Here is a 57,671-nt window from a genome sequence, read left to right as displayed (position 1 = left end):
TATCAGGGCTTCAACCGCCATATCGGCTGGATGCACACGTCGAGCGGCATCGACAATGTCGATGAATTTGCCGAAACGATCGTGCCGCAGGGCGATCGCCTCTTCTATCGCTATGGCAAGGAATTGCGCCCGGTCACCGAAAAGACCATCGCCATTTCCTACCGTACCGAAGACGGCAAGCTCGCCCAACGCGCCTTCACCGGTTACTCCACCCATCATGGCCCGATCGTGCGGACGCAGGGCGACAAGTGGATCGCCTTCGCGCTGATGAACAAGCCGGTGCCGGCGCTGGAACAAAGCTATCTGCGCACCAAGACCAGCGATTATGCGAGCTTCCTCAAGGTCGCAGAGAATAAGGCGAATAGCAGCAACAACACGCTGCTGGCCGACGACAAGGGCGAGATCGCCTATCTCCACCCGCAATTCGTGCCGATCCGCGACGATCGCTTCGACTATACGAAGCCGGTGGACGGCAGCGATCCGGCGACCGACTGGCGCGGCCTGCATGACCTGTCCAGCCTGCCCCAGGCGGTGAACCCGAAGGGCGGTTGGGCGATGAACACCAATAACTGGCCCTGGACGGCGGCCGGCGCGGATAGCCCACAGCGCGCGGCCTTTCCCCGCTACATGGACCAGGCCGGCGAAAATCCGCGCGGCCCCCATGCGCAGATCGTGCTGTCGGCCAATGAGCATTTCACCCTCGATAGCCTGATCGGCGCTGCCTATGATCCCTATCTGACCGGCTTCGCGCGGCTGGTTCCGGGCTTGATCGCGGCCCAGGACAGGGCGCCCGATCCGGCGCTGGCCGATGCGGTGCAGAGCCTGCGCGGCTGGGACTTTAAATGGAGCCTGACCTCGACCCAGACGTCTCTCGCCGTCTTCTGGGGCGAGGCGCTGTGGAAGGCGGTAGCCCCGGCGGCCAAGGAAGCGGGCCTGTCCACCATCGACTATATGGCGACCCGCGCGACCGACGCGCAGAAGCTGGCGGCACTGCGCGAGGCGGTCGATCGACTGACTGCCGATTTCGGCAGCATCGCCGTGCCCTGGGGCGAGATCAACCGCTACCAGCGCAATGACGGCGCGATCGTCCAGACGTTCGACGACGCCAAGCCCAGCACGCCCATCCCGTTTGCCTCGTCGCAATGGGGATCGCTCGCCGCCTTCGGCGCGGCGCGCTATCCGGGGACGAAGCGTTATTATGGCACCAAGGGCAACAGCTTCGTCGCGGCGGTCGAGTTCGGGCCGAAGGTCGTTGCCCGTGCGGTCAGCGCCGGCGGCGAGAGCGGCGATCCCCACTCGCCCCATTTCGCCGATCAGGTCGACCTCTATGCCAAGGGCGATCTGCGCCCGGTCTATTTCTACCCCGAAGACATAAAGGCCCATGCCGTGCGCACCTATCGGCCCGGCGAATAAGGATAGATGATGAGAAGCGCCCGTCTTGCCGCCCTGATCGCCTGCGCCCTGCCCTTCGCCGCCTTTGCCCAGCCGCCCAAGCCGGCCGAGGACGTGGTGCTCTATAGCGGCGCGACCATCATCGACGGCACCGGCGCCGCGCCGCGCGGCAATCAGGACATGCTGGTGCGCGGCGACCGGATCGTCGCGCTGGCGCCGCATGGCAGCCTGCCCGCCGCCGATGTCGCGGGCGCGAAGCAAGTCGATCTGGCCGGCCGCTATTTGATCCCCGGCCTGATTGATAGCCATGTCCATATGGCGACCCCGCCCAACGCGGTGCAGGCCAGGGCGATGCTGCGCCGCAATCTCTATGGCGGGGTGACGGCGGTGCGCGACATGGCCGATGATCTACGCTCGGTCGGCGAACTGGCGCGCGAGGCGCGCATGGCCGAGATCCCTGCGCCCGACATCTATTATGCCGCGATCATGGCCGGCCGCCCCTTCTTCGCCGATCCGCGCGTCGCCGCCGCCAGCCAAGGGGTGACGCCGGGGACCGCGCCCTGGATGCAGGCGATCGACGACAAGACCGACCTCAAGGAAGCCATCACCCTGGCGCGTGGCACATCGGCCAGCGCGATCAAGGTCTATGCCGACCTCACTCCGCGCCAGGTCAAAGCCGTGACCGCCGCCGCCCATCGCCAGCATATGCTGGTCTGGGCGCATAGTTCTGTCTTCCCTACCCGCCCGGCCGACGTGATCGCCGCCGGGCCGGATGCGATCAGCCATGTCTGCTATCTCGCCTATCAGCGCGAGCCGGTGATGCTGGCGGCGTATGAGGACCGGACGCCGGTGCATGAAAATCTGCTGGCGCCGGGCGATGATGATCCGGTGATGGCCAATCTGTTCCGCGCGATGCTGAAACAGGGCACGATCCTCGACGCGACCGGCGCGCTGTTCGTGAAATATGAGGCCAAGCGCAAGGCCGATCCCAAGGCGAAGCCGCTGCGCTGCACCGGCGACCTCACCACCCGCCTCACCCGTCAGGCGTGGAAGATGGGTGTCCCCATCTCCACCGGCACCGACTTCGTTGGCGAGGCCGAGGATCCGTGGCCTGCCGTCCATGAGGAACTGCTCTTCCTGGCCCGCAATGTCGGCATGCCGCCGGTCGAGGTGATCCGGTCCGCCACGCTGGTCGGCGCGCAGGCGGCCGGGCAGGGCAATGAAATGGGCTCGATCGAACCGGGCAAGCTCGCCAATTTCGTGGTGCTGAAAAGCGATCCAATCGCCGACATCGCCAATATCCAGACGATCGAGACGGTGGTGAAGCGCGGCAAAGCCTATGCCCGCACCGCCTATGTGCCGGTGACCAAGGAAGAAATGGGGGACGACGAATGAGGCTGGACCGGCGCAATTTCATGGGGGTGTCGGCCGCGATGCTGGCGGCAAGCAGCGCGCGGGCAGCGGGCATTGACGCCGATCCGATCAAGGACATGATCGTCATCAATGCGCTCGGCGGCCTCGGCGATCCCAACCAGCCGGCCGATTCCCTCGTGCCGCAGTTCAGCCCGCGCGTGCTGGCCGAAGCCCATGCGTCGGGCCTCACCGCCGTCAACATCACCATTGGCTATGTCTCCGGATCGGACAACCCGTTCGTCCAGAGCGTGCGCGAAGTTGCCGAGACCGATGCGCAGGTGCGCGCCAACAGCCGCGACCTGATGAAGATCCTGACCGCCGCCGACATCAGCCGCGCCAAGGCGGAGGGGAAGATCGGCTTGATCTATGGCTTCCAGAATGGCGCGATGATGGGCCAGGACGCCAGCCGGGTCGACATTTTCGCCAATCTGGGCGTGCGCATCTTCCAGCTGACCTATAATCCCGCCAACCAGCTTGGCGACGGATCGATGGCACCGGGCAATCGCGGCCTGACCCCGTTCGGGCGCGAGGTGGTAGCGCGCTGCAATGCGCGGCGGGTGATGGTCGACCTGTCGCACAGCGGCGAGCAGACCTGCCTGGAGGCGGCGCGCATTTCCAAACAGCCGATCTCGATCAATCACACCGGTTGCCGCGCGGTCACCAACCTGCCCCGCAACAAGACCGACGCGGAACTCAAGCTGGTCGCCGATCGCGGCGGCTTCATCGGCATCTATTTCATGCCCTTCCTCGACATGTCCGGCCATGCCCGCGCCGAGCATGTCGTCGCCCATATCGACCATGCGGTGAACCACTGCGGCGAGGATCATGTCGGCATCGGCACCGACGGCACGGTGACGCAGATCGACGACCTCAAGGCCTATGAGGCGGTGCTGGCGAAGGAAATCGCCGCACGCCAGACCGCTGGCATCAGCGCCAAGGGCGAACGACCCGACACCTACCCCTTCGTCGTCGACCTGCGCGGCCCGGACCAGTTCCGCAAGCTCGCCGGGCTGCTGCGCGCCAAGGGCTATTCGACGGCCCGCATCGAGAAGATATTGGGCGGCAATTTCCTGGCCTATGCGCAAACCATCTGGGGAGCATGAACCGATGCTCGCAGGCGTAGAACTGGGCGGCACCAAGTGCATCTGCATCCTGGGCTCCGGGCCGGACGATATCCAGGCGCAGGTGGAAATTCCGACCACCACGCCCGCCGAGACCCTGTCGGCGGTGGCCGCGACATTGGCCGGATGGGATTTCGCAGCGCTGGGCCTTGGCAGCTTCGGACCGCTTGATCTTGATCCGGCGTCGGCCAGTTTCGGCTCGATCGTCAGCACGCCCAAGCCGGGCTGGAGCGGGACGGACATCACCCACCTCGCGGCCGGACGACCCTTCATGGTCGATACCGATGTAAATGGCGCGGCGCTGGCCGAGGGTCGCTGGGGCGCGGCGCAGGGGTTGACCAGCTGGGCCTATGTCACGGTCGGCACCGGCATCGGCGTGGGCAGCATCGTGTCCGGCATGCCCGTGCGCGGACTGGGCCATAGCGAGGCCGGGCATATGCGCGTGCCGCGCGCCGCCGGAGACGATTTTGCAGGCAATTGCCCCTTCCACGGCGATTGCCTGGAGGGACTGGCCAATGGTCCCGCGATCGAGGCGCGGACCGGCCAGCGCGGACGCGACGTGTCCGCTGATGATCCGCAATGGTCGTTCGTCGCCCATGCCCTGGCGGCGATGTGCCATAATCTGGCGCTGACCAGCCTGCCCCAGCGTATCCTGATCGGCGGTGGCGTCGCCATGGGCCAGCCCCAGTTGATGCCCCTGATCCGCGATGGACTGACCGCCAGCCTGGCGGCCTATGGCGCGGCGGCGACGATCGCATCGATGGACGACTATGTCGCCCACCCGGCACTGGGCGACCGCGCCGGTCCGCTCGGGACGATCGCCCTTGCCGACATGGCCCTGGCGGCATCGCGGCGCTGATCGCCACGCGGATGCTGCGCCCCTGGACCCTGCCGCTCAAGGAACGGGTGCGGATCGCGCCGGACAGTCCGCGCTACATGCAGATCGCCCATGGGCTGATCCACGAGATCGAGCGCGGCCGGCTGTTGCCCGGCGAGTTCCTGCCAAGCAGCCGGGAACTGGCCGCCGCGCTGGAGGTCAATCGCAAGACCATCGTCACCGCCTATGAGGAACTGATCGCGCAAGGCTGGCTGGTGAGCGCAGGCACGCGCGGCACGATCGTGTCGACCTCCCTGCCCAGCAGCGACGATGCCCCTGCCCCGCCGATCACCCCCGACACCCGCCAGCCGGACGAAACCGAATATCCCTTCCTGGCCGCACCCGACCGGCTGATCGCCATCCCGGCGGGCAAATGGCGCAAGCTGGACGAGGGCGTCGCCGACGGACGCCTGTTTCCCGCCGACCTCCTCGCCCGCGCCTATCGCAAGGCGGCGGAGGGGGCCTCGCGGGCCAATGCGCTCCACTATCGCGATCCGCGCGGGTCGCCACGGCTGCGGCAGGAGATCGCCAGCATGTTGCGGCGCCAGCGCGGGCTGATGGTCGGCGCGGAAAATATCTGCATCACCCGCGGCAGCCAGATGGGCGTGTTCCTGACCGCGCGCATCCTGATCCGGCCGGGCGACGCGGTGCTGGTCGAACGGCTGACCTATGAGCCGGCCGTCGCCGCCTTCCGTGCCTGCGGCGCCAAGATCGTCACGGTCGGGCTGGACGAGGACGGGGTCGATGTTGCCGATGTCGAGCGGGCCTGCCGCAAGCATCGCGTCCGCGCCATCTTCGTGACGCCGCATCACCAGTTTCCGACCACCGTGTCGATGCGGCCCGAACGGCGGCTGCGCCTGCTGGAGCTGGCGCGGCAATTCGCCTTCGCGATCATCGAGGATGATTATGACCATGAGTTCCACTTCGGCGCGCAGCCGCTGCTGCCGATGGCGAGCTACGCCCCGGCGCGGGTGATCTATGCCGGGTCGATGTCCAAGCTGCTCGTGCCGGCACTGCGCATCGGCTATATCGCCGCCGCGCCCAAGGTTGTCGACGCGCTGGCCTATCAGATCTCGCTGATCGACGGCATGGGCAATACCGTGACGGAGGAGGCTGCCGCCGAACTGCTGGAGAGCGGCGAGGTGCGGCGCCATGTGCGCAAGACGGCGCAGATCTACGCCCGGCGGCGCGATGCCTTCGCGCGCAATCTTGACAGCGAAATGGACAGGTTGATCGACTATCGCCTGCCCGATGGCGGCCTCGCCTTCTGGTTGCAGTTCAAGGACATGGCGGCGCTCGACCGGCTGGAAGCGCGGGCCCCCGAGATCGGCCTCAGCTTTGCCTCCTCGCACAGCTATGCGGCCGAGGAAGGGACCGAGCGGGGGCTGCGCATCGGCTTTGCCAGCCTGACCGAGGAAGAGGCGAAAGAGGTGTTGCAGGGGTTGCGCCGCTGCGCCGAACCCTGATCTTTACTTGGACCCCTTCACTTTCCTGAATTGGATGTTTCGGGCGGGTCCAATGCCGGCGCAGTGTCATGCATATGAAATATGCGCCCCGCTCCCCGGACGACATCGTCACCCTGATCGGCGACCATCCGCTTTGCTGGATCGTTTCCCATAGCGAGGCCGGCTTCGGCGCGACGCCGCTGCCGCTGCTGGCCGAATGCGACGCGGACGGTACGCTGGTGTCGCTGCTGGGCCATTTTGCCCTGTCCAACCCGCAGGTCGCGCAACTGCGCACGGCCCCCCGCGCCACCGTGCTGGTGAACGGGCCGCAGGCCTATATCTCCCCCGAAATGCAGTCGAACCCGACATGGGTGCCGACCTGGAACTATGCGATGGCAGTGCTGACCGTCGATGTCGAGCTGTTGCCGGAAGCCACCCGCGAATCGATCGAGACGCTGACTGACCGGATGGAGGCGGGCCGCGCCGCCCCCTGGCATATCGACGATGCCGGCGCGCGGCTGGAACCGATGATGAAGCATATCATCGGCTTTCGCGCCCATGTCCGCGCGATCGACGGCCGGTTCAAGCTGGGCCGCGACGAAAGCCGCCAAGGCATCAAAGAGATTGTCAGCAGCCTGGCCCCCGGCGGGCTGCGCGACTGGATGCAGATCTACAATGAGGACCGGCTGGACGAGACCAGCCGCGAGGGAGCAGAGCAATGATGTTCAGCCGACGCGAGATGCTGGCCGGGGGCGCGACCGGCCTGGCCGGACTGGCATTGAGCAGCAGCCTGTGGGCGAAGGGACAGGTGCTCGACACCGCCTATGTCAACGCGATGGTCTGGACCGGCGAAGGCATGCCGACGGCGCGATCGGCGATCGGCATCGCCGGCGGACGCATCGCCGCGATCGGCGCGGCGGCCGTCAAGGCGCAGTCGGGCAAGACCACCCGCGTCATCGATCTGGGCGGCGCCTTCGTCATGCCCGGCTTCACCGACGCGCACACCCATTTCCTCACCGGCTCCTATCTGCTGAGCCAGCCCAATCTGCGCGAGGCGAAGAGCCCGCAGGAATTTGCCCGCATCGTCGGCGAGGCGGCCAAGAGCCTGAAGCCCGGCCAATGGTTGCAGGGCGGCAGCTGGGACGCAGAACTATGGGGCGGCGAACTGCCCGATCGCAGCTGGATGGACCCGGTGACGCCCAATACCCCGGTCGCGGTGCAGCGGCTGGACCTGCACATGCTGGCGCTCAATTCGCTGGCGCTGAAACTGGCCGGGATCGATCGCAACACGCCCGACGTGGCCGGCGGCATGATCGTGCGTGACAAGGATGGCAACCCGACCGGCATCCTGAAGGATGCGGCGATGGACCTGGTCAAGCGCGCCATCCCCGCGCCGACCGACGCCGACAAGGAGGATGCCGCGCGCCAGGGCATCGCCCATGGCCTGTCCAAGGGCGTGGTTCAGGTCCACACCACCGAACTGGACTGGATCACCCATGACACGCTGCGCCGCCTGCGTGCCAAGGGCGAGACCGACATGCGCTTCTATTCCTTCGTGCCGTTGCAGGACTGGTCGAAGCTCAAGGCGCTGATCGATGCCGAAGGGCGCGGCGACGACTGGGTGCGCTGGGGTGGCCTCAAGCTGCAATATGACGGGTCGCTGGGGTCGCGCACGGCGATGTTCTATCGTCCCTATGACGACGCGCCCGACAATGAAGGCTTCCCGATCCACAAGCGCGCCGATGTCCAGCAATGGACCAATGATGCCGATGCGGCGGGCCTGCAGATCACCATCCACGGCATCGGCGACAGGGCGAATGACGAGGCGCTGGACATCTTTGCCGCCGCCGCCGCGAAGAATGGCAAGCGCGACCGTCGTTTCCGCATCGAACATGCCCAGCATCTGGCGCCGGCCGCGATCCCGCGCTTCGCGCAGCAGCAGGTCATCGCATCGGTCCAGCCCTATCATGCGATCGACGATGGACGCTGGGCGATCCAGCGCGTCGGCGCCGAGCGGCTGAAGGGCACCTATGCGTTCAAGTCGCTGCTCGATGCCGGAGCGAAGGTCGCCTTCGGATCGGACTGGCCGGTGGCGCCGCTCGATCCGCTGACCGGGGTCGCCGCCGCCGTGCTGCGCCAGACGATCGACGGCGCGAACCCGGGCGGCTGGTTGCCCGAGCAGAAGATCAGCATGTTCCAGGCGCTGCACGCCTATACCGCGACCAACGCCTTTGCCGGTTTCAGCGACGACCGGATGGGCCTGCTGAAGCCCGGCATGCTGGCCGATTTTGCGGTGCTGGACGCCGATCTGTTCGCGATCGATCCGGCGAAGATCGGCGCGACCAAGGTGCTGCGCACGATCGTCGGCGGTCGCCAGCGCTTTGGCGAAGGGAGCGACATCTAACAACCGAGCAAGGGAGAAAGCCGGCCGGAACAAGGCCGGTTCTCACATCATAAGGGGAATGACAATGAACAGACTGACGCATCTCAAGACTGTGAGTTTCACCGCCATGGCGGCCGCGACGATCTTGTCCGGCACCGCCCTTGCCCAGGCCCCGGCCGCCAGCGACAGCGAGACGATCATCGTCACCGCCGGCAAGCGCGACGAGGATATCCGCCAGGTCGCCCTGCCGATCAGCGCCGTCACCGGCGAGCAGCTCAAGAAGATGAACGCCAACAGCCTGTCGGACTATATCGTCCGCCTGCCCGGCGTCGTGTTCAACGATTACCAGCCCGGCATTTCCGAAGTCGTGATCCGCGGCGTCGCCGCCACCACCTATCATGAGCAGGGCCAGACCACGGTCGGCTATTATCTCAACGAAGTGCCGGTGGTGGAGCCGGGCTTCCCGATCGGCATCCCCGACGTCGACACGTTCGACCTGCAGCGCGTGGAAGTGCTGCGCGGGCCCCAGGGCACGCTGTTCGGCTCCTCGACGCTGGGCGGCCTCGTCAACTATGTCGCCAATGTCGCCGATCCGTCCAAGGTCGACGCCGCCGCATCGGGCCTGATCGGCACCACCAAGAACGCCTCGGGCGAACTCAACTATGCCGCCAAGGCGATGATCAACATCCCGCTGGTCGCCGATCAGCTGGCGCTGCGCCTGGTCGCGCTGCAGCGGTCGGACGCGGGCTATCTCGACAATCCCGGCATCGGCGTGAACGGCTCCAACGATTATCGCACCCGCGGCCTGCGCGGATCGATCGTCGCCAATCTGGGCGAGACGACCAAGGTCACCTATCTGTCGAGCTGGCAGGACAGCAAGCTGGACGACCAGACCTATCTCGACCTGCCAAACCCCTATGTCCGCAACCTGCCCCGCGCCGAAACCCAGAAGACGAAATTCTGGATGAACAGCCTGCGGCTGGACCAGGAAGTCAGCGACATCGCCAATCTGACGGTGCTGGGGTCGATCACCAAGAAGACCAACACCACCATCTTCTCCTACCCCTATGCCTATGTGACCGGCGTCACCACCGGCGACGGCGCCGCCTATTCGCTGGGCGAGGCCGATGCGCTCATCAAGACGGTCGAGGCCCGCCTCGCCTCGGCCGGCGACGGTCCGTTCAAATGGCTGGTCGGCGTCAGCTACCTTCAGGCCAAGAAGAACAGCTATGACCAGATCTTCCAGGCCGGTGCCGCCGACTATATCGACGCCAATCCCGATCTGTTCGGCGGTTATTCCGGCGCGCAGCTGACGCCGGGCGATCGTCTCTATGGCTATTTCACCAAGAGCACGAACGAGGATTTCGGCATCTTCGGCGAACTGTCCTACAAGCCGGTGGAGCAGATCGAGATTACGCTGGGCGGTCGCTATTATGACACCACCGCCAAGGCCGACGTGCTGAACCAGGCCGGTGCGCTGGGCGGCTATGAAGGCGGCTATACGCTGACCGACAGCAGCGGCAGCGTCAACCAGAAGGAAGACGGCTTCCTGCCCAAAGCGACGATCGCCTGGCGCCCATCGAAGGATGTCATGGTCTATGCCACCTATTCGCAGGGCTATCGCGTCGGCGGCATCAACCCCAATGCCGGCCTGCTACCCAGCATTCCGGAGGCCTATGAGAGCGACAAGGTCAAGAATTACGAAATCGGCGTGAAGGCGCAGACGCCCGACGGCCGCTTCGCCATCGACCTGACCGGCTTCCACCTCGACTGGAACAATATCCAGGCGCGTCTCTTCGGCCCGGCGCCCTCCTATTATTCCTATGTCGTCAATGCCGGTGGCGCGCGGGTCAACGGTGTGGAATTTTCCGGCACGGTGAATGTCAACAAGATCGTCCACTTCACCACCAACGTCACCTGGCAGGATGCGGAGCTGACCGAATTCCTCCCCTATCCGTTCGACGTCGCCGGCCTGGGCGGCTATGCCAAGGGCACGACGCTGCCGGGTTCGTCCAAATGGTCGATCGCCAATAATCTGACGCTCAGCTTCGCCGATGTGACCGGCGCGCCCAGCTTCGACATCGCCCATCGCTATCTGTCGTCGGCGCCAACCAGCTTCGACGATGTCTCGCGCCGTGGCGATTTCAACGTGTTCGACCTGCGCGCCTCGGTCGGCCTGGGCGAGAAGGTCCGGCTGATGGCCTTCGCCAACAATCTGTTCGACAAATATGGCGTGCTGAACGCGCCGTTCGCGAACGATGCGGCGACGCCGCAGGGCTCGATCATCCGGCCGCGCACCATCGGCCTGCGCGCCGACTGGAGCCTCTAACCGCCTTGAAGAACGGGGCCGCATCCGCAAGGCTGCGGCCCCGTTCCCTATCTGCCTTCCTAGCCCCTGACCGAAAGGCCGCAATGCGTTCTCTTGCCTCCCTGCTGCTGGGTGCGTCCCTGCTTTGTGCCCATCCCGCGCTGGCGCAGGACAAGAGCGGGCTAAGCCTGACGCCCACCCGGACGCTGCGCTATGACGCGCATGAGGCGACGTGGATGCAGCCGGACATGTCGCCCGATGGCCGGACGATCCTGTTCGACCTGCTGGGCGACATCTATGCGCTGGACGCAGGCGGGGGCACGGCGCGACCGCTGCTGACCGGCATGGCGTTCGAGCGCAATCCGGTCTTCTCGCCCGACGGCAAGCAGTTTGCCTTCCTCTCCGACCGGTCGGGCGTCACCAATCTCTGGATCGCCAATGTCGATGGCACTGGCCTCAAGCAGCTGTCGCAGGACCAGTCGCTCGCCATCTATTCCTCGCCGGCCTGGTCGCCCGATGGCCGCTCTGTCTATGTCTCGCGCACGGTCCATTCGATCCTGGCGTTCGAGCTGTTCATGTATGACCGTGACGGCGGCAGTGGCATCCAGATCACCAAGGCAGGATCGCCCGACAATTGGGACGCGAAGATGAACGCCATGGGCGCGGTCGCGACGCCCGATGGCCGCACTCTCTATTATGCGACCAAGCGCGGCCATACCTGGACCGAGAATGACCTGCCCAACTGGTCGATCGCGCGCCGCGACCTCAAGACCGGGCAGGACGAGACGATCATCCAGTCGGCCGGCGGCGCGATGCGCCCGGCGCTGTCGCATGATGGCAAGCTGCTCGCCTATGCCAGCCGAAGCACCGCTAATGGGGGTCAGAAGGACGGCCTGCGCCTGCGCAATCTGGAGACCGGCGAGGACAAATGGATCGCCTTCCCGATCGATCGGGACGGGCAGGATGGCGGCTATTATGCCGACCTGCTGCCGCGCTTCAGCTTCATGCCGGGCGACAAGGCGATGCTGATGAGCGTCGGCGGCGGGATCAGGCGGCTCGACATCGCATCGGGCAAGATCAGCGACATCCCCTTCACCGCGCCGGTGCAACTGGGCCTCGGCCCGCTGACCCGCGTGCGGCAGACGGAAGAGACCGGGCCGGTGCGCGTCCGCGTGGTGCAGGCGCCGCGCCAGTCGCCCGATGGCGGCAGCGTTGCCTTCACCGCTTTGGGCGGCCTCTATGTCCAGAAGCTGACAGCGAACATGACACCCAAACGCATTGTCGCGGCCGATGCCTTCCAGCCGAGCTGGTCGCCCGATGGCAAGAGCATCGCCTATGTCAGCTGGACCGCCAAGGAGGGCGGGCATGTCTGGACGATCCCGGCGACGGGCGGCACGCCGCGCCGGCTGACCCAGTTCCCGGCCTATTACAGCCAGCCCGTCTTCACCCCCGACGGCAAGGGCGTGGTGGCGTTGCGCGCGAACCAACATGACCGGCTGCGCACCGCGTCGGAGATCGATCCCGCGCGCCCGACCGACATCATTCACATGCCCGCCGGCGGCGGCGCGACGCGGCTGATCGCCCATGCTATGGGCGCGCGCCAGCCGCAGTTCGGCAGCGAAAGTGACACCCTCTATTTCTATGGCGCGGGCGGCCTGTCCTCGGTTCCGCTGGCGGGGGGTGATCCGCAGCCGCTGCTGCGCGTGCTGGCCCATGGGCTGGGCCAATATTTCCCCGGCCCGGCGCCGGTCGAGGATGTGCGGATCAGCCCGGATGGCAGCCGCGCGCTCATCAAGTCGTTCAGCCAGGCCTATCTGGTCGATATCCCGCCGGCCAATGGCGGCGAGCCGGCGACCGTCAATCTCGACACGCCGGCGGTGGCGCGACGCAAGCTGACACGGGTCGGCGCCGATTTCATCGACTGGGCCGACAAGGGCGCGACCGTCACCTGGTCGGTCGGATCGACCTTCCGCCGGTTGCCGACCGATCAGGCGCTGTCCGCTGCACCGGGCACGGCCGAGACGGCAGCGCAGAGCTTCGCCCTGCCGGTCGAGCTGCCGCGCGATGTGCCCCGCGGCAGCGTCGTGCTGCGCGGCGCGACCGTCATGCCGATGGCCGGCAGGCTGGATGTGATCCGCAATGCCGACATCGTCATCACCGACAATCGCATCGTCGCGGTCGGCGCCAGCGGATCGGTCGCCGTGCCGCAGGGCGCGACGATCCGCGATGTCGGCGGCAAGTTCATCGTTCCCGGCTTCGTCGACACCCATGCCCACTGGTTCGAGATACGGCGCGGCATCCAGGAGCGCGGCCATTGGGACTTTGCCGCCAACCTCGCCTTCGGTGTCACCTCCGCGCTCGACCCGCAGCCCTTCACCACCGACATCTTCGCCTATCAGGACATGATCGATGCCGGCATGATGCGGGGGCCGCGCGCCTGGTCGACCGGGCCGGGCGTGTTCGTGAATGCGGAAATCCACAGCAAGCAGGATGCGGTCGATGTCCTCACCCGCTATCGCGACCATTATCGCACCCGGAACATCAAGAGCTACATGATCGGCGACCGGGCCCAGCGCCAATATATGGTCGAGGCAGCGGCCGAGCTAGGCATGATGCCCACGACCGAGGGTGCGAGCGACATGGTGCTGAACCTGACCCACGCGATCGATGGCTTTTCCGGCAATGAGCACAGCATCCCGGTGTCGCCGCTGCGCGAGGATATCGTCCGCCTGTTCGCGCAGAGCCGCACCAGCTATACGCCGACCATCCTGGTCGCCTATGGCACCACCCCGGCGCTGTTCGACTTCATCATCAACAAGCGGCCGCAGGACGACGCGAAATGGACCCATTTCGTGCCGGCCGGCATCGTCAGCGACAAGCTGCGCAACCGCCACTGGATGCCACCCGAGGCGCAGAGCTGGCAGCAGATCGCGGCAGACGCGGTGCAGATCCAGCGCGCTGGCGGGCTGGTCGGCCTTGGCAGCCATGGCGAGATTCAGGGGCTGGGCTATCAGTGGGAGTTGCAGGCCTTTGCCGCTGGCGGCGCGACGCCGATGGAGGCGCTGAAGGCCGCGACGATCGGGTCGGCCGAGGTGATCGGCCATAGCGACGATGTCGGCAGCCTGGCGCCGGGCAAGTTTGCCGACCTGCTGATCCTGGACGCCGATCCGCTGGCCGATATCGCCAATGCGCAGAAGATCGGCGCGGTGATGAAGAATGGCCGGCTTTACGATCCCGCCACGCTGGACGAAATCTGGCCGACGCCCGCCAGGCTGGACGAACCCTGGTTCGCGCAGGATGGTGCCACCCCGACGCCCTGAGCCGTGTCAGCGCGCCGGGCTGTCCTTCAGCACGGTCGCGCGAAACGCCTCGGCCGGGGGCGACAGAGTGCGATGGTGGATCATCCATAGCGAACTGGTGACGGGCGAGGTGAAGCGGCGGTTGACGACATTGTCGACATGCAGCCGCGCCATCGACCGCGCGATCACGGTCGGGCCGAACCCGGCGGAAACGAGCCCCAGCAAGGTCGCCAGGCTGCGCGCCTCATGCGCGATCCGCGGCACGAACCCCGCCGCCTCGCACTGGGCGAAGAAATGCTCGGTAAAGCCCGCCCCATTGGGCGCGCCATAGAGGACCAGCGGTTCGCCGGCGAGATCGGTGATGCTGGGATCTTCTTTGCGCAATGCCAGCGGATGATCGTCGCGCAATGCGAGCAGCATATCCTCGGTCAACAGACAGTGCGACACCATGTCCTCGGGCAGGACCGGCGGCAGGAAATCGCGCACCAGACCGATGTCGAGCTGATGGTTGCGCACATTCTCGATCTGCTCGTCGCGCCCCTGTTCGCGCAGGATGAGTTCGACCTGCGGATAGGTCTGGCGAAAGCGATAGAGGGCGCTGGCGATCTGCGGCACGAACGGGCCGGACGCGGTGAAGCCCAGACCCAGATGGCCGATCTCGCCACGCTGCGCCCGGCGCGCGGTCTGGCTGGCGCGATCCGCCTGCACCAATGTCGCCCGCGCCTCCGGCTCGAACAGCCGGCCCGCTTCGGTCAGGCGAACACGGCGGCTGGTGCGGTCGAACAGGCGCACGCCCAGTTCCTCCTCCAGCGCCCGGATCTGCTGGCTGAGCGGCGGTTGCGATATGCCCAGGCGCAGCGCAGCCCGGCCGAAATGCATTTCCTCGGCAACAGTCAGGAAATAGCGGAGATGGCGGAGATCCATTGATTCATTCGTTAGAAATATCGATTATGCCATATTATATATTAGACGCAGAATGTCCAAGGGCGCATGGCCCATCGCGGATGTGGCGGTGGTCCTCATCGTCCCATGGCATTGTGCGCGGATTCGCCCCCGATCCCGCTGCGCGTGCCATATTGCGGCCGACCAGCGGATTGCCGTCACATTCATGAATGCCGTTCATAGGCTCATGCCGCCATGCCGCTCTGGCAACCCGGCTGCAGAACCCGTAAAATAAGGGCATTCCTTCTGGAGAGGCGCCAAATTTTCGCACCCCGGCATCGTTCCGCCGGGAGATGCGCCGGGAGTCGTGAATGATCGGTATCGTCAAGGTTGCCCTGCATCGCCCGCTGACCTTCATTGTCATGGCGATCCTGATCGCGATCGTGGGCATCCTGTCCGCCGCGCGCACCCCGGTCGACATGTTCCCCAATATCCGCATCCCGGTGATCGCGGTCGCCTTCCAATATGCCGGCCTGTCGCCCGAGGACATGTCGGGCCGCATCGTCGGCCCCTATGAGCGCGTGCTGACCACCACGGTCAACGACATCGAGCATATCGAAAGCCAGTCGCTGCAGGGCATTGGCGTCATCAAGATCTATTTCCAGCCCGGCGCCGACATCCGCACCGCCACCGCGCAGGTGACGTCGATCTCGCAGACCGTGCTGCGCCAGATGCCGCCGGGCGTCACCCCGCCGCTGATCCTGAACTACAGCGCATCGACAGTGCCGATCCTGCAGCTCGCGCTGTCGGGCAAGGGCCTGTCGGAACAGCAATTGTTCGACCTTGGCCAGAACCAGATCCGGCCGCAGCTGGTGACCATCCCCGGCCTCGCCATGCCCTTCCCCTCGGGCGGCAAGCAGCGTCAGGTACAGATCGATCTCAACCCGCTGGCGCTCCAGTCCAAGGGCCTGTCAGCGCAGGATGTCGGCAACGCCATCGCCGCGCAGAACCAGATCAACCCGGCCGGCTTCGTCAAGATCGGCGCGACCCAATATAGCGTCCGCCTGAACAACGCGCCGGAATCGATCGCCGCGCTCAACGACCTGCCGGTCAAGGTGGTGAACGGCGCGACCATCTACATGCGCGACGTCGCCTATGTCCGCGACGGTGCCGGGCCGCAGCAGAATATCGTCCATGTGGAAGGCAGCCGTTCGGCCCTGCTGACCGTGCTGAAAAACGGCAGCACCTCCACCCTCGCCATCGTCGACGGGGTGAAGCAGGCGCTGCCGAAGATTTCGGCTACCCTGCCCGACACGCTCAAGATCCTGCCGATCGGCGATCAGTCGCTGTTCGTGAAGGCCGCGGTCGAGGGCGTCATCCATGAAGGCGCGATCGCCGCAGCGCTCACCTCGCTGATGATCCTGCTGTTCCTGGGCAGCTGGCGCTCGACCGTCATCATTGCGCTGTCGATCCCGCTCGCCATCCTGGCGGCGATCGCGGCGCTGGCGATGTTCGGCCAGACCCTCAACGTCATGACGCTGGGCGGCCTCGCTTTGGCGGTCGGCATCCTGGTCGACGACGCGACGGTAACGATCGAGAATATCAACTGGCACCTGGAACAGGGCAAGGGCGTGATCGAGGCGATCCTGGACGGCGCGGCACAGATCGTGACGCCGGCCTTCGTCTCGCTGCTCTGCATCTGCATCGTGTTCGTGCCGATGTTCTTCCTGCCCGGCGTCGCCGGCTTCCTGTTCGTGCCGATGGCGCTGTCGGTGGTGTTCGCGATGATCGCGTCCTTCATCCTGTCGCGCACGCTGGTGCCGACCATGGCGATGTATCTGCTCAAGCCCCACCATGTCGGTGACGAGGACGAGCATCTGGCCGGCACCGCGACGTCCAGGAACCCGTTCGTCCGCTTCCAGCGCGGCTTCGAATATCGGTTCGAGAAAGTCCGCACCTCCTATGTCGGGATGCTTCACCGCGCCCTCAGCGCCCGCAAGCCCTTCCTGATCGGCTTCATGGCGGTCGTCGTCCTGTCCTTCGGCCTGCTGCCGTTCCTGGGCAGCAACTTCTTCCCGTCGGTCGATTCCGGCCAGATCGCCATGCATATCCGCGTGCCGGTCGGCGCCCGGATCGAGGATACGGCCGCCCGCTTCGACCAGATCGGACGCGAAGTGCGCAAGATCATCCCGGCCGACCAGCTGGGATCGATCACCGACAATATCGGCCTGCCGGTCAGCTCCATCAACACCGTCTACAACAATAGCGGCACCATCGGTCCGCAGGACGGCGACATGCTGATCGCGCTTAACAAGGGCCATCGCCCGACCGACGAGTTCGTCTCGCAGCTGCGCCGTGAACTGCCGCGCCGCTTCCCCGGCACGACCTTCGCCTTCCTGCCCGCCGACATCACCAGCCAGATCCTGAACTTCGGCGCGCCCGCGCCGATCGACATCCAGATCGCGGGCAAGGATGCGGAGGCGAACCGCGCCTATGCGCAGAAGCTGCTCGCGAAGATCACGACCATTCCGGGCCTGGCCGACGCCCGCATCCAGCAGCCCGGCCGTGCGCCGCAGCTGGACGTCGATGTCGATCGCTCGCGCGTCGGCCAATATGGCCTGACCGAACGGGACGTGACCACCAGCCTTGCCAGCTCGCTGGCCGGCACCTCGCAGACCGCACCGGTCTTCTTCGTGAACCCGCAGAACGGCGTCCAATATCCGGTCGTCGCGCAGGCGCCCGAATATCTGGTCGGATCGATGAGCGACCTGTCCAACGTCCCGGTGTCGGGTGCGGGCGCCAGTGCGGTGCAGCCGCTGGGCGGCCTGGCCACCATCGTCCGCTCCAACACCGTGCCGGTCGTGTCGCACTATAATATCGCGCCGGTGCTCGACATCTTCGCCACCACCCAGGGCCGTGACCTGGGCGCGGTGGCGGGCGATATCGATCGGGCGATCAAGTCGCTGAAGGCGGAGGAGCCCAAGGGTTCGACCATCACCATTCGCGGCCAATATGCGACGATGAACACCGCCTTCTCGGGCCTTGGCTTCGGCCTCGCCGGCGCGATCGTGCTCATCTACCTGCTGATCGTCGTCAACTTCCAGAGCTGGGTCGACCCGTTCGTCATCATCACCGCCCTGCCCGCGGCGCTGGCCGGCATCATCTGGATGCTGTTCATGACCGGCACCACTTTGTCGGTGCCGGCACTGACCGGCGCGATCATGTGCATGGGCGTGGCGACCGCCAACTCGATCCTGGTCGTCAGCTTCGCCCGCGAACGGCTCGCCGAACTGGGCGACGCGACCAAGGCCGCTCTGGAAGCCGGCATGGTCCGCTTCCGCCCGGTGCTGATGACCGCGCTCGCCATGATCATCGGCATGGGTCCGATGGCCCTGGGCCTGGGCGAAGGCGGCGAACAGAACGCCCCGCTCGGCCGCGCCGTCGTCGGTGGCCTGATCTGCGCCACCATCGCCACCCTCTTCTTCGTCCCCACCGTCTTCGCCTTCGTCCATAGCCGCAAGGCGGCGAAGGCCAACAACATGGAAATGCAGCCGAGCCATGTCTGACCATAACAGCATCGAAAATCCCGAGCAGGCCGGCCCCGACAGCGGCACGCTGAAGAAGATCGGCATCGGCGCGGCGGTGGTCGCGCTCGCCGTGGTCGGCGTGGGCGTCGCCTCGCGCATCAGCGCCACCAACGAGCTGCGCGAAACCGCCGCCGACGCATCGGTGCCGACCGTCGCGGTGGTGAAGCCGACGATGAATGGCGAGGGCAACGACCTGGTCCTGCCCGGCAATGTGCAGGCCTATAACAGCGCCGCCATCTATGCCCGCACCAATGGCTATGTCCGCCGCTGGCTGGCCGATATCGGCGACCGGGTGCGCGCGGGCCAGCCGCTCGCGATCCTCGACGCGCCCGATCTCGACCAGCAGGTCGCCGCCGCCCAGGCTGATTATCAGACCGCGCTGGCCAACCAGCGCCTCGCCGAAACCACCTCGAAGCGCTGGAGCGCGATGCTGGCGCAGGACGCCGTCTCGCGCCAGGAAGCCGACGAGAAGGCCGGCGATCTTGCCGCCCGCACCGCCGTCTCCAACGCGGCGCTCGCCAATGTCAAGCGGCTGAAGGCCCAGCAGGGCTTCACCCGCCTCGCCGCGCCGTTCGATGGCGTCGTCACCAGCCGATCGGCCCAGATCGGCGCGCTGGTGGTATCCGGCAATGCCGCCGCCCAGCCGCTCTTCACCGTGTCCGACATCCATCGCATGCGCATCTATGTCCGCGTGCCGCAGGGCTATTCGGCCTCGGTCCGGCCGGGCATGGGCGCGACCCTGACCCTGCCCGAATATCCCGGCCGCAGCTTCAACGCGACCCTGACGAGCAGCTCGGGCGCGGTCGATGCGCAGTCCGGCGCGGTGCTGGTCCAGTTGCAGGCGGAAAATCCCGACGGCGCATTGAAGCCCGGCGCCTTCGCCCAGGTCAGCTTCAAGGTCGGTGCCGGCCAGGGCAATGGCATGACCCTGCCGGGCAGCGCGATCCTCTACAGCAACAACGGCCCGAGCGTCGCCGTGGTGGGTGCTGACAATCGCATCACCATGAAGCCGGTCGCCATCGCCCGTGACGAGGGCGCCACGGTGCAGATCGCCAGTGGCCTCAGCCCCAATGACCGGATCGTCGACACCCCGCCGGACGCGATCCGCACCGGCGACACGGTGAAGGTGCAGGCGTCGGCGCCCGCCGGCGGAAAGGGCGCGACGCATGCGCGCTGACCGCCGGATCGGCGGCGCGGGCGTGACATTGGCAGCTGCCTTGCTGGCCGGCTGTTCGATGGCGCCGGCCTATCAGCCGCCCCAGACCAGCGCCCCGGCCGAATATAAGGAAGTGGCGGGCTGGACCGCCGCCCAGCCGGCCGACGCGACGCCGCGCGGCAATTGGTGGGAGGCGTTCAACGATCCCGTCCTCAATGACCTGGAAACCCGCGCCGAGCAGGCCAGCCCGACTTTGGCGGCTGCGCTGGCCCGCTATGACCAGGCGCGCGCCGCCGCGCGGGTGGAAAATGCCGACCTGTTCCCGCAGGTGAGCGCGGGCGCCGATGCCGGCCGCCGCCGCGTGTCGGGCAACCGCTTTCAGGGCAATGGCAGCGCCGTCACCTATAATGACTATGTGGTGGGCGGCAGCCTCGACTATGAACTCGACCTGTGGGGCCGCATCCGCAACAGCGTGAAGGCGGCGCGGGCCGATGCCGACGCCAGCAATGCCGACCTCGCCTCCGCCCGGCTCAGCCTGCAGGCCGCCGTCGCCGACGCCTATGCGCGGCTGCGCGGGCTGGATGCACAGGCGGAATTGCTGCACCAGACGGTCGAAGCGTTCGGCAAGGCCTATGACCTGACCGACCGGCGCCACAAGGGCGGCGTGTCGTCGGGCATCGACGTCAATCGCGCCAAGACGGTGCTGGACAATGCGAAGGCGGACATCTCCGCCATCGCCAATGAACGCGCCGCGACCGAGCATGAGATCGCCGCGCTGGTCGGCGCGATCGCGTCGGACTTCAGCATCGCCGCCCGTACCCAGCCACTTGCCGCGCCGGACGTGCCGACCGGCGCCCCCTCGCAACTGCTGGAGCGTCGGCCCGACATCGCGGCGGCCGAACGGCGCATGTTCGCCGCCAATGCGCGGATCGGCGTGGCCAAGGCCGCCTTCTTCCCGACGCTGACGCTGGGCCTGACCGGCGGGTGGGAAACCACCCATGGCGACCTGTTTTCCACCCCCAACAGCTTCTGGGGCCTGGGCCCGGCATCGGCGCTGCTCAACCTGTTCGACGGCGGCAAGCGCCGCGCGCAGGTGAAGATGTCGCGCGCCGAATATGAGGAACTGGCTGCCGGCTATCGCGACACGGTGCTGACCGCCTTCCGCCAGGTCGAGGATGCGGTCGCCGCCAATCATCACCTGTCCGACCAGATTGGCCATCAGCGCAGCGCCGCCGATGCTGCCCAGCGCACCAGCGATCTGGCACTGACCCGCTATCGCGACGGCGCGTCGGACTATCTGGAGGTGGTGACGGCCCAGACCGATGCGCTCGACGCCCAGCGCGCGGTGCTGATCGCCCAGACCCAGCGGATGCGCGCCAGCGTCGCGCTGGTGAAGGCGCTGGGCGGGGCGGCCTGATCTCGCTAAGAGACTGTTTTAGAAAGCCGGTTCCAGCCCACTCCCCCGCCCAACCACCCGATCCAGTGTCATCCTGTCGGGTGGTTGGGCGGGGGAGCGGGCTGGAACCGTAACGAAAAATCGCTCTTTCGCGATTTTTCAAACAGGCTCTAAGGCGACCGCCAACAGCGGATAGGAGACCGACATGACCAAGACCGTCCTCATCACCGGCGCGACCGCCGGCATCGGCGAAGCCGCCGTCCGCGCCTTTGCCGCCGATGGCTGGCAGGTGATCGGCACCGGCCGCCGCGCCGATCGGCTGGAAAAGCTGGCCGCCGAAATCGGTGACGCCTTCTGCCCGCTGGTGTTCGACATGCGCGACGAAGCCGCGATCGATGCGGCGCTGGCCAGCCTGCTCGAAGCCTTCCGCGCGATCGACTTGCTGGTCAACAATGCCGGCCTGGCGCTCGGCACTGCGCCGGCCCAGTCGGCCGACCTCGCCCAGTGGCAGCAGATGATCGAGACCAACATCACCGGCCTCGTCACCGTCACCCACAAGCTGTTGCCCGGTCTGGTCGCGCGCAAGGGCGGAATCATCAATCTGAGTTCGGTCGCGGCGACCTATCCCTACACCGGCGGCAATGTCTATGGCGGCACCAAGGCGTTCGTGCGCCAATTCTCGCTCGGCCTGCGGTCGGACCTGCACGGCACCGGCGTGCGCGTCACATCGATCGAGCCGGGGATGGTGGAGACCGAATTCACCCTGGTCCGCACCGGCAGCCAGCAGGCGTCCGACACGCTTTATGGCAATGCCAATCCGATGACCGCGGACGACATCGCCGCCACCCTGCTCTGGGTCGCGAACCAGCCCGCGCATCTCAACATCAACACGCTGGAACTGATGCCGGTGAGCCAGTCCTTCGCCGGCTTCCAGGTCGCGCGCGAGGGGTAAAAACTGCCGTTCGGGCTGAGCGAAACCGAAGCTCAGCCCGAACGGAATAGGCTAAGCCCGCACCTCGCCGGCCGGGGTCAGTTCGATCGCGTCATAGCCCTTCCAGCGATAGAAGAGCGCGCTGGCGATCCAGCAGGCGATGAACAGGCCGATGATCGCGAAGCCCAGATCGTTGAAATGCTCGCCCAGCGTGGCGGCGACATCCCAGATGCCGCCGGAGAGCCCCAGCTTGTCGCCTAGCAGCGCCAGCGTCTCGATCGTGCCGATGCCGATCGCCACCGCCGCCGACAGGGCGGTGATGACGATGTTGTAGTAGAGCTTGCGCAGCGGCTTCACGAACGCCCATTGATAGGCGCCCATCATCAGCATGCCGTCGACCGTATCGACCAGCGCCATGCCCGCCGCGAACAGCAAGGGCAGGACCAGCACCGGGCCGAGCGCAAAGCCGTCGCTCGCCTGCGCGGCGGAAAGGCCCAGGATCGCCACTTCGGTCGCGGTGTCGAAGCCGAGGCCAAAGAGGAAGCCGAGCGGCGCCATCTGCCAGGGGCGCGAGATCAGGCGGAAGACCGGACGGAACAGGCGCGACAGCGGCCCGCGCCCGCCGGTCAGCATGTCGAGATCCGCCTCGACATAGGTGCCGCCCGCCTGCACCCGGCGGAACGTCGCCCAGACCTGGCGCAGGATCACCAGGTTCATGATCGCGATGGCGAACAGGAAGGTGGCGGAAATCAGCGTCGCCACCACGCCGCCGGCGGCGCGGAACCGCTCCAGCCCGGCGAGCGCACTGACCGCATAGGCAAGGCCCAGCGCGGCGATCAGCACGATCGCGCTATGGCCGATCGCGAACCACAGGCCCACGGTCAGCGGCCGCTGCCCATCCTGCATCAGCTTGCGCGTCACATTGTCGATCGCGGCGATATGATCGGCATCGACCGCATGGCGCAGGCCCAGGCCCCAGGCGAGCAGGGCCGTGCCCATCATCACCGGTCGGTCGCCGAACAGGGCGAAGGCCCAGCCCCAGACGGCCAGATTGGCAAGGACGAGCGCCGCGATCAGCGGCACGCTGCGTCGCCGAAGCGACGCCTGCAATGGGGGGGCAGTCATGCGGTTTCTCCGATCAGGGGCCGTAGGGCGCGAGCGCGCCGACGGCGATTGCGGACGCGGCGCAGATCACGCCGCAGCTTGGAAAGGCCCATCCATGTCCCCGTCCCGCAAACGAGCGTGACCATGGCGAGCAGCGGCAGGACGATCAGATCCCACCAGGGACGGGTGCGCAGCAGCGGGAAGTCGAGCCGGTGCAGCCCGTCCTGCAGCCAGCGGAAGGCGCGGCCATTGCGGTCGAAGGCGCGGATCAGACGGCCGGACGCGGGGGTCATCGGCCAGGATGACACGCCACACCGGCAGGGCGACGCTGGCCTTGTGGCCATAATAATAAGCGTCCTCCTGGCGCAGCAGGACGATCGAGCCGATCGACGGTCCATCCTGGAGCGCCGCGCGCAGGCCCGCTTCGGACAAAGCAGCGGATCGTCCGGCAGCGTCGAAGCGCTGCGCCTTGCCCGCCCGATCGATCGCCACCAGATGAACGGCACCGGCAACGGGCACCACCTCCAGCCGGACGCTTCCCTGCGGCAAGGCGGACAGCGCCGCGATCGCCCGGCGCACGTCGCCCCAGGCGAAGTCGCCGTTCAGCCGCTGGCGCTCCGTCATCATCGCCTCGCTGTCGAGCAGCCCCCAGGGGTTCATCGACAGCAGCCCGCTCGCCACCCAGGTCAAGGTGAGGATGCCGAAGAACAGTCCGGCCATATGATGCCACCACCACAGGCCGCGATAAGGCGATCCGATGCTGCCATCGCGGCGGCGGCGCAGCCGGGCGATGCCGACCCACAGGCCGGTGACCGTCAGGAAGCAGCCGATCAGCGAGGTGCAGATGACGACCTGGCTCCACAGCGCGCCATCCTGCCGCAGGATCGTGGGATAGAGCCAATGCGGCACCGCCCCGAGCCAGCCCCAGAAGCGCTGGAAGCGGGTGGTCAGTTGCACCACTTCCCCGCTCCTGCCCGAGACATAGGCCTGCGTGCCGGCGGCATCGGCATAATCGACGCGGTAGAGCGGCGCATTGCGGCGGAAGGTCTGGACCGTCCACTGGTCCATCTCCGTCTGCGCGACCTGCCCGATCGGGCCGGCAATGGCGCTGTTGCGGCCGAATTCGCGCGCGACCCTGTGGATATTTTGCGGATCGACCTGCTCGACCGGTTTCCCCGACGCCCAGTCATGGGTGCCGGCGGAGACCCGCATCTGCGGGATGGTGCGCGTCGGATCGAGCGCGGGCGTCACCCGCAATACGGGCCGCCCCGCCATCATCTCGATCCGGGCGGCGGACAGCATCATGGTGTCGGGCAATGTCCCCGCCTGCCCCGGCGACAGCGTGAGGGGCGTGAGCCCCCCAAGCTGCGCGGCCGGTGTCAGGCGCGGATAGTCGACATAGAGCATCACGAAGCCGGACAGGCACCACAGCGTCATGACAGCGCCGATGATGATGCCCAGCCAGCGATGCAGCAGCAGGACCGGCCGCAACATGGTCAGAAGCTCAGACCATAGCTGACCCGCAGCGTGCGCGGCACGCCCCGGTAGAAGTAGAGGAAGCGGCTGTTGCTGCCGTCCAGTACTCCTGCATCGCTGACCGCCGAACGATAGCCGGTGGAGGCGTAGTCGCGGTCGAACAGATTCTCGACATTGATGCCGAACCGGTTGCGCCGCGCCTGATCCAGCCACAGATGCGCGCCCGCATCGACCACGGCATAATTGCCATAGTTCATCCGGCCAAAACCCGATGCGGTCGACCAGACATCGCCCACCCAATTGGCCGACAGATTGGCGCCGAAGCGGCCGGTCTGCGGCGCATAGACGATCGCGGCGCGACCATATTGTTCCGGGTTGCGATCGCGCTGCACCGAACTGCCCTGATTGCGAACACGCGAATATGTGTAGCTGGCAGACAGACCCCAGCCGCCGCTCAGGTCCGCATTCAACTCCAGCTCGGCGCCCTTGGCCCGCACCTTGTCGCTGACGTTGATATAGGTGCCTTCCGGAAAGGCCGGATCATCATAGGTCGTGTCGATCAGGTCGGTGATGCGCCGGTTGAAATAGGTCGCTTTCCAGCGGATCGCACCGCCGGCCAGCGCACCGCCCAGCGCGGCGTTGAGGTTCAGGCTTTCCTCGGGCTTCAGGTTCGGGTTGCCGACCTCACAGCAGGGATCATTGCCATAAAGCTGCGAGGCGTCGGGCAGCACGAAGGAGGTGCCGCCATTGGCCTCCACGAACAGCGTGTCGCTGACATCATAGCGACCCGAGACGTTCCAGATCGTCTTTTCCGATCCCTTCGCCTTGTTGTAGCGCAGGCCCGCCGCGATCCGCGCCTTGCTCGACAATTCGTCATTGGTACGCAGCTGGAAGATGCCGGCATGGACCTGTTCGTCGGTCGGCGCGATCAGCAGGACGTCGTCGCGGCCATTGAAGCTCTGGAAATCATAGCCGATCAGCGTGTCGATGCCGCGCAGCATGTTGAGCTGCACCACCGCGCTGCCACCATAATCCTGATAGCCCCAGAAGGTGCCGGCCGGATAGATGACCTGCGGCGGGCCGGCTGGAATGGGATTGCGGATCTGGACATAGGCGGTCTTCCAGTCGTGGAAATAGCCCTTGAGGAAGAATTGGACGCCATCCTCGCCAGTATAGTCGAGGCGCAGGCTGGCGATTTCCTCATTGCGGTCGTTGCGGCTTTCCTTGGTCCGGGTCGCGCTGATATTGTCGAGATCGGCCTTGGTATGCTGGTAGAGGGCGTTGAGGCGCAGGTCCGGCGCGATATCATATTGATATTTGATGCCCGCCGACCAGAGATCATAGCCGCGCGCGCGATCGGTGGCGCTGGGCTGCATCACATCATAGGGGCGATAGCCCTCCGACTGGCTGCGATTGGCCCAGACCACGAAGCGATGCTGGCCAATCGCGCCGCGCAGATAGCCATCCAGGCTGGTGCCGGCAAAGCTGTCGAGGCTGGCATTGACCTGGCCGCCCAGATCGTCGCTGAAATCGCGGGTGACGACATTGATCACGCCGGCCGCCGCCTGGGTGCCGTAGAACAGGCTTTCGCCGCCTTTCAGCACCTCGATCCGCTCGATCATGCTGGCGGCCATGGTGTCATTGGGCGACGTGCCGCCATAGAGGCGGTTGTTGAGGCGGATGCCGTCCATCGTCCACAGCACATCCTTGGTGCGCGATCCCTGCAGCGCGATGTCGACATAGCTGAACGGCCCGGACTGCGACCGGATGAACAGGCCCGGCACCGCTTCGAGCGCGCGGGCGGTGTCGATCGCGGCGGCATCGCGGATCTGCGTGTCGGTGACGATCTCGATCGCATGGCCATAGCGCGACAGTTGCTGCGGCAGCGTCTCTTCCAGGCTGGTGCCGGTGACGACGATGCTGTCACCCTCTCCTTCATCGGCCAGAGCCGGCGATGCAAAGGCGAGCGAAAGGGCCAAGGCGGCCCGCGAAACGACATTGGACTTCATATATTCCCCCATCCGGCGCCGCGTTCGACGGGCGGGGGCAACCTTCACGAGCGGCACGCGCGCGAACGTCCGACACACGCGCCGGCCGGGCGCCCATGGGCAACCGACGCGCGTCGTCGCAGCGGCCCCAGCCGCTCGTTCGTCGCTCAGACGGAAGTTACCGTGCCGCGGCCATCCCCTGGACCAAGGCAAGAGCGACCAGACGCCGGCAGGTCTCCTGGCTCACGGGTCATCGCTTGATGCACGGCCTTCCCAGGCCTCGCAGGATTTAGCGTCCGGCCCAGTGGCTGGCGGATCGGTCATTCTGCCGTCCGCACATATGCATCGCGCTCACCGCTTACAGTTGCAGGGACAGCTGCGGATTTGGACAGTCACCCGTCCGCACCGCATTCCCTATTAAGCCCCTTTCGGGACACCGGCGCGATCATGATCCCATGCCGTGCGGCGCGGGATCGGCGGGATCGATAATCGAATATCGGGCGGGCTGCAAGCGCCTCTCAGAACCAGGCGCGCAGGCCGATCACCAGGCTGGTGGCCGACGGCTTATCGCCGGCGGCACGGGCATAATCGGCCGTATCGCCCAGCTTGCGTTCCCAATTGACGCCGACATAGGGCGCAAATTCGCGGGCGATCTCGTAGCGCAGCCGCAGCCCCATCTCGATATCGGACGGGCCGGCGCCGATCCCCAGTTCGGGCACGGCCTGCGCCGCCAGATTGAACTCGGCAGCGGGCTGCAGGATCAGCCGCTGGGTGATGCGCTGGTCATAGCTCGCCTCCAGCCGCAGATGGGCGTCGCCCCTGGTCGACAGGAAGGCTTCGGCCCCGACCTCGAACCAGTAGGGCGCCAGGCCGTCGATGCCGATCACCGCATAGCTGCGGTCCGGCCCTTCGCCGAAATCCTGCCGCACGCCCGCCTGCAGGTTGAACCAGGGGTCGATCGCCCGGCTGTAGAGCGCCTGAACCTCGGCCCGTTCGAGCGATCCGCCGAACCTCCCCTCGCCCTCGCTCTTCACGGCGAAGCGGTCGATGTCTCCGCCGATCCAGCCCTCGCCCTCCCAGGCATAGCCGTCCGCGCCCTTGCCGGCGCGATATTCCAGCCGATCGAGCATCCATTGCGAATAGGTCATGCCGCCCCCTTCCGCGATCATCGCCGCGCGGGCGCGGGCCATGGCAGCGGGGTCATAGAGCGCGTCGGCGGCATGATCGGTCGGCACCGGCGGCGGCGTGCCTTGGGGAATGGCGGCATCGGTAGCCGGCGCCATTGGATTCTGGGCATGCCCCATTGCCCCATGATCCATTTGGCTGTGATCGACAGTCTGGGCCTGCACCGGCACGGCGGCAGCGAGCAGCAGGAGCGCGAGCAGCCTCATGCCGCGCCCTCCCCATGGCGGACCGTCACCACCCGCATCATCCCGGCATGCATGTGCATCAGCATATGACAATGGAACGCCCAGTCGCCCAGCGCATCGGCCGTTAGGTCGAAGCTGAGCTTGCCGCCCGGCAGCACATTCACCGTATGCTTGCGCGGATTATGGGCCGCGTCGCCGGTCACCAGTTCGAAAAAATGACCGTGCAGATGGATGGGATGCGGCATCATCGTGTCGTTGATCAGGGTCACGCGCACCCGCTCCATGTGGCGCAAGGCGATCGGCTGCGCTCCTTCCGACAGCTTCACCCCGTCGAACGACCACATATAGCGTTCCATGTTCGCGGTCAGGTGGATGTCGAGCGATCGGCTCGGCGTGCGCAGGTCCGTGTTCGCTGTCAGCGACCGCAGATCGGCATAGGTCAGCACGCGATGATCGACATCCTCCAGCCCCGTCGGCCGGTCGGCGGTGCGATCGGCCGGCATCGGCGACAGGGTAGCGACGCCCGGCCCCATTTTCACGCCGGGCGCGACCGACTTGTCGCGCATCTTCATGCTGTGGCCGGACATGCTTTCATTGGCCGGCTGGCTGAGGTCGATCACCCCGTCCTGGCCCATGTCCATGCCGCCCATGTCCATGCCCATGTCCTTCATGCCCAGCAGCGGCCGGGCGCGCCGGGCCGGCACGGGCGCGACCATGCCGATCTGCGGCGCCAAGGTGGCGCGGACCAGCCCCGACCGGTCGATCGCCTCGGCAATCAGGGCATAGGGCTTCGCCTCGCCGGGCTGGACGATCACGTCATAGGTTTCGGCAATGCCGATCTGGAACTCGTCGGTCTCGACCGGCTGGACATCCTGCCCGTCGCACTGGACGACGGTCATCGGCAGGCGGGGCAGGCGGATATTGAAATTGGTCATCGCCGACGCGTTGATGATGCGCAGTCGCACCCGCTCGCCCGGCGCGAACAGGCCGGTCCAGTTCTCGGCCGTGCCCATGCCGTTCACCAGATAGCTGTATGTGGCGCCGGTGACGTCGGAAATATCAGTCGGGTCCATGCGCATCGCGCCCCAGTCGATCCGGTCCTTGAGGGCCTGATCCTTCCCCGCCAGCAACCCGGCCAGCGTCTGGCGCTGCATATTGTAATAGCCGCCCATCTGCTTGAGCCGTTGCAGCAGCCTGTGCGGGTGGACCGGGCTCCAGTCAGCGAGCAGGATCACATGCTCCCGGTCATAGGCCACCGGATCGGGGCCGGCGGGATCGATGATGATCGGCCCATAAAGGCCCATCGCCTCCTGCATGCCCGAATGGCTGTGATACCAGTAGGTGCCCGCCTGCCGCACTGGAAAGCGATAGGTGAAGGTCTCGCCGGGCATGATGCCGGGGAAGCTGATGCCCGGCACGCCGTCCATCTGGAAGGGCAGGATCAGCCCATGCCAGTGGATCGAGCTATCCTCCTTCAACCGGTTGGTGACGGCGATGTTGACACTCTGCCCCTCGCGCAGGCGGATGAGCGGCGCGGGCGTTCCGCCATTGACGCTGATCGCATGGGCCGATCGGCCGCCGGTCGCCAAATGCCCGTCGCCGATGCCGAGCGCGATCGTCTCGCCCGTCAGCGCGCCCTGGGCAACGCCATGCGTGCCGGTGGCAGCCCAGCCGGGCAAGGCCTGCGCCAGTGCAAGCGCGGCGCCCCCCCGGATCAGGCTGCGGCGGTCGACAGGGAGGGAAGGCAGGTCGGTCATGCCCCTCTATACGCGCGCCGCGTCGCTTTCCCTCAACATCTCCTGCAATTGCCGGCGGGCGCGGTAGAGGCGGGTTTCCACTGCCTTTTCGGTGATGTCCAATATCGCCGCGACCTCGGCCTGGCTCATGCCCTCGATCCCGCGCAGCAAAACCACCTCGCGCAGCGCCACCGGCAGTGCCGCCACCGCTGCCTCGATCCGGGCAACGCCAGCGCGGGACTGGGCCGCCTGCTCGGGATCGGGCCCCGCGTCGGCGACATGGGCGGCGTCCTCGATCGGCCGGGCGAAGCTGAAGAAGCGACGGACGGCACGGCGGCGCGCCCAGTCATGGCATTTGTTGATCGTGATCCGCGCGATCCAGCCGCGAAAGGGCCGGCGCCCATCATAGCGGGCGAGCGAGGCAAAGGCGGCGATGAAGCTTTCCTGCACGATGTCCATTGCCGCATCCGCATCGCCGACATGGCCACGCGCCAGCCGATAGACGGCATCGCGGTGCCGCCGCATCAGCGCGCCATAGGCGGCCTGCCGCCCGGCCAGCGCCTGCGCCGCCAGCGTGGCATCATCAGGATCGTCGGCTATCACCCGACAGGCTGGGTCAGCGCCTTGACCACCGCCGCGTCGAACAGCGCGGCCTGATCGGGGCGCAGCACGCCGCGCATCGCGAAGATGTGCTTCAATGTTTCCTTCTGCAATTCCCCCATCGCCTGGTGCGACCGGTCGACCGCCTGGGCAACGCGCGGGCCATAGCCATGTTCGGCGGCGATTGCTGCAGCCAGCCGCTGATTGTCGGCACGCATTTCCGCGTCGAGCGCCGCCTTGCGCTGCGCGAAGGCGGCTTCCAGATCGGCGATGCGCTGCTTCTGGCCGGCGTCCAGCGTCAGCCGATCATGGAGCAGGGCATGAACCTCATTCTCCACCGGCGGCGCGGGCGCGAGCCAGGTACGCGCAACCAGCACGGCGGCCAGCGCCGCGGCAAAGGCGACCAGCGCCACCAGCCAATAGCGTTTGCCCATGCCTATCGCTCCAGCAGGCGCGAGGGCGCATAGTCGGACATGCCGATCAGCAGCGGGCCCGGCGCGGCCTGCGCCGGCTGCGCGGGCACGCTACTGCCGATCCAGCCGATGCCGATCGCCATCACGCCGGCCAGCATCAGGCTGCGCCGCGCGACACTGCGTTCGCGGCGGCGATCCAGCCCCTGCATCACCGCCTCCTCCAGCCCGTCGAAGCGCGCCGCCGCCGGCGCGTCGCGCAGCCTGGCCAGCCTGTCATCCAGATCGTCCATCGTCCCGTCCTTCATGTCCTGCCTGACGATACGCATCCGGCCGGCCCATCCCTCGCACAAAATAGCGCGGCGGGTGAGGGATGCGACAGGACAATGCGTATTCCCCTGCAAGACGCGCATTTTTCCGGAGACATCCATGCCCCGCCTGCCCCTGATCGCTACTGCCCTTGTGCTGACCGCCCTGCCCGGCGCCGCCTTCGCCAAGCCGCAGCTCGTTGCGGCCAGTCCCGCCGCCAATGCCAGCGTTGCCAAGCCGACCCGGCTGACCCTGGGCTTTTCCGAGGCGCTGCAGGCCGATCATAGCAGCATCACGCTCACCATGACCGGCATGCCGGGCATGGCCGATCATCCGCCAATGCCGATCAAGGGCTTCACCACCGCCGCGGCCGCCGATGGCAAGGGCCTGGTCATCACCCTGCCCCGCGCCCTGCCGACAGGCAGCTATGATCTTCAATGGACGGTGATGGGCAATGATCATCAGCCGGTCAGCGGCACATATAGTTTCAAGGTGCGCTGAAGGGGGACAATTACCCGGCTCAACGAGCCCCTTCAGGTCCGAAATGGGTGGTAACAAGACATAGCCCCTCCCTTCCAGGGAGGGGTTGGGGTGGGTTGCGAGCGTAGCGAGCTTCTGCCCTATCGACCGTAGACCGCCGCTGCGCGGCGCACCCACCCCCGGCCCCTCCCTGGAAGGGAGGGGAGTAGGAAACGTCCGCTTCTGGTCGCTTCCGGTCACCCGCTTTCCTACTCGGCCCTTCTCTGATCTATCCTGTGGGATGGCCCCGCCCCCTCCATGCCTCCCGGCGTTCACGCGCATCACCGGTGCAAATCTGTCGCTTCGCTGTCGCGTGGATGTCGCGTCATGGGGGCGCTTGCGGCGCATTTCGCCCGAATCCGCGAACGACACTGTGAAATTCGTAGGAGATTTGACTGTCGCGTCGCCGCCCGCCCCGCAGGACCAGCAAAGCCGCTTGGCATCGGCCCGCCACTCCTGTAGCCATATACCCACATAGGGCGCCACAGCGCCACATAGTGGACATATTCTGGAGAGGGGGCCGATATGGCGACGGGACGGACCGCACGGATGCGCAGGATGATCGGGCGGAGTGCCGCCGGCCTGGCGCTGGCGCTATTGATCGCCCTACCCGCCCCCACCTTTGCCCAGCCGACCGGCGCCGAGAATTTCGATGCAGGCTGGCGCTTCCATCAGGGCGATGTCGCGACCGCGGAACAGCCCGGCTTTGCCGATGCAGACTGGCAGCCGGTCGACCTGCCGCATGACTGGGCGATCGCCGGGCCGTTCGACGAACATGCGCCCGCGACCGGATCGGGCGGATTCCTGCCGACCGGCGTCGCCTGGTATCGCAAGCATTTCACCCTGCCGCCCGCCAGCGCCGGCCAGCGCGTCTTCGTCGAATTCGACGGCGTGATGGAGCGGTCGGGCGTATGGATCAACGGCCAGCATGTCGGCCATCGGCCGAGCGGCTATGCCAGCTTCCGCTACGAGATCACCCAGCATCTGAAACCCGCCGGGCAGGAAAATATACTGGCGGTGCGCGCCGATACCTCCGCCCAGCCCGCGTCGCGCTGGTATGCGGGCGGCGGTATCTATCGCCATGTCCGCATCCTCACACTGGGCGATGTCCATGCCGAAACCTGGGGCAGCACGGTGCGGGTCGCAAAGCTGGACGCGAAGAGCGCGGACCTGACCATCGGCAGCAGCGTGATGAACCAGGGCAGTGCGCCGATCGAGGCGCGACTGGAGGCGGTGATCGAGGGGCCGGACGGCCGCAGCATCGCGACCTTCACCGGCCAGAGCATCAGCCTGCCCGCCGGCCGCGCGACGCAAATGGATGTCAGCGGCACGATCGCCGATCCACGCCGCTGGGACATTGGCGATCCGGCGATGCACCAGGCGCTGCTGCGCGTGCGCGCCACCGACGGGCGGCTGCTCTATGAAGAGCGCGTCCCCTTCGGCATTCGCGATGCCCGGTTCGAGGCGGCGAGCGGATTCTGGCTGAATGGCCGCAACATCAAGCTGAAGGGCGTGGCGATCCATGCCGATGGCGGGCCGTTCGGCATGGCGGTGCCGCTCGCCGTCTATGAACGGCGGCTCAAGGGGCTGATGGCGCTGGGCGTCAATGCGGTGCGCACCGCCCATCACCCCTTCTCGCCCGAATTTCTCGACCTGTGCGACCGGCTTGGCCTGATCGTCATGAACGAGGGGTTCGACATGTGGACGGTGGCGAAGAATCCCCAGGATTATCATCTCTATTTCACCGACTGGTCGTCGATCGACGCGCGCGATTTCGTGCGGCGTGATCGCAATCATCCCAGCATCGTCATCTGGTCGATCGGCAACGAGATCCACGACACGCCCTATCCGCTGGTGGCGCAGTCGATCATCACCCGCCTGCAGGACATCTTCCATGCCGAGGATCCGACCCGGCCGGTGACGATGGCGCTGTTCCGCCCCAACACCACCCATGATTATGACAATGGCACCGCCGACCTGCTGGACGTGGTGGGCCAGAATTATCGCGAGAATGAACTGGCCAAGGCGCATGCCGACAAGCCCAGCCGCAAGATCATCGGCACGGAGAACAGCAAGAACCGGTCAAGCTGGCTCGTGGTGCGCGACGACCCGGCCTATGCCGGCATGTTCCTGTGGACCGGCGTCGATTATCTGGGCGAGGCGGACCGGGCCGGCTGGCCGGCGATCAGCAACCCGTCCGGTCTGGTCGACCGGGTCGATGGCGTGAAGCCGATCGGCTGGGAACGGGCGAGCTGGTGGTCGGAAAAGCCGGTGGTGAAGCTGGCCCGGCGCGTGACCGAGGTGATCGACATCAGCGAAATGCCGACCATGGTCGGCATCGCCCTGCCCCAACCCAAGGGGCCGGGCGCGCTAGCCGACTGGTCGCCCGACAATCGCGCCGCGCACAAGGAAAAGGTCGAGGTCTACAGCAACAGCGACGCGGTCGAGCTGTTCCTCAACGGCCAGTCGCTGATGCGCAAGCCGCGCAACGCGGATGACAGTCCGATCACATGGGACGTCGACTATGCGCCGGGCGAGTTGCGCGCGGTCGGCTATCGGGGTGGTGCGAAGGTGGCGGAGGACATGCTGCGCAGCGCCGGCGCCCCCGCCGCGATCCGGCTGGTGCCCGAAGCCAAGGCGGTCGGCGGCGACTTCGACGATGTCGTCGCGGTGCGGGCCGAGGTGGTGGACGCCAGGGGTGTGCTGGTGCCCGGCGCGACGCCACTGCTCAGCGCAACAATATCGGGGCCGGGCCGCGTCGTCGCCTTCGACAATGGCAGCGTCACCGATCACACCGCCTTTTCCTCACCACAGCGCGCGGCAGTGGGCGGCAAGGCGGTTGCCTTCCTGCGCGGCACCGGAAAGCCGGGCGCGATCACGCTGCAGGTCAGCGCGCCGGGGCTGAAACCCGGCCGCATCAGCCTGCAGGGCGAGAAGGATTAGGCCGATCGTCGCCCGGTCGCGTCGATGCAGGGAACCGCGCCGCTGGACAGCGACAGGGCGCGAACCTTGTAGCGCAGCGCCAGTTCATTGTGCGCAGCAATCACGCACACCGCATCGCCGCGCGCACGGGCTTCGTCGGCTTTGCGCGTCTCGTCGCGCGACCGGCGAAACAGATAGGCAGCATCCGTGATCACGTCCATCGAACCGACTCCGCTTGATTGCCATGCAACCTATCAGCCGCCGGAAGCGCCGTCCTAGACATGGATCAATTTTCGCGGTCGTCGGCGCCCGTTCATCCCCCGAAGCGGAAGCGCAGGCGCGCGCCGTACATTTGCGGCTCGCCGAGCGTCGCCGTCTCGAAATTGACGCTGGGCGATCCCAGCCCGGCGATGAAGCTGTAATATTTCTCTTTGGTCACATTGGTCATGAACAGGCTGAGGTCGATGGGCGCGCCGGCAATATTGTTCCAGCTGGCGTTGAGGTTCAGCAGATCGAGCGGCGCCAGCGTGCTGAGCGCGGCGATCGACGGATCGGGATTGGTGCGGTCGGTATAGTTGACCAGCATCGAGGACCGATGGGTGAAGGTCGCGCCGAAGGAGATGCGGCCGATCTTCTCCTCGTCCAGCGGCAGGGTGTAGGTGCCGCTGACCGTGAATTTGTGGCGCGGCGACAGCACTTCGGGATCGCCCGGCTGGAACGGCGCGGCCAGGATATAATTGGGGTCGTTGAAGCTGGAGAAATCGGGCACCGATTTGATCTTGGTGCGCAAATAGCTGTAGCCGCCGGTCAGCACCAGTCCCTGGAACGGGGTGAGCGAGGCATCGGCCTCCAGCCCCCATATCTCCGACTTGCCGGCATTGACCGGCGCGGCGGTCGACGCCTGCCCCGACAGCGGCCGCGCATTGAAGCCGACCTGCAATTGCTGGTTGGAAAAATCATTATAGAAACCGGCCAGGTTGAAGGTGCCGCGCAGCGCGCCGCCAAAGCTGGTCTTGAGCCCCAGCTCATAGCTGTCCACCTTCTCGGGCTCGACGATGTTGAGCGGCGCAGTGATATTGGGGACGATCGTGCCGGCGCGGTAGCCGCGCGCATATTTGGCGTAGAGCAATATGTCCTGGGTCGGGTTATAATCGAGGTCGATCAGCCAGGTCGGCTTTTCCGACGACTGATAATAATGCGACACGCAATTGGTCGCCGCCGCCTGCGGATTGGTGCAGCGATAGGGTGCGGCCGGATTGAAGGCGCCATATTGCGGCGGATAGGCGACGATATAGGTGCGCTGGTCGCTGACATTGCGCGAATGATCCCAGGTGTAGCGGAAGCCGCCGGTCAGTTTCAGCTGATCGGTCAGCGCATAGGTCGCCTGCGCATAGAGGCCGACATTGTGGAAATTGGTGCGCCCCGCCGTATAATTGACGGTGCCGGCATGGATCGGCTTGGCGATATCCGGGATGGTCGGATCGAGATTGGACAGGAAGCCCAGCGGATCGGTGCATTGCAGGGTGGCGGAATCGGTGCAGGACGCCAGGAAGGGCGACTGGCTGCCGCTCATGCCCAGCGGTTCGCTGACCTCCAGATAGGCCCCCGCCTGCCAGTTGAGCCGGCCGTCGCCCGAGCGCCCCTGCAATTGCAGTTCCTCGGTAAAGGTCGACTGGTTCGCGGTATAGCCGCCCGGTATCGACGTCACCGTGGTGAAGGGCAGATGATAGCTGCCCAGCGCGGCGAGGAAGGGATTGATCGCGGCGAAATCGACGACGAAATCGGTGCCGAACAGGGGCGCATTCATGCGCTGCTTCAACTGCGCGTAGCTGACGATATTCTTGACCGTCAGCGTGTCGCTCGCCTGCCAGCTTGTGGTGTTGATCAGCTGCCACTGCTCGGTCCTGGAATAGGGATCCTCCAGTGACTGCATGACGTCATAGAAACCGCTGCCCTGGCGCAGCAACTGGCCATAGGCGAGCTGGCCCAGCCCCTCCGGCGCGGCCGCGACCAGCTTCTGGATCGGGCCGTTATTGCTGGAATCACTGTAAGAGAGGATGGTGTAATTTTCGAGATCGGGGGTCAGATCGACGACCAGGCTGGCGCGCAGCGCGATATAATCGACATCGCCGAACCGGTCGGGGCCGATGCCGCTGCCGTTGCGCATATAGCCGTCGCGCTTCTGCCGATCGACGCCGATGCGCATCCGCGCCCGGTCGCCGAGCGGCGCGTTGACCACCGCCTGGCCGCGCCACATGTCATAATTGCCGACCGATCCTTCGACATAGCCGGAAAATTCGTCGGTCGGCTTCTGCGGCACCAGCAGGATCGCGCCGCCGGTGGTGTTGCGGCCGAACAGGGTGCCCTGTGGCCCCTTCAATATCTGGACATTCTGCAGGTCGAAGAAGGCGCCCGGCCCGGCGCCATCGCCCGAGGGCAGGCCGTTGGAGGCGCCGCGGGGCGCGACCACGTCGGCGAAATAGACGCCGACCGAGGGCGCGGTGCCGATATCCTGGGCAAAGCCGCGAATGGCGAAACTGCTATTTTCGCTGCCGAAATTGCCATTGGCGGACAGCGAGGGGGTATAGGCGGCCAGATCCTGCGCATTGACGACATTGCGGTTGGCCAGTTCTTCCTGATTGAACACGGTGATCGAGATCGGCACGTCCTGCAGCCGTTCCTCGGTCCGGCGGGCGGTGACGATGATGTCCTGGGTCACGCTGGCCCTGTCCTGCGCCTTATCCTGCGCCTGGGCCTCGAGCGGCAGGGTGGGCAGAGTCGCGCAGGCGCAGAAAAGCAACGTCCGGAAACGGCGTGTCATGGCATCCTCCCATCCCGACCGCGCGGCCCTTATATGCTGGGTCGACCGTCACGGCGTCGAGCGCCGCACAGACGGCGCCCATCCCTTTCATCATCGTCGCACCTGCTGCCCCGGACACAATGATTGCAGGCGCACAGCCTCTTGATCGACGAAGATGTGATACAGGTTATTTCATAAATCCGGAGGAAGGGGCCTGTCAATCGGCACCGATCGCGCCGCGCAACAGTCGGGAAATGCAACGGGACTGGACCCTGACCAGCCCTGAAGTTAAGAATGGTCCGCATTATCCTTAAGGAACGGACCGGTCTCTCTTGCTTGGCGGCGTGCATTTCGATCTCAACAGCCTGGTGATACTGGGCCTGTTGCTGCGCACGAAAAGTGTCACCCGCACGGCGCAGCAACTGGGCGTCAGCCAGCCATCGGTCAGCCGGTCGCTGGCGCAGTTGCGCAGCCTGCTGGGCGATCCGCTGCTGGTGCGGACCGCCGGCGGCATGGAACTGACCCGGCGCGCCGAGGAACTGGCGCCGTCCTTGCAGGACTGGCTGGCGACGACCGCCGGCCTGCTGGAACCGCCCTGTTTCGATCCGGCGACGCTCGATCGCCGATTCCGCGTCGCATCGACCGATTTCGGCGTCGCCGCCGTGGTCGCGCCGACCCTGCCGCATATCGGCCGCGCGGCACCATTGGCGGCGATCGACATCGTGCCTTTGACCGGCGACATGGTGGCGCGGCTGACCGCAGGCGAGATCGACCTCATCATCAGCGGGCTCGATCCCGATCCGGCCCAGACCTATGAGCGCTTCCTGTTCACCGAAACGTTCAGCTGCGTCGTCGATCGCCATCACAAGCTGGCGGCGCATCCGACCGACCGATCCCTGTCGGTCGAGGATTTCCTGTCCTGCCCGCATATCAGCTTCGTCGTCAGCGACAGCGGCTTCGACCGGATCGAACTGCGCCTGGGCACACTGGCGCCGCGCCGGCGGGTGATCGCCCGCCTGCCCTATTTCCAGGCGGCGCCGCACATGATCCGGGGGTCGGACGCGCTGATGACGCTGCCGACCCGCGCGGCCGAGGCAATCGCCCGGACCCATGACCTGGCCTGCCTGCCCGCGCCGGACCTGGTCGGCACCTTCGGCTATCGGCTGCTGTGGAACGAGCGGTCGCATCGCGACCCGGCCATCGCCTGGCTGTGCGACATGTTCGCCGACCATTGCGGCAGCGACGCAGCCCTGCCCCATAGCAAGGCCGCATAAGCCTTATCCGATATCGATATTTGGCGCCGCCCCGCGCTTCTGGCAACGGCCACTTGCAATTGACAATCGATCGCAAATGAACCCGCCATGATATTCGCTCCACCGATCGGGCCAGACCCGCACCACTGATTTCCGGCACCCGTCCGGCCGGGTGGCTGGCGGGTGCCCGTCTATCCAGAACAGGGGATTTCCATGCCATCCATCCATTTGCTGCGGGCGACCGCGGCCCTTGTCGCGCTGACCAGCGCACAGCAGGCGCTGGCGGCCGAGGCCGACCAGGATTCCAACCAGATCGTCGTCACCGCCGCCGGCCGCGAACAGGAGGTCCGCGACGCGCCAGCCTCGATCAGCGTCATCACCCGCGAGACGCTGGACGCCATGCCCTATCGCGAAGTGACCGATGCGCTGATGGAAATCCCCGGCGTCACCGTCACGCCGGGCGAAGGCAATAGCCGCGACATCTCGATCCGCGGCATGGCGCCGCAATATACGCTGATCCTGGTCGACGGTAAGCGGCTGTCGTCGCGCGAATCCCGCACCAATGGCGGCAATGTCAGCGAAGGTGGCCTGCTGCCGCCGCTCGAAGCGATCGAGCGCATCGAGGTGGTGCGTGGCCCCATGTCCTCGCTCTACGGATCGGACGCGATGGGCGGCGTCGTCAACATCATCACCCGCCGCATCAGCGACCATTGGCGCGGCAGCGCACGCGTCAACGGCACGATGCAGCTGGCGGTCAATTTCGGCAATTATACCGACGGCAATTTCTATCTGTCCGGCCCGGTGACCAGCGGCATCGGCCTGCAATTGCAGGGATCGATGAACCGGCGCGAGGGCGACACGGAAATCGGCGGCACGCCCGAGCGGCATGATGACAGCCTGGCCGGCAAGCTGGGCTTCAACCTCAGCGCCAACCACCAGATCCTGCTGGAGGGCGGCTATTATCGGCAGAAGGTGATCGAGGTTGCCGGCGAGACGACCGAGACATCGGCGACCGCGCCGCTCGGCACCGAAACCACCCAGACCCAGAAGCGCAAGGTCGCGTCGATCAGCCATAGCGGCCAATGGGGCTTCGCCAGTTCCGAATCCTATCTGCAATATGAGGATGCCGAACATGTCGAGGCGCAGAAGCGGATCAAGAACACGGTCGGCCAGAGCCTGTGGGTCATCCCGCTGCCGTCCAACACGCTGACCGTCGGCGGTTTCTATCGCTATGAGGATCTGTCCGACCTGACCGGCAACCTTTTGTCGGGATCGACCACCACCGGCACCACCCGCACCAGCTGGGCGCTGTTTGCCGAAAATGAGCTGAAGCTGCTCGACGGGCTGGCGCTGACCGGCGGCATCCGCATGGACCATGACGAACAATATGGCGTCCACTGGACCCCGCGCGTCTATGCGGTGTGGAACATCACCCCGTCCCTGACGCTGAAGGGCGGCTATTCGCAGGGCTTCCGCGCGCCGAGCCTGCGCCAGACGATTCCCGACTGGGGCCAGACCAGCCGTGGCGGCACCATCTATGGCAATCCCGACCTGGAAGCCGAAACCTCCCGCACGATCGAGGCTGCCCTGCTCTTCTCGCGGAATGGCTTCAACGCCAGCGTCACTGCCTATGACACCCGCTTCAACGACAAGATCACCCGTGTGACCTGCGAAGTGGCGGGGGCCTGGTGCGTCGATGAACCGCTCAGCTCGATCGGCCGTCCGCCCACGACCTATGTCAATGTCGACAAGGCGCGGGTGCGCGGCGTCGAAGTCTCGGTCGATGTGCCGCTGACCCACACGCTGCGGCTCAACGCCACCGGCACGCTGACGGATTCGGAACAGCTGAGCGGCGCCAATATCGGCGCGGCACTCAACGACACGCCCAAGCAGCAGGCCAGCGCCTCGCTCAACTGGCGCCCGGACAAGCGCTTCTCCGCCTTCGTGCGCGCCGTCTATCGCGGCGAGGAAGCCGTGACCGAGGCGCAGATCAGCGGCAATAATATCGTCTCGCCCGACTATACGGTGGTGGACATGGGCGCATCCTACAAGATCACGCCCGCCTTCACCGTCCATGCCGGGGTGCAGAACCTGCTCGACAAGCGGCTCAACTATGACATGGCGGGCTATCTGATCGATCCGGCCCGTGTCTGGATGGGCGTGGGCGTGCGCTTCTGATCCGATGTGCGATCGCCGGCCCGGCAGTGGCCGGGCCGGCGATCAGACCGCGACGCTGAAGCGCGTTTCGGCCGGGCGCAGATAGGCATCGAAACAGGCGGCGATGGACCGGGCATAGGGCGCCGCACCGGGCTGCAGCAGCAACTCGTCCCCCTCCCGGCGGAGCAGGCCGATCCGCTCGAACCGATCGAGCAGCGCCGGTTCGGCAAGGTCGCCACAGGCCGCCCGCCCATCGCACAGCAGCCGTTCGATCAACGCGCCCCGCCGCTGGTCGTCGGCACTGCGCCGCACCCCACGGGCCGCGGGCAGCCGATGGTCCGACAAGGCCTCGCGATAGGCGCCGGTATTCTTCTCATTCTGGACGATCAGGTCGGGAAACTGGCTGATCGCGCTCGCGCCCATGCCGATCAGCGCATCGCTGTCATCCTCGGTAAAGCCCTGGAAATTGCGGCGCAGCCGTCCAGTTGCAGCGGCCACCGCGAGTGGATCGTCGGGCAGCGCGAAATGATCGAAGCCGATCGCCTGATAGCCGGCGGCCGTCAGCATCGCATGGCCAAGCTTCGCCATCGCAAAGCGCTGTTCGACACCCGGCAATTCGGTCGCGTCGATCCGCCGCTGGCGCGGCAGCAGGCGCGGCATATGGGCATAGCCGAACAGCGCGATGCGCGAGGGGGACAGGCGAATGCTGTCCTCCAGCGTCTGCGCCAGATCCGCCTCGCTCTGCCCCGGCAAGCCATACATCAGGTCGAACCCCACCTGGATGCGCGCACGGGCCAGCGCGCCCACCGCCATCGCCACCGTCTCGGCCGGCTGCACCCGGCCGATCCGCTGCTGCACATGGGTGGCAAAGGTCTGCACCCCCAGATTGACGCGCGTCACCCCGACCTTGGCCATGGCGTCGATCCAGGCCCGGTCGATCCGGCGCGGGTCCAGCTCCACCGCCATCGCCGCCGCGCTGGCGTCGAAGCAGAGCAGCAACTGATGATTGAGCCGGACCCAGTCGATCAGCGGCAGAGAATTGGGACTGCCGCCGCCAAAGGCGACATGGGTGACGCGCCCCCGTCCGCCGAGCCGCGCCGAGACCAGCGCCATTTCCCGCTCCAGCGCATCGACATAGGCGGACAGGCGCCGGGGCCGGGTCGCCGCACCGGTGTTGCACCCGCAATACCAGCAAATGTCATGGCAATAGGGGATATGGACATAGAGCGACAGGCGCGCGTCCGCCGGCATCGCGTCCAGCCGCTGCGCCATGTCGGCCACGCCGACATCCTCGCCAAACTGGGCGGCAGTCGGATAGCTGGTGTAGCGCGGCACCGGCGCGGCGAGCAGATCGGGATGATAGCGGAACATGGCGCCCCGCCTGCCATGGCGTCCGATGCCGAACATTGCGCAGGATCAAATCGCCGATTGCGCCGCATCAAGGAAGGCCGCCCCGATCGGGAGCAGAGCGCCATCACTGACCCACGATCAGGGATGGAGAAAAGACATGCACTTGAAAAAGATGATGATTGTCGCCGCGATGGGCGCCATGGGCACGGCGCTGGCCGCTGCCCCGGCCCAGGCCAAGCAGGGCGACGTGCTGGTGCGCGTGCGCGGCATCATGGTCGCCCCCACCGAAAAGAGCGGCAGCATCCTGCCCGGCTTCCCCGGCGAGAAGGTGTCGGTGAACAACGGCATCGCGCCCGAAGTCGACGTCACCTACATGGCCACCGACCATATCGGCTTCGAACTGATCGCCGCGACCACCAAGCATAGCGCCAGCGGCCGCAGCGGCACCACCGGCGGGATCGGCAAGCTGGCCTCCACCTGGGTGCTGCCGCCGACGCTGACGATGCAATATCACCCGATCGTCGAGGGCCATGTCCGCCCCTATATCGGCGCCGGCGTCAACTATACGCTGTTCTATAACGAGGATGCGTCGAGCGGGCTAGAGGATGCGGTCGGCAAGACCAAGGTCCATATGTCCGACAGCTTCGGCTGGGCCGGCCAGGTCGGCGTCGACATCGACCTCAACGACAAGATCTTCCTCAACCTCGACGTCAAATATATCGACATCGACACCAAGGTGCGGCTGACCACGGCTGCGGCCGGCACCCAGAACGTCAAGGTATCGCTCGATCCCTTCGTGTTCGGCGTGGGCGTCGGCATGCGCTTCTGATCCTCCGGGGGGTGGACCAGAAGGAAGGGGCCGGAGCGGATCGCCGCTCCGGCCCCTTCATCATTTTACCAGCGATGCGATCAGAAACGCTTTTCCAGGATCAGCAGCGACGGCTCGTCATCGACGCTGCGGGCGACAAAGCCCTGTTCGCGCTCCAGTTCGATCGCGGCATGATTGGCGCGGCTCTCGATCGCCTGGAGCAGACCGACGCCCATTTCCTGCGCCCGGTCGGTGGCGTGGCGCAGCATGCTCCAGCCCACGCCCTTGCCGCGATGGTCGGCGCGCACCGAAATAGCGACTTCGGCGCGGGTCCGGTCGGGATCGGCGGCCAGGGTCGCCGCAGCCAGTATGGCGCCCTTCTCGTCGGTCGCCAGGAAGGTCTCGCAATTGTCGGGGTCGCCATGGATCAGATCATGAATCTGCCCGGCGCTGACGCCCGGCGCGCTGCTGAGGAAGCGAAAGCGGCGATCATCATCGGACACGGCCGAAAAGAAATGGGCCAGCGCCTTGGCATCGCCATCCTGCGCCGGGCGCACCTGGACGCGAATGCCGGTGCGGGTTTCCAGAATATCCTTGTCGGTCATGAAGAAGGCATCCCTTGCTATGATCGTTGCCCCCCGAATGTGCCATCGGATCGGCGATCGAAATAGGGAAATTTGCGGATAGAGACGAGCCGAGCGGGCTTCTAGTCAGGATGACGATCATGCGGCGCTGCATCGGCGCCCTCTTGTCGGGACATGTTCGATGAAGACCATCTTGCTGCACATCCGCGCGGACAACGGCATGGAAAGCCGGCTGCAGGCCGCGTTCGACCTGTCGCGCGCGACCGGCGCCCATATCAGTTGCCTGCAGATCGCGCCGCTGCCCGAACTGGTCGCCGCCGATCTTTATGGCAGCGGCTATCTGGTGCCCGAGGCGATCGATGCGGTGCGCCGGCAGGACGAGGAAATGCGGCGCGCCCTGGAGGAAAGGCTGCGGCGCGAGGGCACGGCGTGGGACTGGCATTATCGCAGCGGCGACCTGGTCCAGGGCCTGCTGGAAACCGGTCGCCTGGCCGACGCGATGCTCGTTTCCCTGCCGCCGCCGGGTCGCCGGCAGGCCGATGATCCGGCGCCGATCGTCGCCGACCTGGCGGTCAACAGCCGCGCCCCGGTGCTGGCGATCCCGAGCATGGCCAAGGGCTTTCGCTGCACCGGCCGGGCCATGGTTGCCTGGGACGGATCGCATGAGGCGGCGTCGGCGCTGACCGCGAGCCGCACCCTGTTGCGGGTGGCGAGCGAGGTCCATGTCGTCACCGTCGACGAGCGATCGAAGCGCGACTTCCCGCCGACTGACGCCGCCGAATATCTTTCGCGCCACGGCATTGCGGTCGAGATTCACGAATGGCCGCGCAAGGATCGCAGCGTGGAAGAAGCGCTGTCCCATGCCTGCCAGGAACTGTCGATCGACTGGATGGTGATGGGCGCCTTTGGCCACAGCCGGCTGCGGGAAACCATTTTTGGCGGCGTAACCCGCTATATTCTGGCCGAAACACGGGTTCCGCTCTTGCTGGCGCACTGATTTACGGTCAGTGATCCGACATGGCGTTCAACGATGGCGATCCGCAGGATAATGCGACCAGCCGGGAACAGGCTCTGCTGGGATCGATCCTGGCAACGGTGCCTGATGCGCTGATCGTGATCGACGCGACCGGGCATATCGTCTCGTTCAGCCCGGCGGCCCAGCGCATGTTCCAATATGCCGAGGCCGATGTGCTGGGCCGCAATGTCGCGATGCTGATGCCCTCGCCCGATCGCGAGCGCCACGATTCCTACCTGCAACATTATCATGACACCGGCGAGAAGCGGATCATCGGTATCGGCCGACTGACCACCGCACGCCGGCGCGATGGCTCCACCTTTCCGATCGAGCTGGCGGTCGGCGAAGTGCAGGACCATGGCGAAAAGCTGTTCACCGGCTTCGTGCGCGACCTGACCGATCGACAGAAGGCCGAGCGCCGCCTGCAGGATCTGCAGGCTGAACTCAGCCATGCCGCCCGCGTCACGGCGATGGGCACGCTGGCTGCGGCGCTGGCGCACGAACTGAACCAGCCGCTGACCGCGATCGCCAATTATATGGAGGCGGGCCGCGACCTGCTGCGCACCGATGCACCGGTCGACCGCGACTTGCTGGGCGAGGCGATGGACGAAGCCGCGCGCCAGGCGATGCGCGCGGGCCAGATCATCCGGTCGCTGCGAGAGTTCATCCGTCGCGGCGAAGCCGATCGCCAGGCCGAACCGGCGGCCACGCTGCTGGCCGAGGGGGTCGCGCTGGCCTTCATCGGCATCGACAGCCGAGGCATCGACATGGACATCGTCGTCGACCCGCGCGTCGGCCGGGTGATCGCCAATCGCGTGCAGGTGCAGCAGGTCATCATCAACCTGGTGCGCAACGCGGTCGAGGCGATGGACGGCCGCAATCGCCGCATCCTGCGCCTGTCGGCAGTGCCGGCCGAGGACGGACAGGTCGAACTCATCATCGCCGACAGTGGCCCCGGCCTCGATCCGGCAGTCGCGCGATCGCTCTTCACCCCGTTCAGCACCACCAAGCCCGCCGGCATGGGCGTGGGCCTGTCGATCAGCCGCACCATCGTCGAGGGGCATGGCGGACGGATCTGGGCCGACGCCTCGCACTGGGGCGGCGTCGCCTTCCACTTCACTCTCGATTCTGCGGACCGCCTGCCATGAGCCTGCCCACCGACCAGCCCATCCATGTCGTCGATGATGACGAGGCGATCCGCCGGTCGCTCTCCTTCATGCTCAAGACCAGCGGCTTTGCGGTGCGGCTCTTCTCGGGTGGCGCCGAGTTCCTCAAGGAGGTCAGGACGCTGGAGGGCGGCTGCGTACTGCTGGACGTGCGCATGCCCGACATGGACGGGCTGGAAGTGCAGCGCGAACTGCGCGCGCGCGGCATGATGCTGCCGGTCGTCATCATGACCGGCCATGGCGATGTCGGCATGGCGGTCGCCGCGATGAAGGCGGGGGCCACCGACTTCATCGAAAAGCCGTTCGAGAAGGCGGCATTGCTCGCCGCGATCGAAGCCGCCTGCGCGCAGGCAAGCGCCGACCAGGGCCGCAACAGCCAGCGCGAGACCGCCCGCGCCCGGCTCAACATCCTGACCGATCGGGAACGCGAAGTGCTCAAGGGCCTGGTCGACGGCCTGCCTAACAAGACGATCGCCTATGACCTGGGCATCAGCCCGCGCACCGTGGAGATTCATCGCGCCAACCTGATGCAGAAGCTGCAGGTCCACAGCCTGTCGGAAACGCTGCGCATCGCCTTCCAGGCAGGGCTCGAATAGGACAGAAAGTCCCATAGGGGATTTACGGATAGTGCCCGCCCCGCCGCCGCGCCAAGCAGCGGTCATGAACATGCATTTTGATCTCGCGCAAACCCTGCCCGGCGGCATGCCCGTTCCTGCCCCCTGCTCCGACGCCAGCTTCTGCCAGCGCTGCGAGGTGCGCGACCGCGCCATCTGCGCCACGCTGGAAGAGGATGAGCGCGGCGCGCTCAATCGCCTGGGCCGGCGCGTCACGATCGCGGCGGGGCAGACGGTGATGTGGGAAGGCGACGACGCCACCATCGTCGCCAATGTGATCGACGGCACGCTCAAATTGTCGGCTTCGACCGGCGACGGGCGCGAGCAGATTGTCGGCGTGGTCTATCCGTCCGACTTCATCGGTCGCCCCTTCGGCCGCAGCACGCCGCACAGCGTCACGGCACTCACCGACGCGCGCCTGTGCCTCTTCACCCGCGGCGCCTTTGACGGCTTTGCCCGCGAGCATCCCGAGCTGGAGCATCGGCTGCTGCAACGCACGCTCGACGATCTCGACCGGGCGCGCAGCTGGATGCTGCTGCTCGGCCGCAAGAATGCGCGCGAGAAGATCGCCACCTTCCTGCTCGACATGTCGCGCCGGCTGGCCCGCGAAGGCCAGCCCCCGCTCGACCGGTTCGACCTGCCGCTGTCGCGCCAGCAGATCGCCGACGTGCTGGGCCTGACGATCGAGACGGTGAGCCGGCAGCTGACCGACCTCAAGCGGATCGGCATCATCGCCCTGCCCGGCCGCCGCATGGTGGAAATCCGGGATCGCGCGGCGCTGCTGGACTGTAGCGAAGCGGCCTGACGTCGCCGCGCCGGGCATGTCCGGCCTATTTGCCCCGATCGTCCTGCAATCGGGATCGCCCCTCTTCATCTTGCCGGCCGCTTGTTCTATGGCCGCAGGCCTGATTGCCGAGGGAATGCCATTTTGATCCTGGACCTTGTCGCCGCCGCTTCGAGCGCCATCCGCTTCGACCAGCTGGGGCTCAGCCCCGTCGCCCTGGACCTGGGCTTCTTCACGCTCAAATGGTATAGCCTGGCCTATCTGGCCGGCATCCTGATCGGCTACTGGTATCTGTTGAAGCTCATTGCCCAGCCCGGTTCGCCGATGGCGCGGCGCCATGCCGACGACATGATCTTCTATGCGACGCTGGGCATCATCATCGGCGGCCGGCTCGCCTATGTCTTCTTCTACCAGCCCGAAATCCTCCAGCATCCGCTGGACATCTTCAAGCTGTGGAATGGCGGCATGTCCTTCCATGGCGGCGCGGCGGGCGTGTCGCTCGGCATCCTCTACATGGCGCGCAAGGAGAAGCTGAGCTGGCTGCGCATCCATGACTATGTCGCCTGCGTCGTGCCCTTCGGCCTGTTCTTCGGCCGCCTCGCCAATTTCGTGAATGGCGAGCTGTGGGGCAAGGAAACAGACGTGCCCTGGGCGATGATCTTCCCGACCGGCGGCCCCTTCGCCCGCCATCCCAGCCAGCTTTACGAAGCCTTTTTCGAAGGCATCATCCTGTTCTGCATCCTCGCCTTCGCCTTCTGGAAGACCAAGGCGCGCTACAAGCCAGGCATGCTCGTCGGCCTGTTCGTCTTCTTCTATGGCGTGTTCCGCTTCGGCGTCGAATATTTCCGCGAGGCCGACGCCCAGCTGATGGAATTTGCCGCCCGCACCGGCCTGCACATGGGCCAGTGGCTGTGCGTGCCGATGATCCTGGGCGGCCTCTACCTGATCGTCACCGCCAAGGGCCGGCGCGTGCGCGTGGAACCGATCGCGGGCAGCGCCAGTGTCAGCTGACGCCCTGCCCGGCGCGATGGGCCTGCCCGAGCGCCTGGCCCGCCAGATCGATGCCGGCGGGCCGATCTCCGTCGCCCATTATATGGGCGAGGCGAACCAGCATTATTATGGCACGCGCGATCCGCTGGGGCTGGAGGGGGACTTCACCACCGCCCCGGAAATCAGCCAGATGTTCGGCGAACTGATCGGCCTGTGCCTGGCCGATGTCTGGCTGCGGTCGGGCCGGCGCGCCGATCCGCTCTATGTCGAGCTGGGACCGGGTCGCGGCACGCTGGCGGGCGATGCGCTGCGCGCGATGGAGGGGGCAGACGTCACCTCGCGCATCCATTTCGTCGAGACCAGCCCGCCCCTGCGCGAGCGGCAGCGCGCCCAGATTCCCCATGTCGTCCATCATGACAGCGTCGAAAGCCTGCCCGACCAGTCGCCGCTGCTGGTGGTCGCGAATGAATTTTTCGATGCCCTGCCCGTGCGGCAGATGATCCGCGTGGGCGACGAATGGCGCGAACGGGTGGTGATCCGTCGCGAGGAAGAGGGCCGCTTCATGGCGGTGCCGGGCTATCGCCGGATCGAATCGGGCCTGCCGCCGATCGCCGCGCAGGCGCCCGAGGGCGCGATCATCGAAGTGGCGCAGGCCGGTGCAACCGCGGGCTATGCCCTTGCCAGCCGGATCGCGCGCCAGGGCGGCGTCGCGATCATCATCGACTATGGCTATGAAGGCCCGGCGCTGGGCGACACGCTGCAGGCGGTGAAGAACCACCAGTTCACCGATCCCTTCACCGATCCGGGCGAGAGCGACCTCACCACCCATGTCGATTTCACGATGCTGGCCAATGTCGCGCGCCAGGCCGGGCTGCGCGTCCATGGCGCGGTGACGCAGGGTCATTTCCTCCAGCATCTGGGCATCGACGTGCGCGCGTCCGTGCTGGCCAAGGGCAGCCCGCAGCGCGCCGCCGAACTGGAGGCGCAGCGCCATCGCCTCACCGACGAAGCGGAGATGGGGACATTGTTCAAGGTGATGGCCTGGGTCCACCCCGACTGGGCCGACCCGGCAGGATTCGAGAAATAGCGGCCCCGTCAGCCGCTAGTTCTCAATCTTCCTGATGATAGCGGCTGAGGCGGCGGATGAAGCCAATGAGGCCGGTCTGGCGGCTGCGCTTCATCCGTTCGGCGTGCAGGATGGTGCGCACGCGCTCGAAACATTCCTCGACGTCGACATTGCACAGCACATAGTCATAGCCGTCCCAATGGGCGATCTCGCCCGCGGCGCGCGCCATGCGGCCCTCGATCACTTCATTGCTGTCGGTCGCGCGGCCACGCAGACGCTTTTCCAGTTCCTCCATCGAGGGCGGCAGGATGAAGATGCGGACCACGTCGCCGCCGGCAATCTGATGCAGCTGCTGCGCGCCCTGCCAGTCGATGTCGAATAGCACATCCTTGCCGCTCTTGAGCATCGCCTCGACCGGCGCGCGCGGCGTGCCATAGCGCTGGCCGAAGACATGCGCCCATTCCAGGAATTCATGGTCGTTCGCCATGCGGCGAAACTCTTCCAGGTCGACGAAATGATAATCCTTGCCATCGACTTCGCCCGGCCGGATCGTCCGCGTCGTCGCCGACACCGACATCGACAGGTCCGGTTCGCAGGCCAGCAATTTGCGTGCAATCGTCGACTTTCCGGCGCCCGAGGGCGAGGACAGGACAAAGAGAACGCCGCGGCGCTTGAAATCGGGGGTGTCGGTGGGAATGTTGTCGGCCATGGCCGCTAGTGGCGTCGTGGACGGCATTTTGCAAGAGGTTGGGGGAGAAGAGGCTTGGCTCGATCGCGTAAAGGAATGAAACAGCGGGGCTTTATCCTCGCCCTGCTGATCGCGCTGGGGGCTGCGGCGATCCTCTACCTGATGGGGCGCCCGCCGATCTGCACCTGCGGCACGATCGCGCTATGGCATGGGCCGATCGACAGCGGCAACAGCCAGCATCTGTCCGACTGGTACAGTCTCAGCCACATCATCCACGGCTTCCTCTTCTATGGCGCGACCCATTTGCTGATGCGCCGCAGGCCGCTCGGCATCCGCCTGTCGGTGGCGGTGGCGATCGAGGCGGCGTGGGAGATCCTTGAAAATTCACCGATCATCATCGACCGTTACTGCACGGCGACGATCGCGCTCGGCTATTCGGGCGATTCCATCCTCAATTCGATGAGCGACATCGGCATGATGGCCCTGGGATTCCTGTTCGCTTCGCGCGCGCCCGTCTGGCTGACAATCATCATCGCGATCGGCTTTGAACTGCTCGCACTGGCGGTGATCCGCGACAATCTGACGCTCAATGTCCTGATGCTCGCCTGGCCGATCGACGCGATCAAGGCCTGGCAGGGCGCGCTTTAGCCGGCCTTCTTGCGGGCGGCGCGCGCCTCGTCGATCAGGATCGGCTTGGCGCTGGCGTCGGTCAGCAGCTTGGTCGCCATCTTGCGGTCTGCCTCGCGCTTCGCCTCATAGAGCTTGCCCGCGAGATATGCGCCGGTGAGGACCATGGCGCCGACCGGGTAGCGCATGATGAGGCGCTTGGCGCCGGCCCCGGCGATCAGGCCGATCACGCCCTTCTTGCCGGTATCCGCCGCGACCCGTGCGGCCACCACCGTCGCGCCGAGCCGCGCCGCCTTGCGAAACAGGCTCGACTTGCGAACGCGCGTCGCGGTGGACGGAAGCTTTGCGGCGGTCGGGGCGGGCGTTTTCTTCATAGAGGATTAATGTATCGCACCCGTCCCGGTTCCGCCAGTTGATCTGGATCAGACCATATTTTCCGGCCGCACCAGCCGGTCGAAGGTCGGCTCATCGACCAGCCCCAGTTCGAGGCCGGCCTGCTTGAGTGTCAGCCCCTTCTTGTGCGCATGCTTGGCGATGGTCGCGGCATTGTCATAGCCGATCTCGGGCGCCAGCGCGGTCACCAGCATCAGCGAGCGTTCGACCAGTTCGGCGATCCGGCCCTCATTGGCCTGCATCCCTTCGACGCAGCGTTCGGCGAAGCTTTCCATGCCGACGCTGAGCAGATGGATCGAGCGCAGCACATTGGCGCCGATCAGCGGCATGAAGACATTGAGCTCGAAATGACCCTGCATGCCGCCGACGGTCACCGCCTGATGATTGCCGATCACCTGCGCCGCCACCATGGTCAGCGATTCGCACTGGGTCGGGTTGACCTTGCCCGGCATGATCGAGCTGCCCGGCTCATTGGCGGGCAGGTCCAGCTCGCCCAGGCCCGAACGCGGGCCGGAGCCCAGGAAGCGGATGTCGTTGGCGATCTTGGTCAGCGCCACCGCCAGCGTGTTGAGCGCGCCGGAGAAGAAGACGAGGCCATCCTTGGCGGCCAGCTGCTCGAACTTGTTGGGTGCGCTTTCGAACGGGGTGCCGGCAATGTCGCTGATCGCCGCCGTCATGTCGTCCGCCCAGCCATCGGGTGCGTTGAGACCGGTGCCGACCGCCGTGCCGCCGATCGCCAGCTTGCGGATATTGCCGTTCAACGCCCCCTCGATCCGCGCCTTGCTGCTGACCAGTTGCGCGGCATAGCCGGAAAATTCCTGGCCCAGCGTCAGCGGTGTCGCATCCTGCGTATGGGTGCGGCCGATCTTGACGATATGGCCCCAGCCTTCCGCCTTGGCGGTCAGTGCGCCGGTCAGCTTTTCGAGCGCCGGGATCAGCATGTCGCGGGTCGCCAGCACGGTCGCGACATGCAGCGCGGTCGGGAAGCTGTCGTTCGACGACTGGCTCATGTTCACATGGTCGTTGGGATGGACCGGGCTCTTGCCGCCGCGCGTGCCGGCCTGCTGCTCATTGGCATAGCCGGCGATCACCTCATTGACGTTCATGTTGGTCTGGGTGCCGCTGCCGGTCTGCCAGATGACGAGCGGAAACTGGTCGTCGAGCGCGCCGGAGACGATCTGCTGCGCGGCATTCTCGATGCCCGCGACGATCGTGGCGTCGAGGCCATGTTTCGCATTCACCCGCGCCGCCGCCTGCTTCACGATCGCCTGCGCATGGACGATGCCGATCGGCATCCGCTCGGTCGCGCCGAAGGGGAAATTCTCGATGCTGCGCTGGGTCTGGGCGCCCCAATAGGCGTCGGCCGGCACCTCGATGGCGCCAATGCTGTCGGTTTCGGTGCGGGTAGCGGACATTCAGAACTCCCAGTTAAGAATCAATCGCAAAACTGGTCCCGATGTAGGGCCGGGGCGGGAAATTCCAAGGCGAAACTTGCGAATATCGCATATCCCCGCAGCCAATCCCCATGACAGGCCGCAGCCGTCATGCAGCCGCAGGATCTGCGCCTTTACCGGGGTTTACCGCAATTGATCGGCGCACGCGGCCCGATATCCTGCCCAGCGTCCAGGAGGAAAGCCGCATGTCCGATCGTCCCGTCCTTGCCATCCTCCTCTGCCTTGCCGCCACGAGCGCTCCGGTCCACGCAGCAGAAGAAGAAAAATCATCCGACGATCCCACCAAGATCGCGACCAAGGTCGGCATCACCCGCGCCTCCGACGAATTTTCGCTGTCCGGATCGGTCGCGGTCGGCCCCAAGTTGAAATTCAATGCCCGCGTGTCGGAATCGGGCCTCTGGTCGGTCGGCGCATCCTATCTGCTCCCGGTCGCGATCCTGACCTTCTCAGCCGGCAAGAGTCATTTCGATTCGGGGGTGGAACAGACACGCTATTCGCTCGGCGGCTTCGTGCCCCTGTCGCAAATCGGGCTGAAGACCGGCAAATTGCAGATATTCGTGCCCTTCGGCTATACCTATACCAATGGGCATGGCCCGGTCAGCGATATCGACCAGAGCGATGGCCTGCCGATCGCGCTCAGCAGCAACAGCGGCTATGCCGGGCTGTTTCTGCTGCGGCCGCTGGGGCCAAAGCTGACCGCGATGGCGGGCGGCAATGTGACCAAAGGCACCCATGATTTTTCGGGCGTGGCGCTGGGTGGTGGCCTGTCCTACCATCTTACGCGTCGCGACACGGTCGGCGCCAATATCAGCTGTGTCGACAATAGTTTCGGGACGAGCCAGAAGCTGCGCTTCTCCTATCGCCACGAATTTTGAGCCTGCGGCCGATCCCGGCCGCCGGGCTCACTTCTTCTTGCCGAAATCCACCGTGACGACGTTGGAGCCATCCTCGGTCGTGACCAGCGGCGCGTCATTTTCGGCCATGTCATGGGGCTCGGGCTCTTCGTCGGCCTGAACCTGGAACTGCAGCGCGAAATTAACGGCGGGATCGACGAAGGCGGTGATCGCGCTGAAGGGAATGACCAGATGCGCCGCGACCTGGTTGAAGGTCAGGCTGACCTCGAAATGGCGGTCGCTGACCTTGAGATCCCAGAACTTGTTCTGGAGGACGATGGTCATCTCGTCCGGGAAACGTTCCGACAGATGCTTGGGGATATCCACCCCGGCGGCATGGGTCTTGAACGTGATGTAGAAATGATGCGCGCCCGGCAGGCCGCCGGTCTGCTGCACTTCGCCCAGCACGCGGCCGACGACCGCGCGCAGGGCCTCCTGCACGATTTCGTCATAGGGAATCAGGCTGTCGGGCAGGTCTTCACTCATGGGGCATATGTCCTAACGACGCGAAAGCGGCGGTCAACCCCCGCCCGAGAGGTACATCATCAGATTGCATGGCGCGCGCGACGCGCTATAGGGCGCGCATGCGCACGGCCGAGATTCACCGCAACACTGCGGAAACGCAGATCGACGTGACCGTCAACCTCGACGGCACCGGTCTTTACACCGTCTCCACCGGGATCGGTTTCCTCGACCATATGATCGAGCAGCTGTCGCGTCACTCGCTGATCGACATGACCGTCAAGACCGTCGGCGACCTGCATGTCGACCAGCATCACACCACCGAGGATACGGCGATCGCGATCGGCGAGGCGCTGGCCAAGGCGCTGGGCGACAAGCGCGGCATCAGCCGTTACGGCAGCGTCTATTCGCCGATGGACGAAACGCTGAGCCGCGTCGCGCTCGACATTTCCGGACGCCCCTGGCTGGTGTGCAAGCTGCCCTTCACCGTCACCAAGATCGGCGAATGGGACACGGAGATGGTGGAGCATTTCTTCCACAGCCTGGCCCAGGCCGCCGGCATCACGCTGCACATCGAGCTGCTCTATGGCAGCAACAATCATCATATCGTCGAAAGCGCGTTCAAGGGCCTGGCCCGCGCGCTGCGCCAGGCGGTGGAGATCGACCCGCGCAAGGCCGACGCCATCCCCTCGACCAAGGGCATGCTCTAAGCATCACTTCCATAGAAAGGCCGACCCCATGTTCATCATTTCGCTGACCTATACGGCGCCGATCGATGTGCTGGACGGCCATCTGGCCGATCATCGGGCCTGGCTGGACCAGGGCATTGCCGATGGCTGGCTGCTGCTCGCGGGCCGACGCGAACCGCGCACCGGCGGCATTTTGCTGGCGCGCGGCGAACGCGACGAGATCGCGGCGAAGGCCGCGACCGATCCCTTCGTCCTCAACGGCGCGGCATCGTTCGACCTCATCGAGTTCCTCCCCGCGCGCGCCGCCAGCGTCAATCTGGACACGCTGCTGCCATGACCATTGCCCTGATCGACTATGGCGCGGGCAATCTCCACTCGGTCCACAATGCCCTGCGCAAGGCGGGTGCCGATGATGTGACCATCACCGCCGATGCCGATGTCGTGGCCAGGGCCGACCGCATCGTGCTGCCCGGCGTCGGCGCCTTCCGCGCCTGCCGCGATGCCTTGGTCGCGATCCCCGGCATGGTCGACGCGATGAACGAGGCGGTGAACAGCCGCGGCATCCCCTTTCTTGGCGTCTGCGTCGGCATGCAGTTGCTCGCCGACGCCGGCGAGGAGTTCGGCCGGCATGAGGGGCTGGGCTGGATTCCCGGCACGGTGCGCCTAATCGAACCGACCGATGCGACGATCAAGGTGCCGCATATGGGCTGGAACGATGTGGTGCTGAACGGCCAGCCGCCCCTGATCGAGGCCGGCGAGGCCTATTTCCTGCACAGCTATCATTATGAAGCCGCCGACCCGGCCCATGTCGCCGCCGTCACCGACCATGGCGGGCCGCTGGTCGCCGCCGTCGCGCGCGACACCATCATCGGCTGCCAGTTCCACCCGGAAAAGAGTCAGCGCTACGGCCTCTCCTTCCTCGCGCGCTTTCTGGACTGGAAGCCGTGATACCACCCCTTCCCCCGTTCGGTTCGAGCCAGTCGAGAACCGTTGCGCGTGGGTTCTCGACAAGCTCGAACCGAACGGAAATCGGATAATGTCCCTGATCGTCTTCCCCGCCATCGACCTCAAAGGCGGCCAGGTCGTCCGCCTGGCCGAGGGCGACATGGACCGTGCCACCGTCTATGGCGACGATCCCGCCGCGCAGGCGCTGATCTTTGCCGCGGCCGGCGCCCAGCATGTCCATGTCGTCGATCTGGATGGCAGCTTTGCCGGCCATGCGGTCAATGCCGAAGCGGTCGAACGCATCGTCGAGGCCTTTCCCGGCCATGTTCAGCTCGGCGGCGGCATCCGCAACCGGGAGTCGGTCGAACGCTGGTTTGACCTGGGCGTATCGCGCATCGTGATCGGCACCGCCGCGCTGAAAGACCCCGCTTTCGTCAAGGCGGCGGCGCGCGACTTCCCCGGCGGCATCGTCGTCGCGGTCGATGCGCGCGACGGCTTCGTCGCCACCGACGGCTGGGCGGAAAAGAGCGACATGCCGGTGATCGACCTCGCCCGCCGGTTTGAGGATGCCGGCGTCGCCAGCCTGCTCTTCACCGATGTCGGCCGCGACGGCCTGCTCAAGGGCGTGAATATCGACGCCACCGTCGATCTCGCCCGCGCCACCGACATGCCGGTGATCGCCAGCGGCGGCGTGGCAGGGATCGCGGATATCCGCGTCCTCAGCCTCCATGCCGATGACGGGATCGAAGGCGTCATCACCGGCCGCGCCATCTATGACGGCCGCCTCGACCTCAAGACCGCGCTCGCGGTCGCGCAGGCGGCGGCGTGAACATATTACCGTTCGGGCTGAGCGAAGTCGAAGCCCGGGCCTGAGCGGAGCGAAGGCCCTCACTATGTTCGGGCGAGCCCTTCGACTTCGCTCAGGGCGAACGGAAAAAGGAAAATTGTCATGACCGTCCGCACCCGCGTCATTCCCTGCCTCGACGTTGCCAATGGCCGCGTGGTGAAGGGCGTCAATTTCGTCGACCTCAAGGATGCCGGCAATCCGGTGGAGCAGGCCAAGCTCTACGACGCGGCCGGCGCCGACGAACTCTGCTTCCTCGACATCACCGCCACCCATGAGGCGCGCGGCACCATATTGGACGTGGTGCGCCGCACCGCCGAAGTCTGCTTCATGCCCGTCACCGTCGGCGGCGGCGTTCGCAGTGCAGAGGACGCCCGCGCCCTGCTGCTGGCGGGCGCGGACAAGGTCGCGGTCAACAGCGCCGCCGTCGCCCGGCCCGAACTGGTGGCCGACATCGCCGATCGCTTCGGCGCGCAGTGCATCGTCGGCTCGGTCGATGCGCGCAAGGTGGGCGAAGGCAAGTGGGAAATCTTCACCCATGGCGGCCGCAAGCCGACCGGCATCGACGCGCTGGAGCATGCGCTGCGTCTGGCTGAACTCGGTGCAGGCGAATTGCTCGTCACCTCGATGGACGGCGACGGCACCAAACAGGGCTATGACCTGGCGCTGACCCGCATGATCGCCGATGCCGTGTCGATCCCGGTGATCGCCAGCGGCGGCGTCGGCACCCTCGACCATCTGGTCGCGGGCGTGGTCGAAGGCCATGCCAGCGCGGTTCTGGCGGCCTCGATATTTCACTTCGGTCAACATAATATTGCTGAAGCGCATCAGGCGCTGGCCCACGCCGGCATCCCCGTTCGGGGCCATTAAAGCGCGGAAAAGCGCCAGAATGTCGGGTTAATTGACATTAACCATATAGGGCTTTTGGCGGCTATCGGTCGCCAACCGCAGAAAAACGTCACTTGGCAAAATTGGCACGGTTACTGCGTAGACAGGGCGCAGGGTCGTTTCGAAGCGATTTGTCCATTTTGAAACAGGGTGACTTTTATGCAGATCAGCAAACTTCTTCTCGTAGCGGGTTCGGCCAGCCTGATGGGCCTCGCCATCCCCGCCCCCGCCAACGCCACCTTCTGCTGGTTCAAGTGCGGCGGCTCCAGCGGCGGCGGCACCTCGTCGGGTGGCAGCAGCGGTGGCACGCCGACCCCGGTGCCTGAGCCCGAACAGATGGCGCTGTTCGGCATGGGCGCCGCCGTTCTGGCCGGCCGCGTCTTCTTCGCGCGCCGCAAGCAGAAGTAAAATTCATTTGACGGGTCGCGCGCGGGACGCTTGATGCAGCCCATGCGCGCGACCCTTCAAACCCTCGAACAGACCATCGCCGAGCGACGGAAGGCCGATCCATCGGCATCCTATGTGGCGAAGCTGACGGCCCGCGGCCGGGGCAAGATCGCCCAGAAGGTCGGCGAGG

At 66.0% G+C, this 57,671-nt stretch carries 49 protein-coding genes, 1 pseudogene and 1 riboswitch (2 of these 51 running past the window's edge); of the genes and pseudogenes, 33 read left to right on the top strand and 17 right to left on the bottom strand.

The annotated features are described in order from the left end of the window. The 9 genes from BRX37_RS02135 to BRX37_RS02095 all read left to right on the top strand — a co-directional run. A protein-coding gene (locus BRX37_RS02135) for a penicillin acylase family protein (protein WP_125985337.1) crosses the window boundary here: on the top strand, positions 1–1,413 show its 3' portion. It extends 750 nt beyond the left edge of the window; only the last 1,413 of its 2,163 coding nucleotides appear in the window; its start codon lies off the left edge, out of view; the stop codon is at positions 1,411–1,413. 9 nt (positions 1,414–1,422) lie between these two features. Next, on the top strand, positions 1,423–2,787 hold the full coding sequence (locus BRX37_RS02130) for an amidohydrolase family protein (protein WP_125985418.1): 1,365 nt from the start codon (positions 1,423–1,425) through the stop codon (positions 2,785–2,787). After that, the gene (locus BRX37_RS02125) at positions 2,784–3,908 is read left to right on the top strand and encodes a dipeptidase (RefSeq protein WP_125985336.1); all 1,125 of its coding nucleotides are present in this window, start codon (positions 2,784–2,786) and stop codon (positions 3,906–3,908) included. Before BRX37_RS02130 ends, BRX37_RS02125 begins: the two co-directional genes overlap by 4 nt. Before the next feature lie 4 nt (positions 3,909–3,912). Continuing rightward, positions 3,913–4,785, top strand: coding sequence for an ROK family protein (locus BRX37_RS02120; RefSeq protein ID WP_125985335.1), 873 nt, complete (start codon positions 3,913–3,915; stop codon positions 4,783–4,785). Between the two features lie 11 nt (positions 4,786–4,796). Next, entirely contained in the window at positions 4,797–6,269 is a 1,473-nt protein-coding gene (gene pdxR, locus BRX37_RS02115; protein ID WP_125985334.1) for a MocR-like pyridoxine biosynthesis transcription factor PdxR, read from the top strand. 74 nt (positions 6,270–6,343) lie between these two features. Further along, the gene (locus BRX37_RS02110; RefSeq protein WP_318276561.1) at positions 6,344–6,970 is read left to right on the top strand and encodes an FMN-binding negative transcriptional regulator; all 627 of its coding nucleotides are present in this window, start codon (positions 6,344–6,346) and stop codon (positions 6,968–6,970) included. After that, complete coding sequence (locus BRX37_RS02105) at positions 6,967–8,652, top strand: amidohydrolase (protein WP_125985332.1); 1,686 nt, start codon at positions 6,967–6,969, stop codon at positions 8,650–8,652. The genes BRX37_RS02110 and BRX37_RS02105 overlap by 4 nt, the downstream gene beginning before the upstream one ends. Before the next feature lie 64 nt (positions 8,653–8,716). Next, positions 8,717–10,960 (top strand): TonB-dependent receptor, encoded by a 2,244-nt coding sequence (locus BRX37_RS02100; protein ID WP_125985331.1) that lies wholly within the window; start codon positions 8,717–8,719, stop codon positions 10,958–10,960. An 83-nt stretch (positions 10,961–11,043) separates the two neighbouring features. Then, on the top strand, positions 11,044–14,259 hold the full coding sequence (locus tag BRX37_RS02095; protein ID WP_125985330.1) for an amidohydrolase family protein: 3,216 nt from the start codon (positions 11,044–11,046) through the stop codon (positions 14,257–14,259). Positions 14,260–14,265: 6 nt separating this feature from the next. Here the strand turns inward: BRX37_RS02095 and BRX37_RS02090 are convergent, their stop codons facing one another. After that, entirely contained in the window at positions 14,266–15,162 is an 897-nt protein-coding gene (locus BRX37_RS02090; protein ID WP_125985329.1) for a LysR substrate-binding domain-containing protein, read from the bottom strand. 329 nt (positions 15,163–15,491) lie between these two features. On the opposite strand from BRX37_RS02090, the gene BRX37_RS02085 reads away from it, so the two are divergent. The 4 genes from BRX37_RS02085 to BRX37_RS02070 all read left to right on the top strand — a co-directional run bounded on the left by BRX37_RS02085 (position 15,492) and on the right by BRX37_RS02070 (position 22,211). Beyond that, positions 15,492–18,686: an efflux RND transporter permease subunit gene (locus BRX37_RS02085; RefSeq protein ID WP_125985328.1), complete on the top strand. Its 3,195-nt coding sequence runs from the start codon at positions 15,492–15,494 to the stop codon at positions 18,684–18,686. Next, the gene (locus BRX37_RS02080; protein ID WP_125985327.1) at positions 18,679–19,884 is read left to right on the top strand and encodes an efflux RND transporter periplasmic adaptor subunit; all 1,206 of its coding nucleotides are present in this window, start codon (positions 18,679–18,681) and stop codon (positions 19,882–19,884) included. The genes BRX37_RS02085 and BRX37_RS02080 overlap by 8 nt, the downstream gene beginning before the upstream one ends. Next, on the top strand, positions 19,874–21,280 hold the full coding sequence (locus BRX37_RS02075) for an efflux transporter outer membrane subunit (protein ID WP_125985326.1): 1,407 nt from the start codon (positions 19,874–19,876) through the stop codon (positions 21,278–21,280). The genes BRX37_RS02080 and BRX37_RS02075 overlap by 11 nt, the downstream gene beginning before the upstream one ends. A 184-nt stretch (positions 21,281–21,464) precedes the next feature. Continuing rightward, complete coding sequence (locus BRX37_RS02070; RefSeq protein ID WP_125985325.1) at positions 21,465–22,211, top strand: SDR family NAD(P)-dependent oxidoreductase; 747 nt, start codon at positions 21,465–21,467, stop codon at positions 22,209–22,211. Positions 22,212–22,262: 51 nt separating this feature from the next. On the opposite strand, the gene BRX37_RS02065 is transcribed toward BRX37_RS02070, so the two are convergent. From BRX37_RS02065 to BRX37_RS02030, 8 genes and pseudogenes are all read right to left on the bottom strand, one after another. Beyond that, complete coding sequence (locus tag BRX37_RS02065; RefSeq protein ID WP_125985324.1) at positions 22,263–23,315, bottom strand: HoxN/HupN/NixA family nickel/cobalt transporter; 1,053 nt, start codon at positions 23,313–23,315, stop codon at positions 22,263–22,265. Next, positions 23,312–24,788, bottom strand: a pseudogene (locus tag BRX37_RS02060) (PepSY domain-containing protein). The gene BRX37_RS02065 and the pseudogene BRX37_RS02060 overlap by 4 nt, the downstream one beginning before the upstream one ends. 2 nt (positions 24,789–24,790) lie before the next feature. Beyond that, the gene (locus BRX37_RS02055) at positions 24,791–26,779 is read right to left on the bottom strand and encodes a TonB-dependent receptor plug domain-containing protein (protein ID WP_125985323.1); all 1,989 of its coding nucleotides are present in this window, start codon (positions 26,777–26,779) and stop codon (positions 24,791–24,793) included. 190 nt (positions 26,780–26,969) lie between these two features. After that, positions 26,970–27,214, bottom strand: a riboswitch (cobalamin riboswitch). 62 nt (positions 27,215–27,276) lie between these two features. After that, the gene (locus BRX37_RS02050) at positions 27,277–28,149 is read right to left on the bottom strand and encodes a copper resistance protein B (RefSeq protein WP_125985322.1); all 873 of its coding nucleotides are present in this window, start codon (positions 28,147–28,149) and stop codon (positions 27,277–27,279) included. Continuing rightward, complete coding sequence (locus BRX37_RS02045; RefSeq protein ID WP_125985321.1) at positions 28,146–29,885, bottom strand: copper resistance system multicopper oxidase; 1,740 nt, start codon at positions 29,883–29,885, stop codon at positions 28,146–28,148. Before BRX37_RS02045 ends, BRX37_RS02050 begins: the two co-directional genes overlap by 4 nt. A gap of 6 nt (positions 29,886–29,891) precedes the next feature. Next, a complete protein-coding gene (locus BRX37_RS02040; protein WP_125985320.1) occupies positions 29,892–30,467 on the bottom strand; it encodes an RNA polymerase sigma factor in 576 nt (191 codons plus the stop codon). Then, entirely contained in the window at positions 30,464–30,898 is a 435-nt protein-coding gene (locus tag BRX37_RS02035; RefSeq protein WP_037521141.1) for a periplasmic heavy metal sensor, read from the bottom strand. The genes BRX37_RS02040 and BRX37_RS02035 overlap by 4 nt, the downstream gene beginning before the upstream one ends. Before the next feature lie 2 nt (positions 30,899–30,900). After that, a complete protein-coding gene (locus BRX37_RS02030) occupies positions 30,901–31,203 on the bottom strand; it encodes a hypothetical protein (protein ID WP_125985319.1) in 303 nt (100 codons plus the stop codon). A 100-nt stretch (positions 31,204–31,303) separates the two neighbouring features. On the opposite strand from BRX37_RS02030, the gene BRX37_RS02025 reads away from it, so the two are divergent. Both BRX37_RS02025 and BRX37_RS02020 read left to right on the top strand, forming a co-directional pair. Further along, positions 31,304–31,684, top strand: coding sequence for a copper resistance protein CopC (locus tag BRX37_RS02025; protein WP_125985318.1), 381 nt, complete (start codon positions 31,304–31,306; stop codon positions 31,682–31,684). A 576-nt stretch (positions 31,685–32,260) separates the two neighbouring features. Beyond that, complete coding sequence (locus BRX37_RS02020) at positions 32,261–34,645, top strand: glycoside hydrolase family 2 TIM barrel-domain containing protein (protein WP_318276560.1); 2,385 nt, start codon at positions 32,261–32,263, stop codon at positions 34,643–34,645. On the opposite strand, the gene BRX37_RS02015 is transcribed toward BRX37_RS02020, so the two are convergent. Both BRX37_RS02015 and BRX37_RS02010 read right to left on the bottom strand, forming a co-directional pair. Continuing rightward, positions 34,642–34,845 (bottom strand): hypothetical protein, encoded by a 204-nt coding sequence (locus BRX37_RS02015; RefSeq protein WP_010339662.1) that lies wholly within the window; start codon positions 34,843–34,845, stop codon positions 34,642–34,644. The genes BRX37_RS02020 and BRX37_RS02015 overlap by 4 nt on opposite strands. Positions 34,846–34,937: 92 nt before the next feature. Next, on the bottom strand, positions 34,938–37,445 hold the full coding sequence (locus BRX37_RS02010) for a TonB-dependent receptor (RefSeq protein ID WP_125985316.1): 2,508 nt from the start codon (positions 37,443–37,445) through the stop codon (positions 34,938–34,940). 323 nt (positions 37,446–37,768) lie between these two features. On the opposite strand from BRX37_RS02010, the gene BRX37_RS02005 reads away from it, so the two are divergent. After that, positions 37,769–38,698 carry a LysR family transcriptional regulator gene (locus BRX37_RS02005; protein ID WP_318276559.1) on the top strand — a complete coding sequence of 310 codons (930 nt, stop codon included), beginning with the start codon at positions 37,769–37,771 and terminating at the stop codon, positions 38,696–38,698. 192 nt (positions 38,699–38,890) lie between these two features. After that, positions 38,891–40,855 carry a TonB-dependent receptor domain-containing protein gene (locus BRX37_RS02000; RefSeq protein WP_125985314.1) on the top strand — a complete coding sequence of 655 codons (1,965 nt, stop codon included), beginning with the start codon at positions 38,891–38,893 and terminating at the stop codon, positions 40,853–40,855. A 42-nt stretch (positions 40,856–40,897) separates the two neighbouring features. On the opposite strand, the gene hemN is transcribed toward BRX37_RS02000, so the two are convergent. Continuing rightward, positions 40,898–42,205: an oxygen-independent coproporphyrinogen III oxidase gene (hemN, locus tag BRX37_RS01995; protein WP_206434098.1), complete on the bottom strand. Its 1,308-nt coding sequence runs from the start codon at positions 42,203–42,205 to the stop codon at positions 40,898–40,900. A 136-nt stretch (positions 42,206–42,341) separates the two neighbouring features. Here hemN and BRX37_RS01990 point away from each other — a divergent pair, with 136 nt between their 5' ends. Continuing rightward, on the top strand, positions 42,342–43,013 hold the full coding sequence (locus BRX37_RS01990) for an OmpW/AlkL family protein (RefSeq protein ID WP_004208552.1): 672 nt from the start codon (positions 42,342–42,344) through the stop codon (positions 43,011–43,013). A gap of 80 nt (positions 43,014–43,093) precedes the next feature. Here the strand turns inward: BRX37_RS01990 and BRX37_RS01985 are convergent, their stop codons facing one another. Beyond that, a complete protein-coding gene (locus BRX37_RS01985; protein ID WP_010339656.1) occupies positions 43,094–43,597 on the bottom strand; it encodes a GNAT family N-acetyltransferase in 504 nt (167 codons plus the stop codon). 160 nt (positions 43,598–43,757) lie between these two features. Between BRX37_RS01985 and BRX37_RS01980 the strand changes: the two genes are divergently transcribed. From BRX37_RS01980 to BRX37_RS01955, 6 genes are all read left to right on the top strand, one after another. Then, on the top strand, positions 43,758–44,573 hold the full coding sequence (locus BRX37_RS01980; protein WP_125985312.1) for a universal stress protein: 816 nt from the start codon (positions 43,758–43,760) through the stop codon (positions 44,571–44,573). 20 nt (positions 44,574–44,593) lie between these two features. Continuing rightward, positions 44,594–45,739: a sensor histidine kinase gene (locus BRX37_RS01975; RefSeq protein WP_004208555.1), complete on the top strand. Its 1,146-nt coding sequence runs from the start codon at positions 44,594–44,596 to the stop codon at positions 45,737–45,739. Continuing rightward, positions 45,736–46,353: a response regulator FixJ gene (fixJ, locus tag BRX37_RS01970; protein WP_125985311.1), complete on the top strand. Its 618-nt coding sequence runs from the start codon at positions 45,736–45,738 to the stop codon at positions 46,351–46,353. The genes BRX37_RS01975 and fixJ overlap by 4 nt, the downstream gene beginning before the upstream one ends. Before the next feature lie 64 nt (positions 46,354–46,417). Next, positions 46,418–47,176 (top strand): Crp/Fnr family transcriptional regulator, encoded by a 759-nt coding sequence (locus tag BRX37_RS01965; protein ID WP_010339652.1) that lies wholly within the window; start codon positions 46,418–46,420, stop codon positions 47,174–47,176. Between the two features lie 123 nt (positions 47,177–47,299). Then, positions 47,300–48,166, top strand: a complete 867-nt coding sequence (gene lgt, locus BRX37_RS01960) for a prolipoprotein diacylglyceryl transferase (RefSeq protein ID WP_004208558.1) — start codon at positions 47,300–47,302, stop codon at positions 48,164–48,166. Continuing rightward, positions 48,156–49,232 carry a class I SAM-dependent methyltransferase gene (locus BRX37_RS01955; protein ID WP_125985310.1) on the top strand — a complete coding sequence of 359 codons (1,077 nt, stop codon included), beginning with the start codon at positions 48,156–48,158 and terminating at the stop codon, positions 49,230–49,232. The genes lgt and BRX37_RS01955 overlap by 11 nt, the downstream gene beginning before the upstream one ends. Positions 49,233–49,254: 22 nt before the next feature. Here the strand turns inward: BRX37_RS01955 and gmk are convergent, their stop codons facing one another. Then, positions 49,255–49,920, bottom strand: coding sequence for a guanylate kinase (gene gmk, locus BRX37_RS01950; RefSeq protein ID WP_004208560.1), 666 nt, complete (start codon positions 49,918–49,920; stop codon positions 49,255–49,257). Positions 49,921–49,995: 75 nt separating this feature from the next. Between gmk and BRX37_RS01945 the strand changes: the two genes are divergently transcribed. Further along, on the top strand, positions 49,996–50,547 hold the full coding sequence (locus BRX37_RS01945) for a DUF2585 domain-containing protein (RefSeq protein WP_206434095.1): 552 nt from the start codon (positions 49,996–49,998) through the stop codon (positions 50,545–50,547). Here the strand turns inward: BRX37_RS01945 and BRX37_RS01940 are convergent. Together BRX37_RS01940 and fumC are read right to left on the bottom strand one after the other, a co-directional pair. Continuing rightward, complete coding sequence (locus BRX37_RS01940; protein WP_004208562.1) at positions 50,544–50,900, bottom strand: hypothetical protein; 357 nt, start codon at positions 50,898–50,900, stop codon at positions 50,544–50,546. The two genes, BRX37_RS01945 and BRX37_RS01940, sit on opposite strands and share 4 nt — an antisense overlap. Before the next feature lie 48 nt (positions 50,901–50,948). Next, complete coding sequence (gene fumC, locus BRX37_RS01935; protein ID WP_125985308.1) at positions 50,949–52,334, bottom strand: class II fumarate hydratase; 1,386 nt, start codon at positions 52,332–52,334, stop codon at positions 50,949–50,951. A gap of 224 nt (positions 52,335–52,558) precedes the next feature. On the opposite strand from fumC, the gene BRX37_RS01930 reads away from it, so the two are divergent. After that, the gene (locus tag BRX37_RS01930; RefSeq protein WP_125985307.1) at positions 52,559–53,248 is read left to right on the top strand and encodes a hypothetical protein; all 690 of its coding nucleotides are present in this window, start codon (positions 52,559–52,561) and stop codon (positions 53,246–53,248) included. A 27-nt stretch (positions 53,249–53,275) separates the two neighbouring features. Here the strand turns inward: BRX37_RS01930 and BRX37_RS01925 are convergent, their stop codons facing one another. Then, entirely contained in the window at positions 53,276–53,752 is a 477-nt protein-coding gene (locus tag BRX37_RS01925) for an SspB family protein (protein WP_017500110.1), read from the bottom strand. Between the two features lie 98 nt (positions 53,753–53,850). On the opposite strand from BRX37_RS01925, the gene hisB reads away from it, so the two are divergent. From hisB to BRX37_RS01890, 7 genes are all read left to right on the top strand, one after another. Continuing rightward, positions 53,851–54,438, top strand: a complete 588-nt coding sequence (hisB, locus tag BRX37_RS01920; protein WP_004208567.1) for an imidazoleglycerol-phosphate dehydratase HisB — start codon at positions 53,851–53,853, stop codon at positions 54,436–54,438. A 28-nt stretch (positions 54,439–54,466) separates the two neighbouring features. Next, entirely contained in the window at positions 54,467–54,754 is a 288-nt protein-coding gene (locus tag BRX37_RS01915) for a YciI family protein (protein ID WP_125985306.1), read from the top strand. Continuing rightward, complete coding sequence (gene hisH / locus BRX37_RS01910) at positions 54,751–55,365, top strand: imidazole glycerol phosphate synthase subunit HisH (RefSeq protein WP_125985305.1); 615 nt, start codon at positions 54,751–54,753, stop codon at positions 55,363–55,365. Before BRX37_RS01915 ends, hisH begins: the two co-directional genes overlap by 4 nt. A gap of 88 nt (positions 55,366–55,453) precedes the next feature. Beyond that, a complete protein-coding gene (gene hisA, locus BRX37_RS01905) occupies positions 55,454–56,191 on the top strand; it encodes a 1-(5-phosphoribosyl)-5-[(5-phosphoribosylamino)methylideneamino]imidazole-4-carboxamide isomerase (RefSeq protein WP_037508352.1) in 738 nt (245 codons plus the stop codon). Positions 56,192–56,311: 120 nt separating this feature from the next. Continuing rightward, positions 56,312–57,076: an imidazole glycerol phosphate synthase subunit HisF gene (gene hisF / locus BRX37_RS01900; protein ID WP_125985304.1), complete on the top strand. Its 765-nt coding sequence runs from the start codon at positions 56,312–56,314 to the stop codon at positions 57,074–57,076. Positions 57,077–57,253: 177 nt separating this feature from the next. After that, positions 57,254–57,502, top strand: a complete 249-nt coding sequence (locus BRX37_RS01895) for a PEP-CTERM sorting domain-containing protein (protein ID WP_004208572.1) — start codon at positions 57,254–57,256, stop codon at positions 57,500–57,502. 42 nt (positions 57,503–57,544) lie between these two features. Further along, positions 57,545–57,671: the beginning of a phosphoribosyl-ATP diphosphatase gene (locus tag BRX37_RS01890; RefSeq protein WP_069338017.1), read on the top strand. Its footprint extends 194 nt past the window's final position; the window shows 127 of its 321 coding nt (coding positions 1–127); the start codon lies at positions 57,545–57,547; its stop codon lies beyond the right edge, outside the window.

This window comes from Sphingomonas sp. S-NIH.Pt3_0716, assembly GCF_003950715.1.
GTDB lineage: Bacteria > Pseudomonadota > Alphaproteobacteria > Sphingomonadales > Sphingomonadaceae > Sphingobium > Sphingobium yanoikuyae_A.
This window is presented reverse-complemented; position numbering and strand designations above follow the sequence as displayed.

Coding starts and splice junctions, on each gene's coding strand:
- BRX37_RS02015 (WP_010339662.1), bottom strand. CDS start 34,845: ATGGACGTGATCACGGATGCTGCCTATCTGTTTCGCCGGTCGCGCGAC.
- hisF (WP_125985304.1), top strand. CDS start 56,312: ATGACCGTCCGCACCCGCGTCATTCCCTGCCTCGACGTTGCCAATGGC.
- BRX37_RS01975 (WP_004208555.1), top strand. CDS start 44,594: ATGGCGTTCAACGATGGCGATCCGCAGGATAATGCGACCAGCCGGGAA.
- BRX37_RS02110 (WP_318276561.1), top strand. CDS start 6,344: ATGAAATATGCGCCCCGCTCCCCGGACGACATCGTCACCCTGATCGGC.
- BRX37_RS01895 (WP_004208572.1), top strand. CDS start 57,254: ATGCAGATCAGCAAACTTCTTCTCGTAGCGGGTTCGGCCAGCCTGATG.
- BRX37_RS02070 (WP_125985325.1), top strand. CDS start 21,465: ATGACCAAGACCGTCCTCATCACCGGCGCGACCGCCGGCATCGGCGAA.
- BRX37_RS02125 (WP_125985336.1), top strand. CDS start 2,784: ATGAGGCTGGACCGGCGCAATTTCATGGGGGTGTCGGCCGCGATGCTG.
- BRX37_RS02100 (WP_125985331.1), top strand. CDS start 8,717: ATGAACAGACTGACGCATCTCAAGACTGTGAGTTTCACCGCCATGGCG.
- gmk (WP_004208560.1), bottom strand. CDS start 49,920: ATGGCCGACAACATTCCCACCGACACCCCCGATTTCAAGCGCCGCGGC.
- BRX37_RS02045 (WP_125985321.1), bottom strand. CDS start 29,885: ATGACCGACCTGCCTTCCCTCCCTGTCGACCGCCGCAGCCTGATCCGG.
- BRX37_RS01940 (WP_004208562.1), bottom strand. CDS start 50,900: ATGAAGAAAACGCCCGCCCCGACCGCCGCAAAGCTTCCGTCCACCGCG.
- hemN (WP_206434098.1), bottom strand. CDS start 42,205: ATGTTCCGCTATCATCCCGATCTGCTCGCCGCGCCGGTGCCGCGCTAC.
- BRX37_RS02065 (WP_125985324.1), bottom strand. CDS start 23,315: ATGACTGCCCCCCCATTGCAGGCGTCGCTTCGGCGACGCAGCGTGCCG.
- BRX37_RS02095 (WP_125985330.1), top strand. CDS start 11,044: ATGCGTTCTCTTGCCTCCCTGCTGCTGGGTGCGTCCCTGCTTTGTGCC.
- hisA (WP_037508352.1), top strand. CDS start 55,454: ATGTCCCTGATCGTCTTCCCCGCCATCGACCTCAAAGGCGGCCAGGTC.
- BRX37_RS02120 (WP_125985335.1), top strand. CDS start 3,913: ATGCTCGCAGGCGTAGAACTGGGCGGCACCAAGTGCATCTGCATCCTG.
- BRX37_RS01915 (WP_125985306.1), top strand. CDS start 54,467: ATGTTCATCATTTCGCTGACCTATACGGCGCCGATCGATGTGCTGGAC.
- BRX37_RS02130 (WP_125985418.1), top strand. CDS start 1,423: ATGAGAAGCGCCCGTCTTGCCGCCCTGATCGCCTGCGCCCTGCCCTTC.
- BRX37_RS02010 (WP_125985316.1), bottom strand. CDS start 37,445: ATGACACGCCGTTTCCGGACGTTGCTTTTCTGCGCCTGCGCGACTCTG.
- BRX37_RS02020 (WP_318276560.1), top strand. CDS start 32,261: ATGATCGGGCGGAGTGCCGCCGGCCTGGCGCTGGCGCTATTGATCGCC.
- BRX37_RS01990 (WP_004208552.1), top strand. CDS start 42,342: ATGCACTTGAAAAAGATGATGATTGTCGCCGCGATGGGCGCCATGGGC.
- BRX37_RS02000 (WP_125985314.1), top strand. CDS start 38,891: ATGCCATCCATCCATTTGCTGCGGGCGACCGCGGCCCTTGTCGCGCTG.
- BRX37_RS01925 (WP_017500110.1), bottom strand. CDS start 53,752: ATGAGTGAAGACCTGCCCGACAGCCTGATTCCCTATGACGAAATCGTG.
- hisH (WP_125985305.1), top strand. CDS start 54,751: ATGACCATTGCCCTGATCGACTATGGCGCGGGCAATCTCCACTCGGTC.
- BRX37_RS01965 (WP_010339652.1), top strand. CDS start 46,418: ATGAACATGCATTTTGATCTCGCGCAAACCCTGCCCGGCGGCATGCCC.
- BRX37_RS02080 (WP_125985327.1), top strand. CDS start 18,679: ATGTCTGACCATAACAGCATCGAAAATCCCGAGCAGGCCGGCCCCGAC.
- BRX37_RS02090 (WP_125985329.1), bottom strand. CDS start 15,162: ATGGATCTCCGCCATCTCCGCTATTTCCTGACTGTTGCCGAGGAAATG.
- pdxR (WP_125985334.1), top strand. CDS start 4,797: ATGCTGCGCCCCTGGACCCTGCCGCTCAAGGAACGGGTGCGGATCGCG.
- BRX37_RS02050 (WP_125985322.1), bottom strand. CDS start 28,149: ATGAGGCTGCTCGCGCTCCTGCTGCTCGCTGCCGCCGTGCCGGTGCAG.
- fixJ (WP_125985311.1), top strand. CDS start 45,736: ATGAGCCTGCCCACCGACCAGCCCATCCATGTCGTCGATGATGACGAG.
- BRX37_RS02075 (WP_125985326.1), top strand. CDS start 19,874: ATGCGCGCTGACCGCCGGATCGGCGGCGCGGGCGTGACATTGGCAGCT.
- fumC (WP_125985308.1), bottom strand. CDS start 52,334: ATGTCCGCTACCCGCACCGAAACCGACAGCATTGGCGCCATCGAGGTG.
- BRX37_RS02055 (WP_125985323.1), bottom strand. CDS start 26,779: ATGAAGTCCAATGTCGTTTCGCGGGCCGCCTTGGCCCTTTCGCTCGCC.
- BRX37_RS02030 (WP_125985319.1), bottom strand. CDS start 31,203: ATGCGTATCGTCAGGCAGGACATGAAGGACGGGACGATGGACGATCTG.
- BRX37_RS01985 (WP_010339656.1), bottom strand. CDS start 43,597: ATGACCGACAAGGATATTCTGGAAACCCGCACCGGCATTCGCGTCCAG.
- BRX37_RS01930 (WP_125985307.1), top strand. CDS start 52,559: ATGTCCGATCGTCCCGTCCTTGCCATCCTCCTCTGCCTTGCCGCCACG.
- BRX37_RS02025 (WP_125985318.1), top strand. CDS start 31,304: ATGCCCCGCCTGCCCCTGATCGCTACTGCCCTTGTGCTGACCGCCCTG.
- BRX37_RS02035 (WP_037521141.1), bottom strand. CDS start 30,898: ATGGGCAAACGCTATTGGCTGGTGGCGCTGGTCGCCTTTGCCGCGGCG.
- BRX37_RS02085 (WP_125985328.1), top strand. CDS start 15,492: ATGATCGGTATCGTCAAGGTTGCCCTGCATCGCCCGCTGACCTTCATT.
- BRX37_RS02105 (WP_125985332.1), top strand. CDS start 6,967: ATGATGTTCAGCCGACGCGAGATGCTGGCCGGGGGCGCGACCGGCCTG.
- BRX37_RS01980 (WP_125985312.1), top strand. CDS start 43,758: ATGAAGACCATCTTGCTGCACATCCGCGCGGACAACGGCATGGAAAGC.
- hisB (WP_004208567.1), top strand. CDS start 53,851: ATGCGCACGGCCGAGATTCACCGCAACACTGCGGAAACGCAGATCGAC.
- BRX37_RS01945 (WP_206434095.1), top strand. CDS start 49,996: ATGAAACAGCGGGGCTTTATCCTCGCCCTGCTGATCGCGCTGGGGGCT.